Below are 57160 nucleotides of genomic sequence, written 5' to 3' on the forward strand. Positions count from 1 at the left end.
GTCGCGCCCCGCGGGGGCGCGTGGATCGAAACACCGCCGCCGCGATGGGGTCCGCAAGAGCCTGTGTCGCGCCCCGCGGGGGCGCGTGGATCGAAACTCGGCTATGGTGTAGAGGAAAGGAGACCGTCATGGTCGCGCCCCGCGGGGGCGCGTGGATCGAAACCACGGGTGATCGGCACTGGTGGGTCGACCATCAGTCGCGCCCCGCGGGGGCGCGTGGATCGAAACCAGGACGCGGTCGATCTGGGCGTGATGGCCATCGGTCGCGCCCCGCGGGGGCGCGTGGATCGAAACTCAATGCGTTAGACCCTTGACGTTGGGCATTTGGTCGCGCCCCGCGGGGGCGCGTGGATCGAAACAAGTGCTGGTGGACGGGCTTGAGAAGGGATACGGTCGCGCCCCGCGGGGGCGCGTGGATCGAAACGTCGAGCGCCACGCCTTCGCCGCCTGGTCGCGGGTCGCGCCCCGCGGGGGCGCGTGGATCGAAACCCGATCCCCTGCGATTGCTGCCTGCCCAGGCGCGAGTCGCGCCCCGCGGGGGCGCGTGGATCGAAACGCTGGAGCAAGGCGCATCGCCACCACCACCGGCGTCGCGCCCCGCGGGGGCGCGTGGATCGAAACGCGACCAGTCCAATATCCTTCAGGAGCGCCTGAGTCGCGCCCCGCGGGGGCGCGTGGATCGAAACAGCGATGCGGAGGCCGCCAGCCTGGCACGCCGACGGTCGCGCCCCGCGGGGGCGCGTGGATCGAAACTGAGGAGGGGGTGGGAGGCCCATTGAACGCCGCTCGGGTCGCGCCCCGCGGGGGCGCGTGGATCGAAACTCCGAGATCGAGGTGCAAGACCTGGTTGCGCTGGTCGCGCCCCGCGGGGGCGCGTGGATCGAAACCGACGCAGTGCGAACCAGCGGCTACTCGACGCGCGTCGCGCCCCGCGGGGGCGCGTGGATCGAAACATGGGTATGCGGCGCTCTATCCAGTCCGCGCTCGCGTCGCGCCCCGCGGGGGCGCGTGGATCGAAACGTGGAAGCAAAAAAAGAGCGCCGGGACGTGGGGCGTCGCGCCCCGCGGGGGCGCGTGGATCGAAACCTTCTACGTCCACTTGGCTTGCTTGCCGGGTGAGCTGGCGTCGCGCCCCGCGGGGGCGCGTGGATCGAAACTCCGCACGATGATGTATGTCCCCGGCGACCAACGTCGCGCCCCGCGGGGGCGCGTGGATCGAAACTGGCGGGTGCCGGCCGCGAGGATGAAGCTCAAGTCGCGCCCCGCGGGGGCGCGTGGATCGAAACTCGCACTCCGGCTATCCTCGGACGAAGGCCGAGGGTCGCGCCCCGCGGGGGCGCGTGGATCGAAACGAGTCGGACAACAACTATCCCGACGCGCGGCACGGTCGCGCCCCGCGGGGGCGCGTGGATCGAAACCTGGAGAAGACTGGCAAGACCGATCTCGCGCTGCTGTCGCGCCCCGCGGGGGCGCGTGGATCGAAACCTTATGGTCGGTTTCCTCGTCCTTATCCGGCATCGTCGCGCCCCGCGGGGGCGCGTGGATCGAAACTGTTTTGTAGGTGGAAAGCGATGCTCCCTTTAGGTCGCGCCCCGCGGGGGCGCGTGGATCGAAACGGGTTCCGGCCTTACCGGCGCTTGGGCCTTGCAAGTCGCGCCCCGCGGGGGCGCGTGGATCGAAACGGATCAAACTAGGCACGCCCTTTAGTGCGGGCGGTCGCGCCCCGCGGGGGCGCGTGGATCGAAACGGCATGGCGGGCATCTTCGGCACCTCTACCACGAGTCGCGCCCCGCGGGGGCGCGTGGATCGAAACTCGACGATCCTCAACGAGCTACATCCGGATCAGCGTCGCGCCCCGCGGGGGCGCGTGGATCGAAACTTGCGCGCTATCGGCCGATAGACCGGCCGCTTGGTCGCGCCCCGCGGGGGCGCGTGGATCGAAACTGCACCCCCCTGCCTTCTGGCGAAGTCGAAGCAGGTCGCGCCCCGCGGGGGCGCGTGGATCGAAACCAGTTCATCGTCGGCAAGCCGCCGATGAGCGCGAGTCGCGCCCCGCGGGGGCGCGTGGATCGAAACGCCCATGGCGGGGCACCCGCTGCGGGCGCCGCAGGTCGCGCCCCGCGGGGGCGCGTGGATCGAAACACCTTAAGCTTGAGAACCTCGGGTGTTGGCTGACGTCGCGCCCCGCGGGGGCGCGTGGATCGAAACTCACGCTGTCCTACGGCCTGCCCGGCTGGAACGCGTCGCGCCCCGCGGGGGCGCGTGGATCGAAACTAATTTCGAGTGCAATATCTGCGACGCAAAGCAGGTCGCGCCCCGCGGGGGCGCGTGGATCGAAACTGCGACCCTATGGGCTTCGTCGCTATGGTGGCGCGTCGCGCCCCGCGGGGGCGCGTGGATCGAAACATCGGAGGCGAATATAACTTCGACGCTCTCGATCTGTCGCGCCCCGCGGGGGCGCGTGGATCGAAACACATAGGGCGGACGGCGCGTCACCATAGCCCGAGTCGCGCCCCGCGGGGGCGCGTGGATCGAAACCGACATGACGCCGTGGGCGATCAGCGGATGCGGCGTCGCGCCCCGCGGGGGCGCGTGGATCGAAACACGGATGCGATGCGCGGAACCGATACGGGATGGTGTCGCGCCCCGCGGGGGCGCGTGGATCGAAAGAGGTCGTGCGCGGGTGATGGTGGAACCAATTCGCAAGTCGCGCCCCGCGGGGGCGCGTGGATCGAAAGCTCTCCGAACGCCTCACGATACGATTGGGCATAGCTCATGTCGCGCCCCGCGGGGGCGCGTGGATCGAAAGCTCTAGCCCCGTCGCGCGTGCGCCCAGGCGCTTGTCGCGCCCCGCGGGGGCGCGTGGATCGAAAGAAGTGCAAGAGAGCAAGGCGCATCTCACCGACAAGTCGCGCCCCGCGGGGGCGCGTGGATCGAAAGGCCTTAGCGGCCAGCCGATGACGGTGACGGCGTGTCGCGCCCCGCGGGGGCGCGTGGATCGAAAGTCGTCCACCCACATTTTCATGTAGCTGAAGCCCGTCGCGCCCCGCGGGGGCGCGTGGATCGAAAGACATCAGCCCACGACGTTGCCCCACGAACCGGCGTCGCGCCCCGCGGGGGCGCGTGGATCGAAAGGCAGGGTCCATGCGGATTTCATACCGATGCCCCGTCGCGCCCCGCGGGGGCGCGTGGATCGAAACGCGATGCGAACGGGCAGCTCCGCTTACATCAGGAGTCGCGCCCCGCGGGGGCGCGTGGATCGAAACGCGGTGCGTCCGAACATCGTGCATTCGAGCCGGTGTCGCGCCCCGCGGGGGCGCGTGGATCGAAACGAATGGTGCGAGCGCTGGGCGCGGCAGACCGAACGTCGCGCCCCGCGGGGGCGCGTGGATCGAAACCGTCGTGGAGGGCTTGGGCAGTTTCGGACCGATGGTCGCGCCCCGCGGGGGCGCGTGGATCGAAACGGCTGCCCCGCGTTCGGACCCGTCTTGACGACCGTCGCGCCCCGCGGGGGCGCGTGGATCGAAACCTCCGCAAACTGCTTGGTGTCGAACCCGGCCTGGTCGCGCCCCGCGGGGGCGCGTGGATCGAAACATGCGCAGGAAAAGCCCGACCAGGGCGGCGCGCGTCGCGCCCCGCGGGGGCGCGTGGATCGAAACTAGCCTAGTGCTTTCGGGTGACGCGCCGCGTACCGGTCGCGCCCCGCGGGGGCGCGTGGATCGAAACTAATAAGCCACAACGCCAGCGCAATAAGCGGTGGTCGCGCCCCGCGGGGGCGCGTGGATCGAAACTCTTGCAACCCAAAGGATGGCTTAAGGATCAACCGTCGCGCCCCGCGGGGGCGCGTGGATCGAAACATCGCGCATTACAGACGGATACATAGAGTTGCGGGTCGCGCCCCGCGGGGGCGCGTGGATCGAAACCGGTCCGATATAGCTTTCCCAAGCCTCGCGCTTGTCGCGCCCCGCGGGGGCGCGTGGATCGAAACATGTCCCGGCCCCTTGCCGGTTAAACCATCACTAGTCGCGCCCCGCGGGGGCGCGTGGATCGAAACTGCGATAATGCCAACGGATATATTGAAATCCACGTGTCGCGCCCCGCGGGGGCGCGTGGATCGAAACCGGCTCTACCAGAATGAACGGGCCGCGCGTCTCGTCGCGCCCCGCGGGGGCGCGTGGATCGAAACCGTATCGTGCGAAACGGGACCCGGAACAACCGGGGTCGCGCCCCGCGGGGGCGCGTGGATCGAAACTCGACACACGCCATTTTGGCGGCGGGAATTAAGGTCGCGCCCCGCGGGGGCGCGTGGATCGAAACTACCGCCATCATTCGGCCCTCCAAAGCGGCGATGGTCGCGCCCCGCGGGGGCGCGTGGATCGAAACCCATATAAATATGTCCCCGGATTGAGCCGATAGGTCGCGCCCCGCGGGGGCGCGTGGATCGAAACGCCAGCAAGGGCGACGACACCACCCTGTCGCGGGTCGCGCCCCGCGGGGGCGCGTGGATCGAAACTTCTACTGCGCCAAGGCGAGCAAGCGCGACCGCGAGTCGCGCCCCGCGGGGGCGCGTGGATCGAAACGCACAATTGGCTCGGGCAGAACGACGCGGCGCAAGTCGCGCCCCGCGGGGGCGCGTGGATCGAAACGCGTGCCGGCATTGTCCCTGTTCCCTTAGATATGTCGCGCCCCGCGGGGGCGCGTGGATCGAAACAAATCGTACGTGACGAACGACCGGCTGCCCGTCGAGTCGCGCCCCGCGGGGGCGCGTGGATCGAAACCTCCGCACCCGCCGTCGCAATTTGCTCCGTGAGGGTCGCGCCCCGCGGGGGCGCGTGGATCGAAACGTCGATAAGCCCGGCCAGCGACGTTTCCATAATGTCGCGCCCCGCGGGGGCGCGTGGATCGAAACGCAGGAACAGGCCAAGATCCATCTTGCGTTGCAAGGTCGCGCCCCGCGGGGGCGCGTGGATCGAAATATCCGCGGATCAATGGCGTGACGAATGAGCTTGCCAGAAATCGACATCGTTTACGCAAGCTTGCTTGGACGTTTCTCAACGATCCGAGTGCTTGTTACTTCCATTGCGGGACGCCACTGCCTGAAACCGTCAATCCGTGAAAAAGCGGACAAAAAAGTTACACAAACGCGCTGCCGGGTTCGACAGAGGCTGGACAAAATTGCAGGTATTCGGTCGGTTACGTGTTGAACGACACGGGGTGACTCCGGGAGGTAATCTGTGTTCACGTACGTACGCATTGTCTGCGACGACATGGATCACGCGCCTTCTACGATGCGATGCTCGCGCGCTGGGGATCGCGCCGGGGACCGCCACCTCCGGTAACGGCAACGGCGGAACGATCGGCTTCGAGGCCGAATTACCCGATGCGATCGACGGGTTCCATGCCGCCGGCCTTGCCAATGACCGCACGTCGGCGGAAAAGCGCGGTTCGTGCGGCGGCGGCATCCGTGCCGCCTGTCTGCGCGATCCTGACGGCAACAAGATCATGGCGATGAACCGGTGCTGATGACGATGGAGACACTTTCGACCAGCGTGGCGTTCGGCGGCGTGCAGGGCGTCTACCGGCACGCGTCCGCCGCCACGGGCACGGCGATGACCTTCTCGGTGTTCGTGCCGGAGCACGAGCCGGACGAGCATCTGCCGATCGTCTGGTATCTGTCAGGGCTGACGTGCACCCATGCCAATGTCACCGAAAAAGGCGAGTTCCGCGCCGCATGCGCCCGGCACCGGCTGATCTTCGTCGCACCCGACACGTCGCCGCGCGGGGACGACGTGTCGGACGATCCGGCCGGCGCCTATGATTTCGGGCTGGGCGCGGGCTTCTATGTCGATGCCACTCGCCCACCGTTCGATCGGCATTACCGGATGTGGCGCTATGTCACCGAAGAATTGCCGACCCTGGTTGCCGACCATTTCCCCGTCGACCGGACGCGCCAGTCGATCATGGGTCATTCGATGGGCGGGCATGGCGCGCTGACCATCGGCCTGACCTTTCCCGATCGCTTTCGTGCGGTGTCAGCCTTTGCCCCGATCGTCGCGCCCGGCATAGTGCCTTGGGGCAGGAAGGCGCTGGCCGGCTATCTGGGCGACGACACCGCCGCGTGGCGGCGCCACGACACGGTTGCGCTCATCGAGGACGGCGCGCGCCTGCCAGAATTGCTGGTCGACCAGGGGGAGGCCGACGCCAATCTCGCCGAACAGCTGCGGCCTGATCTGCTGGCCGATGCGTGTCGCGCCGTCGGCATCGACCTGATGCTGCGCCGGCATCCGGGCTATGACCACAGCTATTATTTCATCTCGACCTTCATGGCCGAGCAGCTGCGCTGGCACGCCGACCGGCTGGGATAGGCGTCCGCCGCCGGTCAGGTGACGAGGTGGGCGTGGGTGTAGCGGCCGTCCAGATAAATTAAGGGCTCGGGCACGCCGTTCAGGAACACTTCCTCGACATTTCCGATGAAGATGCCATGCGTGCCGTGATCGACGCGCCGGACGTTGCGGCAGATGATGCCGGCCTGGGCATCGGCCAGCCGCGATACGCCCAGCGCGGTATCGACCCATTCACCCTCGTCAAACCGCGCCGCGCCCTTGACCAGGCCGCCGCAGCGCCGGGCGATGGATTCGTGGCGATGATGCAGGATGTTGACCGCGAACGGCGCGCCAAGGGCGAGCACCCGATAGAGCGATGCGGATTGATTGACGCAGACCAGCATCGACGGCGGATCGAAGCTCAATTCGCTGACCGCGGTGGAGACCATCGCGAAGCGATCCACGCCATCGGCGCTGGTGATGACCACGACCGCCTTGGCGAGCCGCCGGAGAGCCTGTTTCAATGCGTCCATGGCCCGGCCAGATATCGGATTGCCCCGCCCCGCGCCACCTGACGATCATCGTTACCGGCAGATACGAAGCCGGGCGCGCAATGTGCGTCGCCACCACAGCATCGGATAAGAGCGGCCGGCGGACGGGCGGCAAAACAATGAATAGCCGCAGGTAATCCGTGCGGCATTCAAGGTCGGAGGCGCCGATATGATCCGGTTTGTGGCTTGAAGACAGGTCCGACAATGTACGTGCAACCACGATTGCTGTATATTACCCTTCGCGCCGCCGGATTGGTCCGGTGTGTTCAACAATCGGGGGGTACAGGGATGTTCAAGACAATCAAGGCGGGGCTGGCGGCCGTCATCCTCATGGCCGCGACCATGCCGGGCGCCGCGCTGGCCTCGGGTCGGGGCTTCGTGGTGGTCAACCAGAACGGCAAGGTTTCGGTACAGCGCGTCTGGTATGCGGCGGCGGGCACGAAACAGCCGTGGAAGGAGGTCTTCCTCGACTATCCGATCAAGCCCAAGACGTCGTCCAACTTCACGATGCCGGAGGGCAGCATCTGCCTGTACGACGTCAAGATCCAGTTCAGCGACACTTACACCCAGTCGTTCGCCAACATCAACGTCTGCCGGTTCGACAAGGCAATGGCTACCTGATCGTGCTGATCGTGATCGTAGCTGGCGGGTGAAATGATCGGGGCGGCAAGGATGTCTCGCCGCCCCGTCAGGTTTGTATCGGATAGGGGCGATCTAGGTCGCGTCGACATAGTCATGACGGCAGACGTTCACGTTGGCGAACGTCTGGACATAGTCGTCGCTGAACTGGATCTTGACGTCGTACAGGCAGACATTGCCCTCGGGCAGGGTAAAGCCCGAGCTGGTACTCGGCTTGATCGGATAATCGAGGAAGACTTCCTGCCACACCTCGCTGGTTCCCGCCTGCGCGTACCAGACGCGTTGCACGGAAACCTTCGCATTGCCGTTCTTGACGGTAAATTCGCGATCCGCCGCGAATGCGGTTGCCGGTGCGACCGTTGCGGCCAGCGCAGCGGCGACAAGGCCAATGGTCTTAAACGAGTGCATCATTTCGTGGTCCCCAAAGAGTACAACGCACCGGCGTGGTTCCGGCACGGTTGGTCCCATTCCAACCGCGAAACCGCCTTTTGCAGAAAATTGCTTTCGCGTCGATGAATTGATTCATGGGCAATTGTTCATCAGTATTTCAGTGAAAATCCCGTGACTTGGGAAGTATGCGGACGTTGCGGGGATGACGCGCACGATCAACGACATGTCGCGAATCGGGTTGCAGCCCGATATCCGCGCGCGCCATGGCGGGTTCGACGACCTGATCGTCGGACAGATGCGACAGCAATTCGGTGCGATTGACGACCCGCGCCGCCATCAGGTGGACGACCGATCCTTCCGCGGCATCGCTGCGCTGGACGATTCCTTCGACCAGCATCAGCCGGCTGCCCATCACCTGTACCCGTTGCGCTTCGAACAGGCGCGCCCATAACAGGACGTTGGTGATCCCGGTCTCGTCCTCCAGCGTGATGAAGACCGCATTGCCCTTGCCCGGCCGCTGGCGCACCAGCACGACCCCGGCGACCTTCACCCGCGCGCCGTCGCGCGCCGCGCCGACCTCGGCGCTGGTCAGCACGCCTTCGTCGCGGAGTCGGGCGCGCAGGAACGCCATCGGATGGCCCTTCAGCGACAGTCGCGTGACCTGGTAATCGGCCGCGACCTCGTCCGACATCGGCATCGTCGGCAGCCGGGGGTCGGCCTCGTCACCAAGTTCGCGCGCGCGCGCCGCGGCGAACAGCGGCAGTTCGGTCGACGGCGTCCGGCGCGCCTCCCACAAGGCTTTGCGGCGCCCCTGCCCGATCGATCCGAAGGCATCGGCATCGGCCAGCAGGCGCAACGCGCGCGGCGGCAGGTGTGCGCGCCGCGCCAGTTCCTCGATGCCGGCGAACACGCCCTCCCCGCGCGCATCGACGATCTTGGCGGCCCAGGGTTCGCGAAAACCCTCGATCTGCCGGAAGCCGAGGCGCAGCGCGAACGGCGTATCGCGGCGCGGGCGATCGGCCCAACGTGGCAGGCCGGCAGGCGGCTCGGCCGATCGCTCCAGGCGATTGTCCCACCCGCTCGCATTAACGTCGACCGGCAGCATCGTCACCCAATGGTCGGCGGCATCGCGGACGATCTGCGCGGGGGCATAGAACCCCATCGGCTGGGCATTGAGCAGCGCACACGCGAACGCCGCGGGATAATGGCATTTGAGCCACGCCGAGACATAGACCAGCCGCGCAAAGGCCAGCGCATGGCTTTCCGGGAAGCCATAGCTGCCGAATCCCTTGATCTGCTCGTAACAGCGCTGGGCGAAATCGCGTTCATAGCCACGCCTGACCATCCCCTCGACCATCTTGATCTCCAGATTATGCATCGTGCCGACATTGCGGAACGTCGCCATCGCGCGGCGCAGGCGATTGGCATCCTCGGCGGAGAATTTCGCCGCGACGATGGCCAGCCGCATCGCCTGTTCCTGGAACAAGGGCACACCCAGCGTCTTGCCGAGCACGCCCTGAAGCTCGTCGCGCGGGCCAAAGCGCGGATCGGGCGCGGGATAGGTCGGCTTTTCCCTGCCCGACCGCCGCCGCAGATACGGATGGACCATGTTGCCCTGGATCGGTCCCGGCCGGACGATCGCCACCTGCACCACCAGATCGTAGAATTCGCGCGGCCGCAGCCGCGGCAGCATGCTCATCTGGGCACGGCTCTCGACCTGGAACAGTCCCAGGCTGTCGGCCTCGCACAGCATGGCATAGACCCGCGGATCCTCCCCCGGGATCGTGTCCAGCGTGAAGCGGTCGCCGGTCGCCTCGTCGATCAGGTCGAACGCCTTGCGGATGCAGCTCAGCATGCCGAGCGCGAGCACGTCGACCTTCATCAGCCCGAGCGCGTCGATATCGTCCTTGTCCCATTCGATGAAGGTGCGGTCGGCCATCGCCGCATTGTGGATCGGCACCGTCTCGTCGAGGCGGTCCTGGGTCAGGACGAAGCCGCCGACATGCTGCGACAGGTGACGCGGAAATTCGAGCAGCTGGTCGACCATCTCCTTGAGCCGCGCGATTTCCGGATTGTCGAGCGTGAAGCCGGCCTGCGTCACGCGCTCCTCCTCCATCCGGCCGGCATAGCTGCCCCATACGGTGGCGCTCATCCGCTGCGTGACGTCCTCGGTCAGCCCCAGCGCCTTGCCCACTTCGCGCAAGGTGCTGCGCGCGCGATAATGGATGACCGTGGCGGCAATCGCCGCGCGGTGGCGGCCATAGCGTTCATAGACGTATTGCATTACCTCCTCGCGCCGCTCATGCTCGAAATCGACGTCGATGTCGGGCGGCTCGTCGCGCTCGCTGGACACGAAGCGCGAGAACAGCAGGTCGTTCTGCATCGGATCGACCGACGTCACGCCGAGCAGGAAGCAGACCACCGAATTGGCCGCCGAACCGCGCCCCTGGCACAGGATCGGCTGCGGCCGGCTGCGCGCGAAGCGGACCAGATCGTGGACGGTCAGGAAATAACAGGCATAGCCACGCGCGCGGATCAGCGTGAATTCCTCGGACAGCGACGCCTTGATCTTGGCCGGGACGCAATAGTCGTAGCGTTCCAGCGCGTTCTGCCACACCAGATGCTCGAGCCAGTCCTGCGCCGCCCAGCCCGCCGGCACCGGCTCGCTGGGATATTCGTAGCGCAACTGGTCGAGAGTGAAGTCGATCCGCGCGACCAGCCGCCCGCTCTCGGCCAGTGCTTCGGGATAGTCGCTGAACAGCCGCGCCATTTCCGCTGCCGGCTTGAGGTGGCGCTCGGCATTGGCGGTGAGCAGCCGCCCCGCCTGCTTCACGTTGGTGCCCTTGCGGATGCACGTGACAATGTCGTGCAACGGCCGGCTGTCGGGCGCGGCATAGAGGGCATCGTTGGTCGCGAGCAGCGGCACCCGGGCGGCAGCGGCGATTTCCGCCAGCCGCGCCAGCCGCCGCCGGTCGCGCCCCGCCCGCGGCATCGACGCGCCCAGCCAGACCCGGTCGCCGACGACGCGCCTGATCCGTCGCAGCGCCTTCTCTAGCGACTCGTCACTCCGGCCCGATGCCGGTGTCCATCCGACGACCTGCCCGGCGGCCGGCGGCTCCGTGGATGCCGGCGCGCGCCCGGCATGAGGCATCGACCTGGCGGGAAAGACGACGACGTTGGAATCCTCGACGACCTCTTCGGCCCCCAGCCGCAATTTCCCGCGATCCTGCGCTTGGTCGATCCGCCGCCGTCCGGGCAGTTCCTCGACCTCTTCGGCATCGAAGCTGCTTTCGGCCAGCACGATCAGCATCATCTCCTGGCTGTGCGCGATCAGGTCGCCGATCCTGATCAGGCACCCGCCCTTCACCGCGCGCCGATTGCCCAGCGTCAGCAGCCGGGTCAGCCGCCCCCAGCCGGTGCGCGTCGCGGGATAGGCGACGATGTCGGGCGTGCCGTCGGCGAACACCAGCCGCGCGCCGACCAGCAGGCGGAAGTCGAAGGCCGGTTCGGGCAGCGGATCGGGCGGATCGAACGGCTCCCACGGCGCCGCCGCTTGCTGCCGCCTGTGCGCCTTGGCCAGGACGTCGCGCAGCCGCGACCGCGCCTCGCGCAGCGCGACATGCGCGCGCACCACGCCGGCGACGCTGTTGCGGTCGGCGATGCCGATCCCCGCCAGCCCCAGCGCGATCGCCTCCCCGACCATGTCCGACGGCGACGACGCCCCGCGCAGGAACGAGAAATTGCTCGCAGCGACGAGTTCGGCGAATGCGGTCACCACCTTGGTTCTTCCAATACCGCCATCCTCACGCAAACAGACCATGGATGTACCAATCGGGTTGCGCGACCTCGTCGTACAGGCCGTGGCGGAAGATCCAGAAGCGGCGGCCGCGGCGGTCCTCGACGCGGTAATAATCGCGCGTCGGCGCCTGGCGGCTGGTCCACCACGGCGCGGCGATCCGCTCCGGCCCCTCGACCCGCGCGACGTCGTGCAGCGTGCGGCGCCAGCGAAAGCGCAGCGGCGGGCCGTCCGGGAAGGCGGCGGCGATGTTCTCGATCGGCTGCGGCGGGTCGAACAGGTGGATCGGGCGGTGCGGCGGCTCGCCGGGTTCGGGCCGGGGCCAGCTGCCGGTCGCGCCGGCGTCGATCGCCGGCAGCATCAGCTCGGCCTGTTCGGGCAGGTGACGATCGCGGGGCACGAACCGCCGCACGCGACCGCGCCCCAGCCGTGTCGACAGCCGGTCGATCAGGTCGGCGACCTGGGCATCGGCGACCGCCCCGCCCTCCAGCCTGAGCTGCGCGGCATCGAGCCGCTCGGCCAGGGGCACGTCGAGCCGGATCAGGTCATAGCCGAATCCCGGATCGAGCGGATCGGCCAGCGCCTCCACCCGCTCGCGGAACAGGTGGAGGAGCGCCGGCACGTCGCGGCTCGGCTGGCCGGTCTCGACCGACAGTTTCTGGACCAGCCCGTCGCTGCGGAAGAAGCGCGCCTGCCATCGCCGTCCGCCCTCATGCGTCTCCTCCAGCCGGGCGACCGCCTGCGCCATCAGTTCGCCGAGCGCCGCCAGCGCATATTCGGATCGCGCCACCGGCTCGGCAAAGCGCCGCTCGACGCTGAGCGGCGGCGTGGCCATCCGGGGATCGAGCGGGCTGTCGACCGCGCCGGTGATCCGCCGGATCGCCGCCACCGCGTCGGCGCCGAACCGCGCGGCGAGCGACGACAGCGGGCGCGCCGCCACCTCGCCCACCGTCTTCAGCCCGGCGCGCGTCAGCGCCACGGTCGCCTCGTCGTCCAGGCCGAGCGCGACGACCGGCAACCGCCGCACCGCCTCGTCCTCGCTGGCGCCCGCCACCGGATAGCGGGCGAGCGCGCGGGCGGCATCGGGCGCGGCGGCAAAGGCATGGCGCACCATCACCCCCGATCGCGCCAGCCGCGCGACGACATCGTCGGCCAGGACGCTCTCCTGCCCGAACAGATGGGTGCAGCCGGTGACGTCGAGCACCAAGCCATCGGGCGCGTCGAGCGCCACGGCGGGAGTATAGAACAGGCAGCCGTCGGCGAGCCGTTCCAGCCACGCCTGGTCGTCATGCGGCGCATGGTCGAACGCGGCGAGGCCGGGCAGCAGCGCGCGGGCGTCGGCCAGCGTCATGCCCGGCATAATGCCCTGCGCCGCCGCCAGCGGATCGACCGCCGCCAGCCGCAGCGCGCCCTTCGCCTTCTCGACAAAACAATGCGCCGCCGCGTCGCGCCCGGCGGCCAGGTGCGGACGGGTCAGGCGCAGGCGTTCAGCCGGCAGCCACGGGAAGAACAGCGCCAGACAGCGCCGGTTCGCCCGGGGGTGCGCGGAAGCTCTTTCGGTCACGATCCCACTCCAGCCGCCAGGCGCGTCCGGCGGGGCCGGCGCGTCGGCGCAGCAATTCGACATCGAACATGGGATGCCCCGGCGCCCCGCAAGACGACCCGTCGGGGAGCGGCGTCGACGGCGACGGCGCCACCCGCCACCGCGTTTCGGCGGCGCTCGGCATCTCCTCGCCGGCGATCCGCAGCAACAGCATCGTGACGCCCGACGCCTCGGCCGCCAGCATCAGCCGCCGCGTCGCGGTCAGATCGAGCAACCGCGACCTGCCCCAGCATTCGACCAGCACCGCGCCCAGCCCGGCACAGCGCGCGGCATCGGCCGAGGCGTTGAGCAACGCCGCCTCATCGGCGACCAGCCCGAGCAGCAGCATGCCGCCCGCTACGCCCAATTCCCCCAGCCCGGTCGCCTGGAGCCGGCCGCAGCGACGCTGGGCATTGTCGGTCCGCAGCCACAGGAGCGGCCGTCCCCCGCCCGCCAGCATTGCAAGCATCGCCGCGAACCCGGCGCCGCATCCGGCATCCTCGCCCGCGGCGATCAGTTCGTGCAGCCGTCCCTGGGCCAGCCCCCCACCCAGCCAGCTGTCGATCCCCTCATGCCCGGTCGCGAACCGCGCCGTCATACCGGGCGCGCGCCGCCCCTCCAGCCGCTCCACGCAGCGGCGCAACGACGACATCGAGGCAACCGATTCGGACATACTTGTTCATCATATGTTCTATTTACGGGGATGCAACCATTCACGTGGCATCCCTAGGGTCGTTTTGGAAACTCGCGAAAAGTGAGTCTCTGTTCGGTGCCGGCCCGCAAAACGTGTCCTCCAGCACGTTTTCAAATAGACTCTTAGATGCCCTGTAGATGCCCTGCCCTGGCCCACTGGTAATGTAGGATTTGACATGTCAGGCTGATCACGTCCGACGGAAGCTTGCCTGGCGGAAGGGGACAAGCTCCCCGCCTTATCCGCCTCTCTGCGTGGACGGGGATCGGCCAGACAAGCGTCGTGAAGGTGTGACTTTTCGTGAACTTTGACACGCGGCGCAGCGGTCCGGCCGGAGCGGATGGCGCCGCACCGAGAACGGCGCTAAGTGGCGCCGCATGGCGAAGGCGCACCGTTTCTACTCGCATCATGCGCATGAATTCCTGCGGGTGGCGGCATGCACTCCGGTGGCGACGGTCGGCGACATTGCGGCCAATGCGCGCGAGGCGATCGCGCTGGCGAGACGCGGCGATAACGAAGCGTGCGACCTGCTGGTCTTTCCCGAGCTCAACATCAGCTCCTATGCGATCGACGACCTGCATCTCCAGGACGCGATCCTCGGCGCCACCGACCACGCGCTGGCCGAGGTTGCCGCGGCGACCGCAAAGCTGCGCCCCGTCCTGCTCGTCGGTGCCGCGATCCCGCGCAACGGCCGGCTGTACAATTGCGCGGTGGCGATCCATCGCGGTCGCATCCTGGGCGTGGTGCCCAAGACGTTCCTGCCTAATTACCGCGAATATTACGAGAAGCGCTGGTTCGCGAGCGGGATGGGCATGGCCGGCCTGGACGTCATCGTCGCCGGCCGGACGGTGCCGTTCGGCCCCGACCTGATCTTCGCTGCCGGCGACCTGCCCCATTTCGTCTTTCATGCCGAGATCTGCGAGGATTTCTGGGCACCCGCCCCGCCCTCGACCCACGGCGCGCTGGCCGGTGCATTTGTGTGCTGCAACCTGTCGGCCTCCAACGTGCTGATCGGCAAGGCGCGGCGGCGGATGCTCCTGTCGGAGGCGCAGTCGGACCGCGCGATCTGCGCCTATGTCTTTTCCGCCTCCGGGCCGGGCGAGAGCACCACCGATCTCGCCTGGGACGGCCAGGGGATGATCCACGAGCTCGGCGAGCTGATCGCCGAATCGGCACGGTTCGAGGGCGATCCCGAATTGCTGGTGGCGGATGTCGATTGCGGCCGCCTTCGCCAGGAACGGATGCGCAACGGCACCTTCAACGACGCGGCGCGCGCCGCCGGTCATCCGGAAACCGCGTTCCGCCGGATAACGTTCGAGGCTCGACCGGACTTTGCCGATGTCGGCCTGAAACGCGCCATCCGCCGCTTCCCGTTCGTGCCGAACACGCCCGAAAAGCTCGACGCCGATTGCTATGAGGCGTTCAATATCCAGGTCACCGCGCTTGCCCAAAGGATCGTCGCCGCCAAGGCCGACCGGCTGGTGATCGGCGTGTCGGGCGGGCTCGATTCGACCCATGCGCTGATCGTCGCGGCCAAGGCGATGGACCGGCTCGGCCGCTCGCGCGACCGGATCCTGGCCTATACCCTGCCGGGCTTTGCGACCAGCGACGGGACCAAAGCCAATGCCTGGGCGCTGATGCGCGCGCTGGGCGTCGCCGCCGCCGAAATCGACATCCGCCCCGCCGCGCGTCAGATGCTGGGCGACATGCACCATCCGTTCGCCGCGGGCGAACCGGTCTATGACGTCACCTTCGAGAACGTCCAGGCAGGGTTGCGCACCGACTATCTGTTCCGGCTGGCCAACCGGCACAACGGCCTGGTCGTCGGCACCGGCGACCTGTCGGAACTGGCGCTCGGCTGGTGCACCTATGGCGTCGGCGACCAGATGAGCCATTATGCGGTCAATGCCGGCGTCCCCAAGACGCTGATCCAGTTCCTGATCCGCTGGTGCATCCGGGACGGCCAGTTCGATGCCGCCATCGATCTGGTGCTCGACGCGATCCTGGGGACCGAGATCTCGCCCGAACTGGTGCCGGCCGGCGCGGACGGCGTGCTCCAGAGCACCGAGCACCGCATCGGCCCCTATGAGCTGAACGACTTCTTCGCCCATTATGTCATCCGCCACGGCATGGCACCGTCGAAGATCGCCTTCCTCGCGCTGGCGGCCTGGCGCGATGCCGATAACGGGCCGTGGCCGCGCGATTTCCCGGCGGCGGCGCGCCATGCCTATGACCTGGCGACGATCCGGCATTGGCTGGAGAAGTTCCTGGTCCGCTTTTTCACGACCAGCCAGTTCAAGCGCTCGGCCCTGCCCAACGGGCCCAAGGTTTCCGCCGGTGGCGCGCTGAGCCCGCGGGGCGACTGGCGGGCGCCGTCGGACGGCACCGCCGCGCCCTTCCTGGCCGAGCTCGACCGCGGCCTGCCATGATTGGTTGATAGGTGGGAACTCTGATCACCTTCGTTCGCCCATGACGGAACACCGTTCAACAGTCGCTGGTTTGGATGCCGACCGGCACGCCGTCCCGACACATCACAGGAAATCAGCCATGGAAATGCGCAAGCTCGGCTCGCAGGGGCTGGAAGTCTCGGCCCTCGGTCTCGGATGCATGGGGATGTCCGAATTCTACGCCGGGCGCGACGATGCCGAATCCGAGGCGACGATCGAGCGGGCGCTCGATCTCGGCGTCACCTTCCTCGATACCGCCGACACGTACGGCGTCGGCCGCAACGAGGAGCTGGTCGGCCGCGTCGTGCGCCGGCGCCGCGAATGGGTGGTGGTCGCGACCAAGTTCGGCAACGTGCGCGGCGAGGACGGCAGCTTCAGGGGCGTGAACGGCCGCCCCGATTATGTCCGCCAGGCCTGCGACGCGAGCCTCAGGCGCACCGGGCTCGAAATGTTCGATCTCTATTACCAGCATCGCGTCGATCCCGAGGTGCCGATCGAGGACACGGTCGGCGCGATGGCCGAACTGGTGCAGGCCGGCAAGGTCAAGTATCTCGGCCTGTCCGAAGCCGCGCCCGCGACGATCCGCCGCGCCCATGCGGTGCACCCGATCACCGCGCTGCAGACCGAATATTCGCTGTGGAGCCGCGATCCCGAGGACGAGATCCTGGCGACGGTGCGCGATCTCGGCATCGGCTTCGTGCCGTACAGCCCGCTCGGCCGCGGCTTCCTGACCGGCCAGTTCAAGACGCCCGAGGACATTCCGGCGGACGATTACCGCCGCAACAGCCCGCGCTTCCAGGGCGCGGCGTTCGCCAGGAACATCGCGCTGGTCGAGGAGATCGCGGCGATCGCCGCCGACAAGCGCTGCACCCCCGCGCAGCTCGCGCTCGCCTGGGTGCTGTCGCGCGGCGACGATATCGTGCCGATCCCGGGCACCAAGCGGCGCAGATATCTGGAGGAGAATCTCGGCGCGCTCGACGTCGCGCTGAGCGCCGACGATCTCGCGCGGATCGACCGCGTCCTGCCGCCCGGCGCGGCGACCGGGACACGCTACGCCACGCCGCAGATGGCGGCGCTCGGGCGGTAAGCGCGCTTGCGCCCGGCGCTGCCGATGTACACGCCGCGTCCGCCCTCTTGACCGATGGCGGAGAGGGTGGGATTCGAACCCACGGTGAGCGTGAACCCACAACGGTTTTCGAGACCGTCCCAATCGACCACTCTGGCACCTCTCCGCAACGGGAGTCCACGCCGCGATCCACCAGGTCGCGCGGCGCGGGTCGAATGAACGGGCGCCACTAGCGTACGTTTCAGGCCGGCACAAGCAGCTGCGCTTGTGTGCGGCGCACAAGCGACTAGATTGGTGCAATGACTAGTCCCAACAGCCATGAAGTGCGATCCGAGGCAGGCGTGCCGATGCCGCCGGTGTCCCACGCGCGTTTCTCGATCGGCGATATCGTGCGGCACCGGACGTTCGACTTTCGCGGCGTGGTGTTCGACGTCGATCCGGTCTTCGCCAACAGCGACGAATGGTATGACTCAATCCCTGAGGCGGCGCGCCCCCGCAAGGACCAGCCTTTTTACCATCTGCTCGCCGAAAATGCCGAATCGAGCTATGTCGCCTATGTCAGCCAGCAGAATCTGGTCGCCGACGACAGCGAGGAACCGATCGACCATCCGGCGATCGCGGGCTTGTTCACCGGCTATGTCGGCGGCCGCTATCATTTACGCCGGGAGCATCGGCACTGACCGCCGCGAGTGTCGCATACTGAAATGAAAAGGGGGCTCGCGACCCCCTTTCGTATCTGGTCCAGCTTCAGAACTTGAATGTCGCGCGGGCGTAATAATAGCCGCCGTTGATCCCGTAGGGCGAGAAGGTGAGTGGCGAGTCCCACACGTTGGTGCCGGTCGACGGGACAAGGCTGCTCGCTAAACCCGCCGTCGCGCCGCGGGCCGCCAGCTGACGGACCGACAGCGGCGGCTTCTTGTCAAACAAATTATTGGCGCCGATCGACAGCTTCAGGGCATCGCTGAACTTGTAGCTCGCTTCGAGATCGGTGATGCCTGCCGTCCCGATGTCATTCCTGACATAGTCGTAATTGCCCGAATAACGGTAAAGGATCGACGTCGATCCGAACACCGTTTCGCGCAGCGTCAGGTCGAACGGCCCGGTGACCAAAGTCGCGCCGAAGATGACCTTGGCCTTGGGCGAGCCGGTCTCCAGCGTGCTCATTGCCGTCGTGTCGACCAGTGTCGTCGTGACCTTGGTGATCTTCGTCTCGTTGTAATTGCCGCTCACCGACAGCAGGACACGACCGAAACCGACATCCAGCGGATAGGTCGCGGTGACGTCAATGCCCCGCGTGCGGGTGTCGATACCGTTGGTGAATGCCGCAACGGAGACGTTGCCGACCGTCGGATCGATGATGTTGCCGCGCGCCGCGATCGCCGCGAGCACCGCCGCGCCGGTGACGGGATCGATGACGCCGCCGGACCTGCCGATGATCGAGCCCGACCCGATGATGCGATCCTTGATCTTGATCTGATAGGCGTCGATCGTGATGTCGAGCTTGTCGATCGGGCGGATCACGACGCCGGCACTATAGGTGGTCGAGGTTTCGGGCCTGAGCGCCTTGAACCCGACCAGCGCCGCAGCAGCCGAGTTGGGCGGCAGCTGCACGACCGCCGAAGTGGGCGAGACGTTGGTCGCCGAATAGAATTCCTCGGGCAAGGTCGGCGCACGGAAGCCGGTGCTGACCGTGCCGCGCAAGGCGAAGGCCGGGGTGATGTCATAGCGGGCGGTGGTCTTCCAGATCACCTTGTCACCAAAATCGCTGTAGTTTTCATAGCGCACCGCGCCGTCCAGTTTCAGGCCCTCGATCGGATTGAGGGCGACGTCGACGTAGAGCGACGTATTGTGGCGGCCGTTGGTGCCGGCGTCCGACGGGCGGAACCCGGGATAGGATTGGCCGCCTTCCTTGTAGATCGATCCCGGATCGCCCGAGCCGATCGTATATTTCTGATCGCGATATTCGATACCGCCCGCGACGTTCAGCGGCCCCGCCATGCCGACGTCGAATTCGCGGCTGAGGTCGAGGTTGGCGGTGAATTCCTTGTTCAGGAAATAGCCGTTGTAGAAGTTGGTCGGGGTGAAATGGGTGTCGACGAACAACGACGCGTTGGCGCTGTCATAGGTGAAGATCTTGTCCCTGTCCTCCCCGTACGTGGTGCTGAAGTCCCATTTGAAACCCGAAATTTCGCCCTTGATCCCGCCGGTGAAGGCAAAATCCTGCTCGTCCAGCCCTTCGCGCGGGTTGAAGCCCCGTGGGGCAAATATCAACTCGCCGGGGGTCGTAATCGACCCGGCGACGCCGAGTACCGGCGAGGCGATGACGCGATCGGGCACCCGCGTATTTTCATAGGCGCTGGCGGTCCGCCGGGCGAATGTGCCGAACGTATAGACCTGCACCGAGCCGTAATCATAGCCGGCATTGTAGTTCAGCGCGAACAGCTTCGACTGGGCATCGCCGACGATCTTGTTAATATAGGGATAGCCGACGGTCTGTTGGCGGATCGCCTGCAGCGCGGGAGACAGCGACGACAGGATCACGCCGTTGGGATCGGTGACGCGCAGATCGAGCCCGCCCTGCTGGCTGAAATCGTGGAAGCGATAGAAGCCGCTGACGTTCAGGAAACCGTTGTCGCCGACCTTGGTCGCGAGGAATCCCTGGACGCCGACGGTGGTGCCGTCGCCGCGATAATATTGGCCGCCCGTCGCCTGGAGCTCGCCGCCCTCATTATCGTCCTTGAGGATGATGTTGATGACCCCGGCGATCGCATCCGAGCCATATTGCGCAGCGGCCCCCTGTTCGAGCACCTCGACCCGCGCGATCGACAACGGGATGATCAGGTCAAGGTCGGGCGCCGCCCCGCCCTGGCTTGTGCCGCCCAGGACCTGAAGGTTGGCGGTGCCGTGACGACGCTTGCCGTTGACCATGATCAGCGTATGGTTCGGGCTGACCCCGCGCAGACGTGCCGACAGCGTCAAATTGCCGGTATCGCCGCCAAAGGCCTGAGCGTTGAACGACGGGATGAGCTGGGTGAGCGCCTGACTCAGGTTCGGCGGGCCGACCCGGCTCAAGGCGTCCGCGCTCAGCACCTTGATCGGCGTCGCGCTCTCGGCGGCCGTCACGCCCGTCGCGCGGGTGCCGGTGATGATGATTTCCTTGCCCTGATCGTCAGGGTCCGTCTGCGGCGCCGCGGCTCCCGGTTGGGGGGTCGTCCCGGCCTTGTCGAGCGCGCTGGCGGGCTCGACGGTCTGAGCGAACGCCGGCGACGTCATGGTCGCGCCGGCAGTGGCGATAGCGATGATCGATACGCTGCAAAGTTTCATTTTCGAGAGTCCCCACCAAAGTAAAGGCTCCCAGGCTCATCTCCACAGGCGTACCGTCCCTCCGACGGCGCCATCGCGCTCAATCGTGGTCAGGTACTTGCCGCACATGCATCCGCGTTACGTCCTGCCTCGTCGCGCGTCAGCCTTGACGGAATCTTGCAGATTTGGCTGTGCCGCGATCCGGAACTTTGCCCATCATCGCTCACAACCCTTGTCTTTTCCGCGACGCGGATCGGGGACATGGTCGCCCTCCGTTTCTTCGGAAACCGGATGACGCCATATCGGACATTGCATTGCAACACTAAGTTCACATTCTTCTTACGGAGAATGACGATTGTGCCGTTGAGGCAACACCTCGACCGGTGCCGCCGTCATGGTTGACACCATGGGCGGCTTGACCTAGGTCGCCGCTCTTCCCCAGCCGGACCTATCCAGCGGGCGAGCTTATTTGGAAGTGATGAAGGCCATGTTCGCAGTCGTGCGCACGGGCGGCAAGCAGTATCGCGTCGCCGCCGGAGACAAGATCGTCGTCGAGAAGATCGACGGGGATGCCGGAACGTCCGTGACGCTGGGTGATGTCCTCCTCGCTGGCGTGGGTGGCGAATTGAAGAGCGTCGAGGGCCTGACCGTCGCCGCCGAGATCGTCGCGCAGGCAAAGGGCGAAAAGGTCATCGTCTTCAAGAAGCGCCGCCGCCACAATTATCGCCGCCGCAACGGCCATCGCCAGAACCATACGATCCTGAAGATCGTGTCGGTCGGCGAGTCGGCCCAAGGCTGAGCGAAGCACGAGGAGCATCGACAATGGCACATAAGAAAGCTGGCGGCTCGTCGCGCAACGGCCGCGATTCGGCCGGTCGCCGTCTTGGCGTCAAGAAGTTCGGCGGGCAGGAAGTCGCCGCCGGCAACATCCTGGTGCGCCAGCGCGGGACTCGATTCTATCCGGGCCGCAACGTCGGCATCGGCAAGGATCACACGCTGTTCGCGCTGATCGACGGCCGCGTGATGTTCCATGACGGCAAGCTCGGCCGCAAATTCTGTTCGGTCGACATGCAGGCGATCGCCGCCGAATAGCGGGCAGCCGGCCGGGTTGCCCACCAGGGTGACCCGGGTTTTACCATAAACCGCAACAGGGAGACGGGTCGCCCCGGCTCCCTTTTTTGTTGCTCCCTCCACTCTGTCGCCGCCGCGTCATCCTGGCGTGGCAGCGGCGCGACACGTTGGAGAGCGGCATGTTCGCACGAACCAAGAGACTGACGCTGCGCCCCGGCTGGCCGGAGGACGCGCCCGCGCTGGCGCGCGCCATCGGGCATGAGGCGGTCGTGACCAACCTCGCTCGGGCGCCCTGGCCCTATGCCGAACACGACGCCCGCGACTGGTTGGGCATGCCGCGCGTGGATGGCGAAATCGCGCTGCTGATCTTCGACCATGAGGAAGCCGCGCCGCGCCTAGTCGGCGGCATCGGGCTGCACCCCGTCGAAGGCGGCGGACGCGAGATCGGCTATTGGCTGACCCCGCTGGTGTGGGGCCGCGGCTATGCGACAGAGGCGGGACGGCAGGTGATCGAGATAGGGCGGCATGCGCTGCGGCTGAAGCGCGTGGTCGGGCGGCACTTCATCGACAATCCCGGGTCGGGCCGCGTGCTGGCGAAGCTGGGCTTCCGGCCGATCGGCACCGCCATGTTGCACAGCCGTGCCCGAGGTCGGGAGGATGAAGGCGCGACGATGGAACTCGATTTCGGCGCCGCTTGGCCAGGAACGGCGCCAATAGCCGCCTGAGTCGGGGCGTGGCGCTTCACCGCGACCAGGTGCGGCAGTCGGTCAGGTCGAGGTCGGTGGTAGAAGGGTTCGCAGACCAGGCGCCTCCGGGTCGCTTTAGCTGCGCTAAAGCATTAGAGGCGCATCATGCATTTTATCGACCAGGCCAAGATCTTCTGCCGCTCGGGCGCCGGCGGACCCGGCGCGGTCAGTTTTCGGCGTGAAAAGTTCATCGAATATGGCGGACCCGACGGCGGCAATGGCGGCAAGGGCGGCGACATCGTCTTCGAGGCGGTCGCCGGGCTGAACACGCTGATCGATTTCCGCTATACCCAGCATTTCCGGGCGCCGCGCGGCCATGGCGGATCGGGCAGCAACCGCACAGGCGGCGGTGGCGACGACCTGCTGATCAAGGTGCCGGTCGGCACCCAGATCCTGTCGGAAGACAAACAGGAGGTGCTGCTCGACTTCACGGAGGTCGGCCAGCGCGAGATATTCCTGTCCGGCGGCGACGGCGGGCGCGGCAATGCCAGCTACAAGACCTCGACCAATCGCGCGCCGCGCCAGCACGGCACCGGCTGGCCGTACCAGGAGGCGTGGGTGTGGCTGCGGCTCAAGCTGCTCGCCGATGCGGGGCTGGTCGGGCTGCCCAATGCCGGCAAGTCGACCTTCATCAACGCCGTCACCAATGCCCAGGCCAAGGTCGGCGCCTATGCCTTCACCACTACCAGGCCCCAGCTGGGGGTGGTCCGCCACCATAATCGCGAGTTCGTCGTCGCCGACATACCCGGCCTGATCGAGGGCGCCGCCGAAGGCGCGGGGATCGGCGACCGCTTCCTGGGGCATATCGAGCGCTGCCGCGTGCTGCTCCATCTGGTCGATGCCACCGACAATGATGTCGCCGAAAGCTATCGCATCGTCCGCGACGAACTGGTCGCCTATGGCGCGGGGCTGACCGACAAGCAAATCGTCGTCGCGCTCAACAAGATCGACACGCTGGACGACGAGCTGATCGCGGCGCTGGTCGGGGAACTGGAGGAAGCAAGCGGCGCTGCAGTAATCCCGATGTCGGCGGCGGCGGGAACCGGCGTGGACTGGGTACTCGACAAGCTGCTCGAGGCGGTCGGGCCCGAGGCAAGCCCGGTCGGCGCCGAGGACGAGGGTCAGGACGAGCTGATATGGTCGCCGGTCTGACGACCGCGCCAAAGTTCACGGAAAGTCACACCCTAACGGCTAACCTGCGTCATGCCGGCGGCGGTGACAGGTCACGACTGCCCAAGTCGACGACCGAATTGCCGACGCCCATCAAAGAGCCGGCGAGACTATGGCATAGTGCCGGGGCTGTAGGACAGCCGGTCGGCGTCAAGCGGCAGGTCATTCCAGCTGTCGGCAAAGGTGGGCCACGCCGCCACACCTGTCTCGCGCAGGATGGCGTCCATGGCGACGCTGTCGAACAGGGCATAGCCATGCTCGCTCAGCGCCCGTTGAAGGAACTCGACCGCGGATCGGCCGACGATCGCCTCCTGGGTCATCGCCACGCTCGTTTGCTGCCCGCTCATGCCGACGCCGCCTGTGGCTCGACCCGATAGCGATCGGCGCTCACCGGTATCGTCTTCCCGCCGGGCGACACGCGATAAATCCGGACCTCTCGCTCCCCGGCCCCGTCGGTGCGGCGGATGTCGAGCCGCGACGGCGCTACCGGCTGCGGCATGCGGACGGCGGCGGCGAGACTGAACCCCTCTATCACAAAGGTGAAGGCAACCGGCTGGGCCAGCGGGTTGCGCAGCCGCAGATCCTTGTACGGCCACACCACCGTGGCATCGAGGCCCAGCGGCGCGAACCGTTCGTCCTCGGCATAGAGGTCGCGCGAATGGGGCAGCCGCTCGAGCACCTCCAGCCCGGCGCGCAATCCCGCCTCGTAGATGATGCCGCTCAACTGGCAGAGCCCGCCGCCGACGTCGCCGCCAACGGTGTCGCCGCGGATCGATCGGCCGAGGTGGAACCCCGCCGCGGACGATGGCCGGCCGATCAGCTTCCAAAACGAGAATATCCTGCCCGGCGCGATCACGACGCCGTCCAGCCGCGCTGCTCCCAATCGGATATTCTCGACCTTGCCTTCCCAGAAGGGCGACTTCTTCATTTCCTGGGTGATCTCGACCGCGACCGGCCAGGATCTACCGTCGGGTGCGGCGGTCGCCCGCATGGCCATGTGGCGCCAATGCCCGCTGGCCCGGTCGCCTATTGTCCGCCTGGCCAGCGCCACCCCCAGGCGCACGGGTTCGGGCACGTGGGTGCGAAGCGCACGCCGCACGGCCGCGATCATCGATCCCCCGTCTTGACGAACGCCGCCACCAGATAGGAAGCGAAATCGGGCAGCGCCGCGCATACCATGCGGTCGACCGGGACCAAGGCGGCGCGCCAGGCCGATGGCACGCGGTGGATCGGCGTCATCGCTACGCCGCTTATCCGGTCGAGCCGAAGGCCGGCTTGGGCGCCCAGCGCGGCGAGTTCAGCGCGCGTCAGGCTGGTCGCGCCATGCCAGCCGTTGGCCGGTCGCCGCACCAGGCGGCGGCGCCGGCCCGAGGCGACGTCGACCACGAACGTCCCGCCTGGCGCCAGCACGCGCGCCGCCTCGACCAGCAACGTCGCGACCGTGGCGCGATCCAGGTGCATCAGCAGGTGAAAGCATTGCGCCGCATCGAACGACGCATCGGGATAGGGCAAGGCGGTCGCGTCGGCGACGGCGAACGACTTGCCCGGATGACGCAGCGACGCCAGCCTGACGCTCTGCGCGCTTATGTCGCAGCCATGGCTGGCGAAATCGGTCAGCCGCCCGGTGCCGCAACCGATGTCGAGGATGCGCGTGGCGCCGCGGGGCAGCATCGCCGCGATCAGCCGCCGTTCCTGTGCGTCAATAAACTTGCCGTAGCTTCCGCCAAAGCGATCGGCATCATATTCCGGCGCCAATCGATCGTAATAGGCCGCAACGTCGGTGTTCATCAGAGCCCCCTCCGGCCGGCGGATAGTGCATAACCGTTCCGGCCTGTCCAGGTGCGCTCCCGACAATGCGGCAACGGACATTTCCATGCAAAACGACCCGGCTGCCGTGGGGGCTGCCGGGTCGTCATAGCGTATAAAGTCTGGGTAGTTTTCAGGCGATGGCGAGCTTGGTCAGACCATTACGGGCCCGTGAGCGGCGGAATGCCCCACCGACCAGACCGAAGCCGGTGATGATGAACGCCCAGGTCGAAGGCTCGGGAGCTGCCGCGACCACGCCCGGGACGGTCACCTGACCGGCGACGCCAAACCGCAGATTGTCGATCGCGAAGCCAGCCGGTTCGGCGCCGACGAGGCGCAGGCCGACACCGGCGATACGCGCCGTGCCGTCCGCAACGGCGAGACCGAGGAACTCGATTCCCGTGCCGGTATTCGAGATCGTGCCCAGAATGGTGCCGTCGCGGGCAAACGCCACGATCCCGGTCGAGCCGGCCGCATCGAAGAAGCCGCCGTCAAAGCCTACCGCGACCTGATCGGTGTTGAACAGGACCGACACCGGGCCGTTGAACGTCGGACTGCCCGACAGAACCGGGCTGGTCGGGTTGGCGCCATCGCCGGTGATGAAGGTGTTGGGCGAGCCGGAAGCGAGCGTCAGCGGACCGGTGGCGGCACCGACGACGCAGGCCGTCGCGGCGGCGCCGGGGCAGTCAGTCCCGGGGGTAAGGCTGAGCGACTGTCCCGTGAAATAACCGCCGAACGTCACCGTCGGGGCCGACGGCCCGCCGCCATATTGCGACGGCAGATAGGTCGGATTCACCGTACCCTGGGCATATTCGCTGAAGGTGATCTGTCCGGCGGCCGGCGTGAAGTTGGCGGCGCTCACGCGAACCACCTGAGCATGCGCGCTCGCCGCCCAGAGCAACATCGGTACGACCAAAGCGATTCTTTTCATCATTTCATCCCCTTCTCAACAGCATAGACCACGTAACTTTGGACCACGTAACTTTGACATACGGGTTCATGGACAACAAAATCGAGTGCCATTTACCAGATGGTAATACGTCCTGCCAGTCCTTGTCGGGCCCAGGCGACGCAAATCGACAAGTTGCGGCGGCATGATCCTAAGTGTCTCTATGACCTGGCTTCTTCGTTATTTGCCTTCATTCGTGTCGTTGCTTGGCTGCGCGACGAGATGAAGATAGTCCCGTCATGGGACGGCTTGCTCGACGACCGCCGGTGTTCGGATCAGCGGCCCTGCCCGGCAACGAACGGCAAAGGGATTGCGGCTTGCCAAGGCCGGGCGATCGGCACAAACGCGCCGCGATGCTGTTCGCGCCCGCCTCCTGCCCGCGGCTGATCGTCAAGATCGGGTCGGCGCTGCTGGTCGATGGCGGGGGGGGCGTGCGGCGGGGCTGGCTGGCCGGTATCACCGCCGACATCGCCGCCCGCGCGCGCGCCGGACAGCAGGTCGCGGTGGTCTCGTCAGGGGCGATCGCCCTCGGCGCCGGGCGGCTGGGGCTCGCCAAGGGCGGCCGCGCCAGCCTCGAAGATGCGCAGGCCGCCGCCGCCGTCGGGCAAATCGCGCTCAGTCAGGTCTGGGCGGAAGTCCTTGCTGCCGAGGGCCTGACGGCAGCGCAGATGCTGGTGACGCTCGGCGACCTCGAGGACCGCCGCCGCTACCTCAACGCGGCGGCGACGCTGGACCGGCTGCTGTCGCTCGGCGTCGTGCCGGTCATCAACGAGAATGACAGCGTCGCCACCGCCGAGATCCGTTTCGGCGACAACGACCGGCTCGCCGCGCGCGTGGCGCAGGCGGCGGCGGCGCAGGGCGTGGTGCTGCTGAGCGACGTCGATGGCCTATTTGATCGCAACCCTGCCGACCCCGCCGCCCGCCGGATCGATCGCGTCGAGCGGATCGATGCCGCGATCGAGGCGATGGCCGATACGCGATCGGCGTCGGGCATGGGCAGCGGCGGGATGGTCTCCAAGATCGCCGCCGCGCGCATCGCCAACGCCGCCGGCGCGCACTTGGCGATCGCATCGGGGCAGATCGACCGGCCGCTGTCGACGCCGGCGCCGCATACGCTGTTCGTCGCCGAGAAATCCGCGCCGGCGCGCAAGGCATGGCTGGCGGGTGGCCTCACCGCGCGCGGCACGATCCACATCGATGCCGGCGCCGCCCGCGCGCTGAAGGATGGCGCCAGCCTGCTCGCGGCCGGCGCCATCCGGCTGGAGGGCGACTTTTCGCGTGGCGACCCGGTCGCCATTGCCGGGCCGGACGGCACGATGGCGCGCGGTCTCGCCGAATATGACGCCGACGACGCCAGGCGCCTGCTGGGGTGCAGGAGCGAGGAACATGCCGCCTTGCTGGGCTATGCCCCCCGTACGGCCCTGGTCCACCGCAACCACATGGCGCTGATATGATAATCGCCGTCACCGGCGGCACGGGTTTCGTCGGCGGCCATGTGCTCGACCAGGCGCTGGCCACCGGACACCAGGTGCGTGCACTGACCCGCCGACCGCAGCCGGAGCGCGGCGGCGTGACGTGGATAGCGGGTGCGCTCGACGATGCCGCCAGCCTGGCCATGCTGGTGGCGGGCGCCGATGCCGTGCTGCACATAGCCGGTGTCATCAACGCGCCCGATCGCGCGGGCTTCGCCGCCGGAAATATCGAGGGAACGCGCGCGGTCATCGCTGCCGCGCACGGCGCCGGGGTGCGCCGCTTCGTCCAGGTTTCGTCGATTGCCGCCCGCGAGCCGGGCTTGAGCGACTATGGCTGGTCCAAGGCAGAGGCGGACCAGTTGCTGATGGCCAGCTGCCTCGACTGGACGATCGTCCGCCCGCCGGCCATCTTCGGCCCGCGCGACCATGAGATGCTCGAACTGTTCCGGCTGGCGAAGCGGCGTGCGATCCCCCTGCCCCCGGCCGGCGGCCGCGCCTCGCTGATCGCGGTGGGGGATCTGGCACGGTTGCTGGTCGCCTTGCCCGCGAGCAACGCGCTGACCCCGCAGATCGTCGAGCCCGACGACGGCACCCCCGACGGTTGGGACCATCGCGACCTTGCGCGCGCGATCGGCGCGGCAATGGGCAAACGCGTGCTGCCATTGCCCTTGTCCCGCGCGTTGCTCGCAGCGGCGTCGCGGGTTGAGCGAGGCCTGCGGCGCGGCAAGGCCAAGCTGACCGCCGACCGCGTCCGTTATTTCTGCCATCCCGACTGGGTCAGCCACGCCCCCGTTCCGCCCGACATCTGGCAGCCGTCGAGCGATACGCCGGCCGCGCTCGCGGCGACGGCGCAATGGTATCGGGCCAACGGCTTGCTATAAAGCCGCCGTATTTGCCTGCCAATGCCGGGGCGCGAACAAGGAATGATCATGACCGACCGCGCAGAGATTTACAGCAAGGTGACCGACCTGATCGCGCCGTTCAACAAGAAGAACGTGGCGCTGGGCGATGCGACGACGTTCCAGCACGACCTCGAATGGGACAGCCTGACCGTCATGGACTTCGTCGCGGCCATCGAGGACGAGTTCGACATCATCATCACCATGAACATGCAGGCCGAGATCGAGACGGTCGGCCAGCTGGTCGATGCGGTAGTCAAGCTCAAGGCGTAACAGATTTTTCGCTCGCCCGAGCTTGTCGAAGGGTTGCCTTGCTCTCGGGCAGGAGAGTGCTTCGACAAGCTCAGCACGAACGGGATTGGGAAAGTTCGACATGACCGACGCCGGCCAGATATCCGAGAAGCCCCCAGCCGACCCGCCGGCAGTCGCCCCTAACACCGACCTGATGTCGAAGTTCGACAACCTCATCGCCGAGCGTCGGGCGCTGATCGACACCGGGGTGACCGATCCGTTCGCGATTGTGATGGAAGAGGTGAAGTCGCCGACCGAGGCAGTGATCGCCGGACGCGACACGATCCTGCTCGGCACCTACAATTACATGGGGATGACCTTCGATCCCGACGTGATCCAGGCCGGCAAGGACGCGTTCGACCGGTTCGGTTCGGGCACCAACGGCAGCCGGATGCTCAACGGCACCTTTCGCGATCATATCGAGGTCGAGGCGGCGCTGCGCGATTTCTACGGCATGTCGGGCGCGATCGTGTTCTCGACCGGCTACATGGCCAATCTCGGCATGATCTCGACGCTGGCGGGCAAGGGCGAATACGTCATCCTTGACGCCGACAGCCACGCCTCGATCTATGACGGGTGCCAGCAGGGCAATGCCGAGATCGTCCGCTTCCGCCACAATTCGGTCGAGGACCTCGACAAGAGGCTCGGCCGGCTGCCGAGGGAACCGGGCAAGCTGGTTGTGCTCGAAGGCGTCTATTCGATGCTCGGCGACATCGCCCCTCTCAAGGAAATGGTCGCGGTCGCCAAGAAGCACGGCGCGATGGTCCTCAGCGATGAGGCGCATTCGATGGGCTTCTATGGCCCCAACGGGCGCGGCGTATACGAGGATCAGGGCTGCGACGGCGAGGTCGACTTCGTGGTCGGCACCTTTTCCAAGTCAGTCGGCACGGTCGGCGGTTTCTGCGTGTCGAACCATCCCAAGTTCGAGGCGATTCGCCTCGCCTGCCGCGCGTACATCTTCACCGCCAGCCTGCCGCCGGCGGTGGTCGCCACCGCCTCCGCCTCGATCCGCAAGCTCAAATACGCCCACAACAAGCGTCAGCACCTTTGGGAAAACGCCCGCGCGCTCCATGGCGGACTGGCGGCGCTGGGGTTCCGGCTGGGCACCGCGACCCCGCAATCGGCGATCGTGGCCGTGATGCTGGACGATCAGGAGCAGGCGGTCGCGATGTGGCAGGCGCTGCTCGACGGCGGCGTCTATGTCAACATGGCGCGTCCGCCGGCGACCCCTGCGGGTACATACCTGCTGCGCTGCTCGCTATGCGCCGAACACAGCCCGGCACAGATCGCCACCGTCCTGAACCTGTTCGAGACGGCCGGCCGGTCGCTTGGCGTGATCGGATAAGGACCGGGGCTTCACAGGATTCCGCCGAATCGCTACACAGCGATCGATGGGCGGGACAGAGGACGAGAGGCGGCTCGTCGCACGAGTGGGCGCTGCGTGGCGTGGCATCACCCTGACGGTGATGGCGCTGCTCGGCCTGGCGGTCGGGGTTGCCCTGTTCGTCACGCTGGGAGAGGCCAATCGCCAGCGCGACCGCGCGCTTGAGCTGCAAAGCCACAGCTATGACGTGATGATCCTGTCGCGGACCTTGTCCGGCACGATGGCGCGCGCCGAGGCGGCGCTGGGACGCTATGTGATCAGCGGCGACAAGCTGCCCGGCCGCGAATTTTCCGAGGATTGGCAAGCCGCGCGGCAACAGCTAGAACGGCTGGCGGGGATCACCGCCGACAATCGCGAGCAGCAGGCGGCAATCGCCCGGCTACGATCGGTCTATCAACGTCGCGGCGACGAGCTTCAGGTAACCGCGCTCACCACCTTCTACGGCAAGAATGCGCAGGCATTCGCCCGCTTCTACCGGGCCGGCACGTCAACCTCGCTGATGGAGATCGACCGGCTGCTCGACCGCATCATCGCCAACGAACACGCCCTGCTGGACGTGCGCACCGGCGCGGCGATGGCATCGGTGACGCGATCGAACAAGGTGGCCGGGGTGCTGGGCGGGTTCGGGCTGCTGATCGTGATCGGCGCCGCCGCGCTGGGATGGCTGACGATCAGCGCCATTCACGAACGCGCGACCGCCGAAGCCGATGCCGAACAGGAACGCGAACGGACCATTGTGCTGGAACTGGCCGTCAGCGAGGCGACACTGGCGTTGCAGCGCCAGGAAGCGCAATTGCGCCAAAGCCAGAAGATGGAGGCGGTCGGCCAGCTTACTGGCGGCATAGCGCATGATTTCAACAACATGCTGGCGGTCGTTATAGGCGGTCTTGAACTGGCGAGACGATCGCTGGATCGTGGCATCGAGGATGTCCGACGTCATCTCGACAGCGCCACGGAGGGCGCCAATCGGGCCGCTGCGCTTACCCGCCGCCTGCTTGCCTTTGCCCGCGACGAGGCGCTCAATCCGGAGGCGCTGCTGCCCCTCGACGCGATCGCCGGGATGTCCGACCTGCTCGACCGCACGCTGGGCGACGGCGTGATCGTGGCCGCGACCGACGACGGTTCGGCCTGGCGGGTCTGGGCCGACCGTCACGAGCTGGAGAACACGCTACTCAACCTCGCGGTCAACGCCCGCGACGCGATGGCGGAGCGCGGCACGTTGTCAGTCCATGCCAGCGCGACGACCTTGGCCGCCGGCGAGATCGGCAAGTGCCGCGCGGGCGACTATGTCGCGATTGCGGTGACCGATACCGGGTGCGGCATGACCCAGGACATCGTCGATCGCGTGTTCGAGCCGTTCTTCACGACCAAGCCGGTCGGCAAGGGCACCGGGCTGGGCCTCAGCCAGATCTTCGCCTTCGCCCGCCAATCGGAGGGCGAGGTCGCGATCCGCTCGACACCCGGTGAGGGGACGACGGTGACGCTTTACCTGCCGAGGCATGTCGCGCCCGTGCTGGCCGCGATGCCCGTTGCTGCCGGTCGACAGCCCGGGCCCGCGCAGGTCGCCGCCAGGCCGATGTCGGCCGGACTGCAGGTCCTGGTCGTCGAGGACGATCCCCGCGTGCTGGCCGCCACGATTGGTGCGCTCCAGGAACTTGGCCACCACGCGGTCCCCTGCCCCGATCCGCTGGATGCGCCACGCGTGCTTGAGGGACAGGATCCGTTCGACCTGGTCGTCTCCGACGTGCTGATGCCCGGGCAGACCGGACCGGAGATGGTCGCCGGCCTGCTCGCCACCCGGCCGGACCTCGCTGTCCTGTTTGTCACAGGGTTTGCCGGCGACGGCGCGACGGCCGATTTCGGCGGGCTGACCGTCCTGCGCAAGCCGTTCACGCTGGCTGGCCTTGAGCGGGCAATTGCCGAGGCGCTGGCGGTCGATCGACCCACGATGCCCGATCGCGTCGCCGCCGAATAGCCCCGCGCTTTTCGGCTGACGCGGCAGGATTGGGCCCCTATAGCCGACCGACCTCCGCAAGCGCGCGCCGGCCGAAGGACCGCCTTCCCCCCCGATATGAAGTCCATCGACCGCTACATGGCCCGGCTGATCGCGCTGCCGTTGATCGCCAATCTGATCATCGCCGCGATGCTGCTGGTGCTCGATCGTATCCGCCTGCTCCTCGAATTCGTTGCGGCCGAGGGTGGACCCGTCAGCGTGGTATGGCGGATGCTGGCCAATTTGCTGCCCGAATATCTCGGGCTGGGCATCCCGATCGGACTGCTGCTCGGCATCCTGCTGGCATTCCGGCGGCTGTCGACGTCGTCGGAGCTCGACGTCATGCGGGCCGTGGGGATGAGCTATCCGCGGATGCTGCTCGTGCCGTACATGTTCACGATCGGGCTGGGGCTCGTCAACTTCGCGATCGTCGGCTACATCCAGCCGCGCGCGCGCTATGCCTATGAACAATTGCGGTATGAGCTGCGCTCCGGCGCGCTCGGCGCCTCGATCAAGGTCGGCGAGTTTACCCACTTTCCCAACGGCGCGGTCGTCCGCATCGAGCGCAGCCGCGATGGCGGGCGCAATCTATCGGGAATCTTCGTCAATTACGAGGACAAGAACCACACGCAATATTCGGCCAGCGCCGAGCGGGGGCAGTTCCTGGCGACCGACGATCCAGATACGATCATCTTCCGGCTGACCAACGGCACGCTCATCAACAACGCGCCCGGCTTTGTCACGCCGCGCGTGCTGACCTTTACCTCGCACGACCTGCCGATCCCGCTGCCGAAATACGAGAACTTCCGCACGCGCGGCGGCCGCAACCTGGAACTGACCCTGCCCGAACTGGCCAAGATCGGCCGCGACCGCACCGCCGCCGAGCCGCTGCGCGACACCAGCCGCGCGGCCTTCCACTTTCGCGTGGTCGAAGTGACGTCGATGCTGCTGCTGCCGATGCTGGCGCTGGCGCTGGGCGTGCCGCCGAAGCGATCGACCTCGGCGCTGGGCGTCTTCCTGTCGATCGTGATGATCGTCACCTATCACAAGGTTAACGAATATGCCCAGGCGGTGGGCGGGGCGGGGCGGATCGATCCGATACCCGCCTTGTGGATACCGTTCGCGATCTTCACGGGCTTGGTGCTGTGGATGTTCTACACCATCGCCTTTGTCCCCGGCGGTCAGCCGATTGGCGCGCTGGAACGCGTGGCCGACAAGGTCTCGTCCTGGATACGCCGCCGCCTGCCCGGTCGCAGGAAGAGCGCGGCGTGAACGCGATCCAGTTCTTCCCGTCGCGCACCGTGTCGCTGTACATGGGCAAGATGTTCCTGACGCGCACCGCGGCGGTGCTGGCCGGGCTGGTGCTGATCCTCCAGGTGCTCGACCTGTTGAGCGAGTCGGGAAAGATCACCTCGGTTGCCGGCAATGGCGACGCCGAAGTGTGGCGCTATATCGGGCTGCGCGCGCCGCAGATCATCTCGACCTTCCTGCCCTTTTCGGCGCTGCTCGGAACGATCATCACGCTGTCAACGCTCAACGCCAATAGCGAGGTCATCGCGCTGAAGGCGTCGGGCCTGTCGGCACACCAGGTGCTCGCGCCGCTGATCGTCACCGCGCTGGGCATCGCGGCGGTCTCGTTCGCGTTCAACGACCGCATCGTCAGCCGGGCGACCGCGACGCTGTCGCAATGGAAGAACGTCGACTATGGTCCGCTGCCGATCGACCGGGGCGACCGCAGCAACGTCTGGGTTCTGTCGGGCGACGACCTGATCCAGGCCGATAAGGTAAAAGGACGCGGTGACGCCGCGATTCTGGGCGGCGTAATGATCTATGACCGCGAGGGCGGCGTGCTGCGCTCGATCGTCAGCGCGGCGCGCGGCAAGCGCGACGGCAAGGGCTGGCTGATCGGCCCCGCGCAGCGCTTTGACGTGGCGGGGGGCAAGGTGACCATGCTCGGCAATATCCACGTCGCCGACGGCGTCCGCCCCGACCAGTTCACCTTGTCCAACGTCGACCCCGACGGCCTGTCTTTCGGTGCACTGAGGGCGGCGATCAACGACCTGCGCGATGCCGGGCGCCCGACCAAGTCGCTGGAGGGATCGCTGTGGCACAAGATCTCCGGCCCGTTATCGGCGGTATTGATGCCGCTGCTCGGCGCGGTCGCCGCGTTCGGGCTGGCGCGCTCGGGCAAGCTGTTCATCCGCGCCGTGATCGGCATGGGGCTGGGCTTCACCTATTTCATCGCCGACAATTTCGCCTTGGCCATGGGCAATCTCGGCGCGTACCCGCCGCTTCTCGCGGCCTGGTCGCCGTTCCTGCTGTTCCTGCTGATCGGCGAGGCCGTGTTGATCCGCACCGAGGAGTGATCCGGGCCTCAGCGTCCTCGGCCTCAGCGTCTCATGGTACTCGCGGTCAACCTGGCGACCAATCCCGGCAGGCCGGCATGATTGCCCTTGTGGTAAGGCGATTCAGTATCCAGCGCGGCAGTGATCCGGCGATGCGCCTCGGCCAGCGCATGATAGGGCAGCCCGGGCAGCAGGTGATGCAGCGCGTGGTAACGCAACCCGACGGGCGCCCACAATGCCGGCAGCGCCGACGGTGGCGGTACATTGACCGAATCGAGATATTGGGCGGTGACGGTCATCGCCTCGCCCTCATTCTCCCACAGATGCGCGACCAGGGTGCGAACCTGATTGATGACCGCGACCCCGGACGCGACCGCCAGGAAGACCAGGAAGGCCGTGAGCGGGACGATCCCGATCGCGGTCGCCGTCAGCAATGTGATCGCCCACAGGCTCGCCGCCGTCTCCAGCGCGCGCCACCAGCGCTTCGCTTCCCCCTCCGCCGGGCGGCGGCGGAACGACGGGTTGATCGCCAGCCCCGAATAACGCCCCACGACGATCGCGCGCAGTCGCGGTATCACGGCCGACAACGGCGCCAGCACCGCGAACCGGACCAGCAGCGCGATCGGCGCGAGCAACGACACGATCAGGAACACCGGCAAGGTCCACGGTTTCATCAGCGCCAGCGGAAGATATTCAGGGTCTTCGGCGGTCCCGTAGCGCGTCCGCGCATGGTGCAGATTGTGGACGCCCTCATACATGAACGACGGTGTCAGCAGCGGGATGCCGACGAGCAGGTTCCAGCCCAGCCGAAAACCGGGCAGCGAGGCATGCTTCACATGCGTCAGTTCGTGGATGAAGCTTTCGGCCCGATACAATGCCAGTACCGCGACGATCCCCGCCGCGATCTCCAGCGCGGTCGAGCCGGCCAGCATCGCCGCCGCGAGCGCGGCATAGCCGATCGTCGCCGACGCGATCAGGTCGGTCCAGTAAATTGCCGGGATCGGCTGGTTGAGGTCGCGGGTCAGGTCGGCGGCGGCCTTCAGCATCGCGCGATCATCCGCGATATGCGTCCGCGCGGCATGCGGCGCGGCCGACCGCGGCGTCTGGGCCGTAGCATCAAGGTCGAGCACGATATCCATCGCTTGCGCCATTGACCCAACATAGTGGCGACACGGTGGCATTCCAACGTCGTCCCGTCCCACCCCCACCCCCCGAAGTCTGTTCGAAAGCGGGGGTTGCAGGACGGCCGCACGATCTTCTAACGCGGATTGCCCACTCGCGTTAAAGGGTCGACATCATGGCCGGTCAGATCTCCATCCGCCCGATCAGCCGCAAGGCCGATCGCAAGAAGTTCGTGGACCTGCCCTTTCGCCTCTACCAGGACGATCCCCACTGGGTGCCACCGCTGAAGGGCGAGGCGCTGGGGCTGATCACGCCCGAGAAGAACGGCTGGTTCAGCCATGCCCGGGCGCAGCTGTTCCTGGCCGAGCGCGACGGCGTCGTGGTCGGGCGCATTTCCGCGCATATCGACACGCTGGCGCTGACCATGCCGGCGGCGCAGGGTTTCGGCCCCGGCTGCGGGCAGTTCGGCCTGCTCGATGCCGAAGACGAAGCGATCGCCGGGGCGCTGATCGCCGCCGCCGAGGCCTGGCTGACCAAGGAAGGCATGACGCGGGTGCTGGGACCGATCAGCATGTCGATCTGGGAAGAGCCGGGCCTGCTGATCGAAGGGTATGACCATCCCCCAACGATCATGATGGGCCATGCCAAGCCCGAATATCGCGGCTGGATCGAGCGCGCAGGCTATCGTCCGGCCAAGCAGCTCAAGACCTATGATCTCGATATCACCCGGAAGTTTCCCCCGCTGATCGAACGGATCATCGCGTCGGGCGAGAAGAATCGGCGGATTGCCATTCGGATGGTCGACAAGTCGAAGTTCGACGAAGAGGCCGCGATCATCCTGGCGATCCTCAACGATGCCTGGTCGGACAATTGGGGCTTCGTGCCGCTGACCCCGCCCGAGATCAAGGACGTCGGCGTCAAGCTGAAGCCGATCGTGTTCAACGACCTGATCCGCATCGCCGAACTGGACGGCAAGCCGGTCGCGTTCATGATCACGCTGCCCGACCTCAACGAGGCGATCAAGCCGCTTAACGGCACCATGCTGCCGTTCGGCTGGGCCAGGCTGCTGCTATGGCTGCGCAAGCCTAGGGTCCGCACGATGCGCGTGCCCCTGATGGGCGTGATCAGGGAATTGCAGTCATCGCGGATGGCGAGCCAGCTTGCCTTCATGATGATCGAGTTCATCCGCCGCGCGGCGGTGGCCGATTATGCCGCAACGCGCGGCGAGATCGGCTGGGTGCTAGACGACAATCAAGGGATGAACGCCATCGCCGATGCGCTCGATTGCCGCGTCAACAAGATATATCAGATCTACGAGAAATCGATCTGAGCCTGGTGCTCGCGACCCGCACGGTCGCGACATCGCGACCGTGCGGGTCGCGATGTCGTCACTTGGCGGCTACGGCAGGGTCGACGCCGCGCTCGAGCCATGCGTCGCGCGTCTTGCAGATCTTCACGGTCATGATCGACCCGGTGACCTGGCGCAGCAGGCAATAGCGCGCCGGCGGCTTTGCGCCGTTGCTGTCCTCCGCGGCAGGCTGCTCTGCCGCCGGCTTGGGCTCGCGCGGAGCGGCCAAGGCTGTCATGGGCGCGGTGACGGTGAGCGCCATCGCGGCGCCGGCGATGATGGTGTGCTTGAACATGTCCTGCTCCTGAAAGTCGACGGCTGGTGCCGACTACCGTGTTGGTGCATTAGTCATACCAAACACCTGTATTTAAAAAATCAAATACTTAGCTTCAAGATAGTTCCGCCGAGAGTGGCATATGTCGCCGATAACTGGCGCCGGCCGCCATCCTCAAAACCGCCTTGATATTCCCACGTACAGTTCGACATCGGGCGCATCCCTGGTCAACCCGGCCACCGCACCGCTGTCCAGTTGCAGGTCGTCGTTTGCCATCCACGCCAGCGACAGGCTGGCGAGCCCTTGAACGGTCTTGCCCGACGGATCGTCGTCGCGCAGCACCTCGCCCTCCACCGTCAATGTAACGGCTCTGCTCAGCGCCAGTCCCAGGCCGGCGATGCCGCTGACCGCAACGTGGCGGCCATTGCCGTCCTGGTCGACTGCGGCATCGACTTCGGGCGTGAATTGCAGGTTGACGCTGTCGTTCAAATCATAGGTCACCGGCACAACCAGCCCCGCCCCCCAATCGCCGGCGCCGACCGGCATGCGGCCGACCGGCAGCGTGACGAACGGCAGCACCGCAATCGACAGCCCCTTGCCGTCGGGACTGGCCAGGCTGGCCTTGATCCCCAGCGTCACGTCACCCACGCGCCCGGCACGATCGACCGACCCGCCGCTGCGCTCCCGGACACTGCCATAAGGAGTCCAGCCGATCTGCGCCTCGACCGTGTCGGTCAGGCCGACACGTACCAGCGTGTCGCCGATCAGCACGATATCGGTGCGGTCCCCGGCGCTGCGATCGAGCGTCCAGTCGGCAAGCGCGGTCTCCACCGACACCCGCCCCGGCGAGACGATGCAGGCCGGCGTGCCGAGCCCGGGACGTTCGGGGCAATAATCGCGATCGTCGGCCGCCATCGCCGGCGTTGCAGCCAGCAATCCCAGCACCATCGCGCCGCATCCCATCCACCGCATGTCTAATCCCCTCCTGCCCTCATTCGCGCACGTGAGTTCGGACCTAGCGGAGCCGGACCCAGGTCGGTGCGTGATCGCTGGCCTTTTCGCGTCCGCGATACGCCTTGTCGACGCCGGCATCGGCCAGCCGGTCGGCGGCGACCGGGCTGAGCAGCAGATGATCGATGCGGAACCCCGCATCACGCTGCCAGGCGCCCGCCTGGTAATCCCAGAATGTCCACACGCCACCGGCCGGATATCGCGTGCGCAGCGCGTCGGTCCACCCCTGCGCCAGCAGCGCGCGGTAACGCTCGCGGCTTTGCGGCTGCATCAACGCGTCGTCCTGCATCGCGCGGACCGAGAACGTGTCGTCGTCATTGGCGATGACGTTATAATCCCCCGCGAGCACTATCGCACGTTCCTCGGCCAGCAGCGCGCGCGCACGATCGGCGAGCCGCTCCATCCAGCGCAGCTTGTAGTCGAACTTGGGCCCCGGCTGGGGATTGCCGTTGGGCAGGTACAGGGAGGCGACAACCAGCCCGTCAATTTCGCATTCGAGGTAGCGGCTGTGCAGATCATCGGGATCGCCCGACAGCCCGCGCCGGCGCTCGACGGGGTCGGCGCCGCGCGCCAGCACGGCGACGCCGTTCCAGCCCTTCTGGCCATGCCAGACCGCGCCATAGCCGGCAGCACGAACGGCATCGATCGGAAAGCCCTCGTCGGCCGACTTGAGTTCCTGCAGGCAGACGATGTCAGGCCTTTCTTCGGCCAGATACTCGACCAGGCGGTCCAGCCGCGCCTTGATGCCGTTGACGTTATAGGTGACCAGCTTCACGCGTGCCCGACCGAAGGTCAGACGGCGAAGCTGGCGCCGCACCCGCATCCGGCGGCGGCGTTGGGATTGTCCACGCGAAAGGCAGCGCCCCCTAGGCTTTCAACATAATCCACCGCGCATCCGCGCACCAGGTCCAGGCTGATATCGTCGACGATCAACGTGGCGTCATCGGCCTGGGCGATCGCATCGCCCGGTTCGGCTGCTTCGACCAGCCCGAAGCGATATTGGAAGCCCGAACACCCCCCACCTTCGACCGACAGGCGCAGGATCGCAGGTTTACCCTGCCGCGCGGCGATCGCCGCGACACGCGCCGCGGCGGCAGACGTCAGCGAGATGTCGGCAATGCCTTGTACCATGGCAGTCAAATAGGACCTGTCAGGAGCCACGGCAAGCCGATCGCGTCCCCGCACCGGCACCAGCCCCTCAGTCAGCGGCAGGCTCGGTGGTGACGGGGATGGACCGGAGCGACTTGTCCTTGACCGCCAGCAGGTAATCGGCGGTCTGCAGGAACGGCACCGGATTTACGGCGCGACCGTCAATCCGGACTTCGTAATGGAGGTGGGGGCCGGTCGATCGACCGGTCGAGCCCGACAGCGCAATCAGCTGCCCGCGCTTCACCCGCTGCCCGGCGACGACCAAGATCTGCGAGAGGTGACCGTACCGTGTCTCGATGCCGCGGCCATGATCGATCTCGACGAGGTTGCCATAGCCACCCGACCGTTCGGCCTTTTCCACGATGCCATCGGCGGTGGCATAAACCGGCGTGCCGACCTTGACCGGCATGTCGACGCCGGCATGAAAAGCGGCGGTTCCGGTAAAGGGGTCCGTGCGCACGCCGAAATTGCTGGTGAACGTCACGTTGACGACCGGCTGGACCGACGGGATCGAAATCAGCCCGGTCTCCAGATTGTCGAGCTTCTTCCAGGTCTGGAAGAGCGCGCGGAACTGGGCGTCGGCCGCCATGTCGGCGGTCGCCTCGGCGCTGTCGGCGGCGATATAGGGGCCACCGGCAGCAGGCATCCGCGATTTCTTCGGCGCGAACCGTTCGGGCGCGATGCCCAGCGAGCGCATCCGCGCGACCGCTTCGGCATAACGGCGTTCGGTCGCCGCGCGGGCCTTGATCGCCAAGCCCACCTGGCTGCGCTCGAGCTTGGCCAGCGGGGCGACGATGTCGGCGGCCGCCGCATCCGCGCTACGATCGAGCGAGACCTGCTCCAGCGCCACGTCGGCGGGCGCCTTCCCCGCAAGGACAGCGGCCAGCACCGCCTGTCGCTGCTCCACGCGCCTGGCATGGGCCGTGGCGGCGCGCTTGATCTGCGCGACCCGGCTCTGCATCGCGGCGACCGTCGCTTCCATCCGCGCGACCCGCGCCTCGGAAGAGCGCGCCGTGTCGGTCATGCCGGTCAGGGCGACCGCGTTGACCCCTGCCTGCGCCACGCCATAGGCCGAAAAGCTCAGCATGATCGCGCCCGATACCGCCAGGGCGGCCTGCGTCCGTCCGGCAATGCTGAAGCCGCGAAGATCACGGCCGTCGTGGAAAATGAAGTCACGCGTCCGGAAAAAGCCCCGAATCCGCTCAAGCTTGGTCATGATCGTGGCAATGAAATTAGTCATGCGTTCGGCAACCCTTTGACGAACGCCGCCAGACGCCCGTTTTGCAAGATGTTTACGAAGCCCCGCAGCCCCGACCCGGGTCGAACAAAGCCCGGCATGTACTTGCCAGGCAATACCTTTGCGGAATTTGCACGTCAGACCGGCTGCATCGCGCGCCGAATGGTTGAACGGCGGCTTAACGATGACGTAAGATGACGTCCGTCGCCGCGGCACCAAGTGAGGGGGGCGACGCCGTCAGCCGAGCATCCTGGCCGCCGCCAGCACCTCGGCGGCATGGCCGGGCACGCGAACCTTGCGCCATGTCCGCACCAGCCGGCCATCGGCATCGAACAAGAAGGTCGACCGCGTGATCCCCATATAGGTCTTGCCGTACATCGACTTCTCGGCCCACACGCCGAACGCCTCCGTGACAATGCCGTCGGCATCGCTGGCCAAAGGAACGGCAAGATCGTATTTGGCGATGAACTTGCGGTGCGTGGCCGGTTCGTCGCGCGACACTCCCAGGATCGCTGTTCCGGCTACGCCGAAATCGGCGGCCAGCGCGCTGAAATCCTGCGCTTCTCGCGTGCAGCCTGTGGTGTCGTCCTTGGGATAGAAATAGAGGACGAGCGGCTTTCCACGGAACGCATGCAGCTTTAGCACGGCGTCATCAGGCATGGTCAGCGAAAGGTCGGGAAGGTCGTCGCCTTCAATCAGCGTCGCCATGTCATCCTCCCCGTGCGGTTACCGCCTGCCAGGCGGCGGCGACCTCCTGCCGCGTCGCGTCGAGCCGCGCAACCACCCCGTCCCAGTCCGCGGCATCCAGCGCACGGACGATAAGCGCGCGGGTCGGTGCCGACGGCTCGTTGGCGTCGGGCGCGACCAGGCGCAACAGCACCAGCAGGCACGTGAGGAAACGATAGGCTCCGTCCAGCCCCGGCGGCACCCGACCCGCCTCGACCAGCATCCCGATCGCCAGGTCGAGATCGGGATCGAGCCCGCCCCCTCCCGCCAGTTGCGCGACATGGACCGCAAACTCGAGGTCGACGAGCCCGCCCGGAAGCAATTTGGCATCGAGCGGCCCGCATGGCGGCTTGTGCCGCGCCATGTCGGCGCGCATCGTGGTCGCATCCGCGATCAGCCGCATGGGATCGCGCGGCGCGATCAATACGTCACGCACCACCTCCGCCAGGATCGCGCGCGCGCTCGGCGACCCGAACACCGGCCGCGCCCTGGTCAGCGCCAGATGCTCCCACGTCCACGCTTCGTGGCGCTGGTATGAGGCGAAGCCGTCGATCGAGACCGTCAACGGCCCCTTGTTGCCCGACGGCCGCAATCGCGTATCGACGTCGTACAACGGACCGGCGGCACCTGGCACCGAAAGCGCCGCGGTCACCCGCTGGGCCAGCCGGTTATAATAATGAACCGCGCCCAGCGGCCGGTCGCCGTCGGAATCCGCGCGGTAATCGCCGGTGAACAGATAGACGAGATCAAGGTCTGAGGCATGGGTCAGCGCACCGCCGCCCAACCGCCCCAGCGCCAGGATGATCAGTTCGCTGTCGGGCACATGGCCGTGCGCGCGCGCGAAATCTGCCACCGTACCTCCAGCCAGCACCTCGATCGCCGCCTCGGCAACGCGAGCATAGCCACGGGCGACCGCGAGAGGATCGCTGGCCCCGGCGATCAGCTGCACGCCCAACGCGAACCTTTTCTCACCGACGACCAGCCGCGCGCGCTCCAGAACGGCCTGGTAATCGTCTCCCGCCTCGCCTGCGCGCATCTCCGCGGCCAGCGCCGCTGTTGCGCTCATCGGCGCCAGGGCCGAGGCGTCGATCAGCCCGTCAAGCAACGCAGGCCGCCCCGCCAGCGCCTCGGCCAGTGGCGGTGCATGGCTGAGGATGGCGGCCAGCAGCTGGCCGAGCTGGGGCCGGGCCTCAACCAGGCGGAACAGGTTGACCGCACTGGGCAGGCGCGACAGCAGCGTGTCGAGCTGGACCAGCGCCGCGCGGGGATCGGGCGCGTTACCCAATGCCGTCATCAGCCCCGGCAGCACCGCCTCCAGCGCCTGTCGTGCCGCCGGGCTGCGCAACGCCGGATAGGCAGCGCCACGCCAGCGCTCGACCAGCATCGTGGCGGTCGCGGCATCAGCGAAGCCCGCATCCACCAGCTGAACCGCCAGCCGGTCGGCCTCATGCGACAGTGCGGCCTTGCCCGGTTCAAGCGTGTCGTATGTCGCGCCGACCGCCGCGACATGGGGGACGAGCATGGCGATCAACGCGGCACCATCGGCATGGCCATCGAGCCTGGCAACATTGTCGAGCGCGGACCCTGGCGGCAGGACGTGCGTCTGACGGTCATCCACCATCTGCAGGCGATGTTCGGTGGTGCGCAGCACGACATAGGCATCGGCCAATGCCTTCGCCTCGACCGGGTCGATCCATCCTGCCGCCGCCAGCCGATCGAGCGCATCGAGTGTCGCGGGCGCCCGCAACGCGGCATCGCGTCCGCCGTGGATCAGTTGATGAACCTGCGCGAAGAACTCCACTTCGCGTATGCCGCCGCGCCCGCGCTTCACGTCATAGCCCGGACCAAGCAAGCTGCCGCCGGGCGCATAATGGTCGCGAATGCGGCGGGTGATGTCACGGATTTCGGCAATCGCACCGAAATCGAGCGTACGGCGCCAGACAAAGGGCCGGATCGCATCAAGGAACCGCCGACCCAGCGCGATGTCACCGGCCACCACCCGCGCCCTGATGAAAGCGACCCGTTCCCATGGCAATGCCTGCGATTCGTAATAAGAGATGGCGGCGTCGACCGGCAGCGCGATCGGCGTGATCTCCGGCGACGGCCGCAGCCTCAGGTCGACACGCAACACATAGCCGTCGCCATCGCGCGTCTGGAGCAGGTCGATGACGCGGCGCGCGATCCGTACCGCTGCCTCCTCCGGCTCCTCGCGCGCACGTCGGGGGAGAGTGGCGGGATCGAACAGCAGGATGGGATCGATATCGGACGAGTAATTGAGTTCGCCGCTACCCTGCTTGCCAAGCGCGATCGCGGCAAAACCACGCGGCTCCTCATCGGGCGTGCGCTCGCGCAAGGCAGCGTGGATCGCGATGTCCAGCGCGCAGTCGGCAAAACCGCTCAGCCGCGCGGTCACGGCGCGCAGGTCCATCGCGCCCGCCAGATCGGCGATCGCCACCACCGCTGCCTCATGCAGTCGGGCGCGGCGCAACGCCGTGCCGACGGGCAAAGCGGGGTCGAGCATTATAGTCTCAGGCACGATCCCGCCAGCCAGCACCTCTGCCACATCGGGCAACCGATCAAGCGCAGTGCGCAGGAAAGACGAGTGATCGCGCGCGCGGATTATCGCGCTCGCAAAATCGATGGAACGAAGCCGATCAGTCATCGTCGTGACCTAGATCGACCAGACAGCAACAAATATCAAACTGCATCGTTATCGTCTGCATGAATGCACCATCGCCGCGGACTGCTGAAAGCAGATGCAAGGGACAATATGTTCCTCGTCCCCGTGCGACCGATGGCGTGGGCAAGGCATTGCGTCAGGTGTTCAGAGAAACCGCGGGATCTTCGGAGGATTTCGATGCATTGCTGGCGCAGCTGAACCGCGCCTCTTCTACTGCTCGCGACTAAGATCGTCGACTTCGTCCATTATTGTATCCAGCGCGGTACGTCCGCGATTATCCGGCGCCTGACGACGTGACGGCAACGAACCGTCGCTCAGGATGGTTTCCAGCGCTACCCGACCGCGTGCCACGCGGCTCTTGATCGTCCCGACCGCGACGTTGCAGATTTCCGCCGCTTCTTCATAGGCAAATCCCCCTGCGCCGACGAGAATGAGCGCCTCACGTTGAGGCTGCGGCAGGTGAAGCAGGGCGCGCTGCATGTCGCCAAGTTCGACATGCCGATCCTGGCTGGCGGGCGCTGCCAGAATACGGTCGGCGACAAGATCGTCCCACTCCCCCTTGAACCGCGCCCGGCGCATCTGGCTGAGATAGAGGTTGCGCAGGATGATGAAGGTCCAGGCGCGCATGTTGGTGCCCGCCTGGAAACGCTTGCGTGCCGCCCACGCCTTCAGCAAGGTTTCCTGAACCAGATCGTCTGCCAGGTCGCGGCTGCCCGACAAGGATCGGCCGAAGGCACGGAGATGCGATATTACCTGCCCAAGCTGTTGCTTGAATTCGGGATCGGAAAGCGAAACGTGCTCCACCGGCGGGACATTACCGGTCGCGAGGCTGCTGTCATCGGCCTTGGTCATGAAGCTCCGTGCATCGGCTGGCCGGCCCCGCGGACGGCGATGAGGAGGTACATAGGCAAGGCGAAGGCTCTTCGCCAGTCGTCGGGAATCAACGACCCCAGATCAGAAAGGCGAAGATGACGATGACGAGCAGCATCGAGATGCCCAGCACGTAGCGCATGACACCGGGGGCCGCACCTGCTCTCGCATCGTCGGCGTCCGCATGGACCGGCGTTTCCTGCGTGTTCTGATCAACCATGTCGCGCCCAACGCGCCACGACCGTTTTGGCTCCTTAATCAGCGAAACCGATCATGCGGCAGGGTGGACTCATCGAAGAAGAGCGCCTGGCTGATCGCCGCCTTCACTGTCGAACGCTGGAAGGGCTTGGTGATGAGGAAAGTCGGCTCGGGCCGTTCACCGGTCAGCAATCGTTCCGGAAAGGCGGTGATGAAGATCACCGGCACGGCAAACTCGCCCAGGATGTCCTTGACCGCGTCGATCCCCGAACTGTCGTCGGCCAACTGAATGTCGGCAAGAACCAGGCCGGGACGATCTTCCATCGCCAGCGCGACTGCCTCATCTCGCGTGACGGCCACGCCGGTCACCTCATGGCCCAGGTCGCGAACGATGGTCTCTATGTCCATGGCGATGATCGGCTCGTCCTCGACGATCAGCACTCTTGCACGCGTCTGCTGCTCGATTTCGGCCATCGCGTCGGCGACCAGCTTTTCCACCTCTACGCTGTCGGAGTCGATCAGATAAGCGGCATCGTCGACGGTGAAGCCCTCCATCGCAGTCAACAGCAGCGCCTGGCGCGACAGTGGCGTCATCCGGGCGAGGCGCGCACGCGCCACCGCTTCCCGGCCTTCATCGTCATTGGCCGGCACAACATCGTCATCTGCATTCGTCGTCCGCCAGATCACCTGGAAAATGCGGTAGAGGCCAAGGCGGGGATCGACGTCACGAGGAAATTCCCCAGGCGCCGCGACGATGGTTTCCAAGGCGGCGCGGACGTATCTGTCGCCATGTTCCTGGCTGCCCGTCAGCGCCCTGGCATAGCGGCGTAGAAATGGTAGATGGGGGGCAAGCTGCTGACCAAGCGACATAACCGAAGATAACTCCCAGAGTGCGCGGCCCTTGTGAAAGCGGGGCGAGTCGATTGCAACGCAAGTTTGCAGCTAGTTCGGGGAACAATCGATATGGATTTAAGTTTCAATCCCTGGATGGCGCGATGTAGGCGCAATCATCGGTCGTTCGCCTGACCGCCAATAATCCGGCGTCGCCGGCGTGTACCGAAGGGGGTGACCTTGCAGCCTGCCCGGCCATCATCGAAGCGCAGGGAAGATCCCCCGCCCCCGAAAAATGAAAAGACCAAGATCAAGGGTCATGACGAGGCCATGGGCAACGCGCTACGGTCGGTCTATCAGGTAACCGTCAGCGAACCGGTCCCAGACGAGATGCTCGATCTGCTCAATAAGCTCGGTTAGCCGCCGTGGCGCTGCCCGTGGCGGGCGAACATGCCGGCACCCTTGGTGCCATGCTCTCGCGCATGCCGACAGGGGCGAAGATTTTCCTGATCCTGTCGGCCGCCTTGCTGCCGTTGGCGATAATCGCCTTTGTCGCGACGCTGTCGACTACCCGGCGAGCCGACCAGAAGGCCAATGCCCAGCTGCGCGTGGCGATTGCCGAAACCTCGCGCAGCCTGGCGATCGAGTTGATCGGCGACATGACCGCACTGACCTCGGCGATGAACTCGCTGGCCGCCGATCATGGCGACGCGCCGAGCTGTGCCCGGGTGCAGGGCGTGTTCGCCCAGCAGAGCGTCTCGGGAACAGGCTTCATGATCACCGATCGTACCGGTCGCCTGCTGTGCGGCACGTCGTTGAAGATCGTGCCGCGCGGCCACGCCGTGGCCGGTGGGCCGGCGGTCGGCTGGATCGAACCCGGACGGGGACTGGCGCTCTCGGTAGCCAGCGCGGACGGCTCGATTCGCGGCACGGCCTTTTTTTCCGCCTCCTTCCTGTCGGTCACGGCACGGCCGAGCGGCTTTGGCGCAGACTATGAGGCGACCCTCACCGATGGTGCCGATGACAAGCTGGTCCTGCGCCCTCTCCAGGTCAGCGACCCACTCGACCGGCACCAGATGATCCGCGCGCCGCTCGGCGTCGGTGATCTGTCCGTGGAAATGAAGATGCGGACCAACATCTTCACCTCGCCGATCCTGATCGCGATGCTGTTGCCGATCCTGATGTGGGCGGCAGCGGCAAGCATTGCGTGGTTCGTCGTCGACCGACTGTTGATCGATCCACTGCGAACGCTGCGTGCCGGCGTCGCCGCCTATCGGCCGGGCGAGACGATCGATCCCGCGCTGGTTCGCGCGCTGCCGGCGCGCGAAATCCGCGACCTGGGCGAGACATTCCGCTCGCTCAGCCGGACGCTGATCCTGCACGAAGCCGGCCTGGCCGAGGGACTGCTTCGCCAGACCAAGCTGACGCGCGAGGTGCATCACCGCGTGAAGAACAACCTTCAGGTGATTTCCAGCCTGATCAATCTCCATGCTCGCTCGGCCAGCGGCAGCGAGGCGGCCCAGGCCTATGCGTCGATCCAGCGGCGGGTCGATGCACTCGCGGTGGTCCACCGCCATCATTATGCGGAACTGGAGGATCATCGCGGCGTGTCGTTGCGCGCGATCATTGGCGAATTGGCATCGAACATCCGCGCCACGGCACCCGAAGATGCTGGAATTGGCATCGCCATCGATATCAAACCCTTCCTGGTGACTCAGGATGTTGCGATCGCCGTCACCTTCCTGCTGACTGAGATTATCGAACTGGCGACATCGATCACCCCGGGTGCCCAGATCCGCTTGTCGCTACGCGAAGGTGATGGCGACGGCACGGCCCTCCTGTGCGCGAGCTCGCCGGCGTTGATCGACAGCGAGGCGCTGCGAAACGTACTCGCGCGCCGATATGCCCGGGTGATGATCGGGCTGTCGCGACAATTGCGCGCGCCGCTACACCATGAGCCGCTGGCCGGCCAATATGAGATTGCAGTTGCTGTTGTGGGGAAAGATTGAGGGTAGCGGAAATTTTTTCGATTTGGAGCGGATCCGGCGGAACCTCGTGTTCCCACCCCCGTTCTACACTTCGGATAGCGACCTTATGCCCCCCCGCTCTCGCTATCCATGACATAGGCCCGGCAGCGTCAACCCTCCCCCCGGTGACGCTGCCGGGCCTAAATTCATTACAGCCATTTGTTTCGTCAAGCCAATGCTCGGCTGATGTCCAATCGCTTCTTTCAGGTGGCGTCACTGGCGGGCTGTGCCTGGTGGCGGCGACGCTCGGTAAACCATATGCCGATCAGCGCCAGTTCGTAGAGAATGATCAGCGGCACCGCGAGCATCACCATCGACCCCGCATCCGGCGGCGCCAGGACCAGCGCGATCGCGAAACAACCGACGATGGCATAACGACGCGCGCCCGCCAGTTGCTTGCGGGTGACGATCCCCGAGCGTTCGAGAAGCATGAGCAGCACTGGCAGCAGGAACGCGATGCCGAACGCGAACAGGAACTGCATCACGAAGTCGAGATATTTTTCCACGGCGGGCAACGCCGTCTGTTCGATCCCACCGACATTGCCTTGATAGCTCAGCAGGAAGTGCAGCGCAGTGGGCACCGCAATGAAATAGGCTAGGCTCGCGCCGGCCAAGAACAGCACCGGCGTTGCAAACAGGAACGGCAGCATCGCACGCTTCTCGCGCCGATAAAGCCCCGGCGAAACAAATTGCCATAACTGGTTGGCGATGACCGGGAAGGAAAGCATCAGCGACGCGAAGAAACCGACCTTCAACTGGACGAAGAATGCTTCGAAAAGACCGGTATAATAGATTTTCTTTTGCCCTGCCTGGATCAGCGGATGGACCAGGAAACCGAAGATGGGCTCGGCGAAATAGAGGCAGATGCCGAACAGGACAGCCAATGTCGCCATGCTGATCAATAACCGCCTGCGCAGCTCGACCAGATGGTCGAGCAACGGTGCCCGACTGGCGTCGATATTGTCCTCGATCATCAGATCAGGGCTTGGCGGAATCGGCGGAGGCGGTCTGGACCGGCAGTATCTCCCGCTCGCCATCGGCAACGAACACCGGCGGAGCGACCGTCACCGGCGCCCGATCGTCGTCGGCGTCGCCTTCCACACGACCTTCATCAGGCGCGGGCAACCGTATCGCCGCAGTTGCTTCGACATCCAAGGCAATTTCGTCGGCGGGATGCTCACGCATGATGCGCTCGTTTTCCGCCGCCCACTTCTTTTCCATCTCGGCGAGTTCCGCCTCTCGCACCATGTCGTCGAAGCCCGACCGGAATTGCCGTGCCAGACCACGCGCCCGTCCGATCCACTGCCCGGCGAAACGCATCGCCTTGGGCAGGTCCTTGGGCGGGATCACGACAAGGGCAACCGCTCCCATCACCAATAATTCCATCGGTGCGAAATCGAGAATCACTGGCCATCGGCCTCCTCAGGCGGTCGACGATTCAGCGGTCAGTTTCGCGGGTACGCTCGGCGAGGGGATCATAAGCAGGCTCGACCACCGGCTTGGTATCGAGCCGGCCTGGCTCGCGGACGACGACCTTGGGCGCTTCGTCCTCCTCGGCCATCCCCTTCTTGAACTGCTTGATGCCCTTGGCGACGTCGCCCATCATGCTCGAGAAGCGACCGCCCCCCAGCACCAGGATCGCGATCACACCGAAAATCAGCCAATGGATCAGGCTGAAACTACCCATCATCATTCTCCTTACGGAATGTACGCGGTCTAGACGCTGTTGGACGCGTTTGCCACCGCTTCCTCAGCGTCCGGATCAGCAACGAGTTCCATCACCGCCAGATCGACGGGATCGAGCAGCCCGGCCGCGCGCAGGTCGTCAATCCCGGGCAGGTCACGCCGGCTCGCCAGCCCGAAATGGGTCAGGAAATCTGGGGTGGTGGCATAGGTCAGCGGACGGCCGGGCGTCTCGCGCCGCCCAGCGGGCCGGATCCAGCCGGCATCCATCAGCACGTCAAGCGTTCCCCTGGACATCTGCACGCCGCGGATCGCCTCGATCTCGGCGCGGCTGACCGGCTCGTGATAGCCGATGATCGCCAGCGTCTCGATCGCGGCGCGGCTGAGCTTGCGCGGCTCCTCGCGGTCACAGCGGAGCAGGTGCGCCAGGTCGCCCGCGGTCTGGAAATGCCAGCGATCGCCCCGCCGCACCAGTTCGACGCCGCGCCCGGCATAGTGCGCCGCCAGGCGCTCCAGCACCGCGCCGACGTCCACGCCACCGCCCAGAGAGCCGCGGATCGCCGCGATCGTCAACGGCGCCTCTGCTGCGAACAGCAATGCCTCGACCGCGCGGATCGGATCATCGGGCGCCATCATGTCCGGGCCTTCAGGTAGAGCGGTGCGAACGGCGATTGCTGGCGGAGCATCACCCTGCCCAGCCGCGCCAGTTCGAGCGCGGCGACAAAGCTCGACGCCAGCGCCGACTTGCGGAACCGCGCATCGTGCGTCGCCGGCAAGAAGGTCTCGATCGCCGTCCAGTCGATCCGCGCGCCGATCAGCCGCGACACGCGCTCCAGGGCGGCGTCGAGCGTCATCACCGGCCGGTCATGGACGACGTGGAACACCGGCCGGGTCCGTGCCTTCACCCGGCCGTAAGCGGCGATCAGATCGTAGATTTCTGCCTGCCACAATGCCTGGCGATCCGTCCGCACGCCCTCCGGCGCGCCACGGGTAAAGGTGTCGCGGCCTATCCGGTCGCGCGCGATCAGCCGCGCTCCGGCCTCCCGCATCGCGTTCAGCCGTTCCAGCCGGAGGTGCAGCCTGAGCGCCAGCGCGTCGGGGCTCGGCTCGATCTCGGGATCACGCGGCAGCAATAGCGCCGACTTCAGGAAGGCGAGCCAGGCCGCCATCACCAAATAGTCCGCCGCCACTTCCAGCTTCAGCATGCGGGCCTGGTCGACATAGGTGAGATATTGCTCGACCAGGGCAAGGACCGAAATCCGGCGCAGATCGACTTTTTGCGATCGGGCAAGCGCCAGCAACAGGTCGAGCGGCCCTTCCCACCCCTCCAGGTCGAGCGTCAGGACGTCGAGATCGCCTGCCGCCATGACGTCAGGCCAGCGCGAGCAATGCGTCGCGCGTGGCGATCAATTCGGCCATGTCGCCGGTTGGCGTCACGTCGGCGATCGTCGCCATCGCCCGATCCAGACGCGCGCGCGACCGGTCGCCGATATCGTCGAGCCGGTCGACGATCGCCGCCATTTCCTCTATGCGCGCCCAGCAATCGAGCACCACGTCGCATCCCGCGGCAATCGCCCCCGCCGCCTTGTCGCCGGGGCTGCCCGACAGTGCCTTCATGTCGATATCGTCGGTCATCAGCAGGCCGTCAAAGCCGATCCGTCCGCGGATCACCTCCTTGACGACGATCAGCGACAGGGTCGCGGGCCGATCGCGATCCCAGGCGTCGAAGACGATGTGACCGGTCATGCCCATCGGCGCGTCGGCAAGCGCGCGGAACGGCGCCAGGTCTACCTCCAGCTCGGCGGCCGACACGGTCACCCTCGGCAGCAGGTGGTGAGTGTCGACCGCGGTGCGACCATGGCCGGGCATGTGCTTGACCACTCCCACGACGCCGCCCGCACACAGCCCCGCAAGGATTGCCTGCCCCATCGCCGCGACGCGCAGCGGTTCGCGGCCCAGCGCCCGCGTCGTGATCGCCTCGGTAGTGTCGGGCTGGACGACGTCGAGCAGCGGCAGGCAATTGACGGTAATCCCCACCTCGGCCAGCGTCAGGCCGATCGCCTGCGCATTCACCCGCGCCGCCTCGATCGCCGACATCGGCGCCAGATCGTACAGCGCATCGAACCTGGGACCGGCGGGGAAGGCAGGCCATTCGGGCGGCCCCATCCGCTGCACGCGGCCGCCCTCCTGATCGATCAGGATCGGCAGGTCCCCGCGCCCCGACAAGTCGCGCAGAGAATCGGTCAGCGCGCGCAATTGCGGCCGATCGACGACATTGCGCCCAAACAGGATGTAGCCTGCCGGGTCCGCCGACCCGAAGAAAGCGCGCTCGTCGACGGTCAGCGTCGGGCCGGCAAGGCCGAAGATCACGGGCTTCATGAGCGATTACTAGGGTGCGGACCCGGCTCTCGCAACGCAATCCTGTCCCGGCGCGAGCACCCGTCAACACCGCCGTCCAGATCAGCTAACGACGATGCAGTCGTTCCCCGCAACCTTCAGTTTGCCGCACAAATCGCGCGCGGCCCCCGCGCCGCCGGCGTTGACGCGCAGACGATACCAGGTCTTGCCGCCGACCTCGGCCCGCTCGACGGCCTTGCCCAGCGGGGCCAGATAATCGAAACGCTTGGTCGCGCTGGCCCAGGCGGCATTGGCCTCCGACTGGCTGCGATAGGCGCCGAGCTGGACGATCGACCCGCCGCCGCCCGCCGCTATCGACGGCATGGGCTTGCCCGGCGGCGTCGCCTTCAATGCTCCGCCGGCGCCGGGAACGCTGGCCGTCGCCGTCCTGCCGCCGGTGCCCGCGCCGGCATCGCCGGGCGCGCGCTTGCCCGCGACCGGCGTCTCGGGCAGCGCCCCGACGTCGATCTTGGCGCCACCGGCCGCGGCACCACCGCTGGTCGCGACCGCAGTATCGCCTTCGCCTTGGACCTTCAGGCCGCCGGGATCGTCGGGCTTGACCTTGTAATTGCCCTCCTGCGCGGCGATCAGCGCGCCGTTCCCGTTGCCGGTGCCGCGATGCTGCAGCCAGTAGATGCCCAGGATGATCGCGGCGAGCAGCGCGAGGCCGAGCGCGACCAGCGCCACCAGCCGCACGGTCGACGGCCCGCGATCGTCATGGCGCTCGTCCGCCGCGTCCAGCCATGGCAGCCGGTCTTCGGCGCGAAGCTCCATGTCATCTGAGGACGTGGCCATCAGTTCATCTCCTGGACGGCCTCTACCCCCATGATCGACAGGCCGTTGCGGATGATCTGCCCGATTGCATCCGCCAAGAAAAGACGCGCGCGCGTCGTGCCGGGCTGATCCGGCAGCAGGAAGCGCCGATCCGCGCGGTCATTGCCGACGTTCCATAAAGCATGAAACTCTCCTGCCAAGTCGTAGAGATAGAATGCTATTCGATGGGGCTCCCGAACGGCGGCAGCCGTCTCCACCACGCGGGGAAACTGCGCCGCCAGCTTCACCAGTGCCAATTCCGCCGTATCAAGTCGGGACAGATCGGCATCCTCGCAGGCAATCCCGGCCTCTGCCGCGCGCCTGCGCAACGAAGCGATTCGAGCATGGGCGTATTGGACATAGAATACCGGATTGTCCTTTGAAGCCTCGACCACCTTGGCAAAGTCGAAGTCCATCTGGGCATCGGCCTTGCGGGTCAGCATGGTGAACCGGACGACGTCCTTGCCGACTTCGCGCACGACATCGGCAAGGGTCACGAAGTTGCCGGAACGCTTGGACATCTTCACCGGCTCGCCGCCCCGCAACAGCCGCACCATCTGGACCAGCTTGACGTCGAAGCGCGTCCGGCCACCCGTCAGCGCTCGCACCGCCGCGACGATCCGCTTGACCGTGCCGGCATGGTCGGCGCCCCAGATATCGATCAACGCATCGGCGGTCTGCGCCTTCTGCCAGTGATAAGCGAGGTCGGCACCGAAATAGGTCCAGCGGCCGTTGGACTTGCGGATCGGCCGATCCTGGTCATCGCCGAATTGCGTCGCGCGGAACAGAGGCAGCTCGACCGGCTCCCAATCCTCCGGGGTCTCACCCTTGGGTGCCTCCAGCACGCCATCATAGATCAGGCCGCGCGCGCGCAACTCGGCCTCGGCGGCCTCGGGCTTGCCGGCCGCCTGCAGTTCGGCTTCCGATGAGAACAGATCGTGGTGGATACCGAGCAACGCGAGGTCGGCCCTGATCAGCACGATCATCGCGGCAACGGCACTGGTCCGGAACGGCGCGAGCCATTCCTCCTCGGGTTGCCCGACGAAGCGATCGCCATATTCCTGCGCCAGCGCGTGGCCGACGGGCATCAGGTAATCGCCCGGATACAGCCCCTCCGGGATCGCGCCGACATCCTCGCCCAGCGCCTCGCGATACCGCAGATGGGCCGAGCGCGCGAGCACGTCGACCTGGCCGCCGGCGTCGTTGACGTAATATTCGCGGATTACCGTGTAGCCACCCCATTCGAGCAATGCGGCCAGCGCGTCGCCGACCACCGCGCCACGACAATGCCCCATATGCATCGGGCCGGTCGGGTTGGCCGAGACATATTCGATGTTGACGGTCTGGCCGGCGCCGGTGGTCGACCGCCCGTAATCGCCGCGGGCATCGTTGATCGCCGCCAATTCCGCACGCCAGGTGTCGTCGGTCAGCGTCAGGTTGATGAAGCCCTGCCCGGCAACCGCGACCGACGCGACTTCGTCCAGCCCGCGCAATTCGCCGGCGATCGCCTCGGCCAGCGCGCGCGGGCTGGTGCCGGCGGGCTTGGCGAGCACCATCGCTGCGTTGGTCGCGAGGTCGCCGTGGTTCGCGTCACGCGGCGGCTCGACCGTCACGCCGTTACGCGACAGTCCCGGGGCGAGCTTCCCGGTGGCGACCAGCGCATCGAGCGCAGCGTCGATATGTGCGACGAAACGGGCGTAGAGGGTCATGACGGGTCCGAACTCAGCAACGAGGGCAGCCCTTAGCGGACAAGCCCACCATCGCAAAATCAGCACCTGAAAACAGGAAGGCGGCCGATCGTCAGACCAGCCCGGCGATCGGCTTCACGCCTGCCGCGCTCTTCGGGAACAGCGTCGCCATCACCCTGCCCGGCTCAAGTCGGTAATGCCCGGCCACCGCGCCGGCGACGAACGCGTCGAGTTGCATCGTCGGCTTGACGTCGCGGCTCTCGAGCAAGGCGGCCGGGGCCAGCCCCGGCCAGTCGGCGAGCACGCGCCCGCCCTTGACGGCGCCGCCCATCAGCATCGCCGCCGATCCCGTGCCATGATCGGTGCCGCCGGTGCCATTCGCCGCCACCGTCCGTCCGAACTCGGTGGCGATCAGCACCATCGTGTCGCTCCACGCCGGTCCCATTCCGGTCCTCAGCGCGGCGACCAGGGTGTCGAGACCCTTCAACTGCAGGCCGAGCCGCGCGCTCTGCGCGGTGTGGGTGTCCCAGCCGCCGGTCTCGATCATCGCGATCCGCGCGCCGTTGTCAGGCGCCAGCAGCTTGGCGGCCAGCGCGCCCGTTGCCGCGGCGTTGCGGCCGCTGGCGTCATTCAGGTCGCCGGTCAGCGCGCGCGTGTCCATCGCCTCGCTCCACAGGCCGTGGAGCTGGCTGTCGCCCTGGTACATCATCGCGACACGCTGGAGCAGGTCGTCGGATGCCCGGGGCAGCGCCGACGGCGCGTAGCTGGCGACGTCACGAGCACCGCGCAGCGTCAGCGGCACCGTCGCGGATACCGCAATGGCCTTGGCTTCACCCGAGGGGATGAGGCCCAGCATCCGGTTCATCCAGCCGTCCTTGAGCTGGTAGGCGCCCGCGCCGCCGGTCTCGAGCACGTTCTGCCCGTCGAAATGCGAGCGGTCGCGGTAGGGCGACGCGACGGCGTGCGCGAACAGCGCCTCGTGCGCGTCATACATCGTGCCGATCGACCCCAGCGACGGATGCAGCGCGAAGGTCGCATCGAGTTTCTTCGCGGTGGCGAAGTCGGCGGCGAGCTGGCCCCGCGCGCCGGCAAAGGCCGGATCGCCGAGGGCACCCAGCGTGCCCAGTCCATCGGCGGCGCCACGCTGGATGATGAATACGAACCGGCGGTCGGCATCCGCCCTGGCGAAGGCCAGGCGCGGCGCGAGGCCGAGCGCGGTGATGCCGATACCGCCGGCGATAAAGGAACGACGGTCGAACATCATCTATCTCCTGAGCGATTCGGGGGCAACGAGCAGCAGCGCGAGCGCCTGGCCCGGGCTCTCGGCCCGATCGAGCGATTGCTGGGTGGCCGGACTGATCGCGCCGGGAAACAGCTTCAGGGCGAGCGCGCGGGCATCGACCTGCGTCCCCGCGCGCATCGCGAAGCGCTCGGCCGCCTCGACCCGCCGGACCAACGCGTCGGGGCCGGCCCAGCTGGCGGCGATGTCGTCATAGCCGACCGGCTGGCCGGGTCGCCACATCGGCTGGCCGAGCTGGTTGAGCAGGCCGACCATGACCAGCGAATCGGCGATCCTGGCGCCCAGCGCGCGCATCGTCGAGATCGACCATTCCCACGGCGTCTTGAACTTGAGCGGCGGCGGCGCCCACGCCTCGGGCGAGTCGATGATCGCACGATAGACGGTCGGCAAGTCGCCGTTCGACTTGAGGAACGCCGCCTCCAGCCGCCCGACCATCGCCGGCGGCGGGTTGTCCCCGGCGAAATGGCGCGCGAGCTTGGTCGCGATATGCCGGGCAGTCGCGGGGGCGATCGCAACGTCGTTCAGCACCGCCTGCGCCTGTTCGACGCCCCCCGCGGGGTAAGTCTTGCCCATGATGCGGCGGTCGCCGGGCTCGTGGATCGGCGCGGCGAAGATGAAATCGCCCGGCAAGCCGTTGGTGCCGGCGGCGCGGGCGCCCGGCCCCTGACCAATGCCCGCGACCGTCCACCCAGTCATCGCGCGGGCGAATTCGGTGACGTCGGCCTGGGTATAGTCGGTACGCACGCCGAGCGTGTGCAACTCGAGGATTTCGCGCGCGAGATTTTCGTTCAGGCCGATCTTGCGCATGCCTCGCGCGGCGACGCGCTGGCCGAGCAGACTATTGGGCCCGACCGACACCGCCTGGTCGAGATACAGCAACATCGCCGGATGC

At 66.7% G+C, this 57160-nt stretch carries 51 protein-coding genes, 1 tRNA gene and 1 CRISPR repeat array (1 of these 53 cut by a window edge); of the genes, 20 read left to right on the forward strand and 32 right to left on the reverse strand.

Going from position 1 to position 57160, the window contains the following annotated elements:
- Nucleotides 1–4976: a CRISPR direct-repeat array (repeat unit 32 nt; unit sequence GTCGCGCCCCGCGGGGGCGCGTGGATCGAAAC).
- A 277-nt stretch (nt 4977–5253) separates the two neighbouring features.
- Both ACFE7K_RS07890 and fghA read left to right on the forward strand, forming a co-directional pair.
- Nucleotides 5254–5523: a hypothetical protein gene (locus ACFE7K_RS07890; RefSeq protein ID WP_375397635.1), complete on the forward strand. Its 270-nt coding sequence runs from the start codon at nt 5254–5256 to the stop codon at nt 5521–5523.
- A 5-nt stretch (nt 5524–5528) separates the two neighbouring features.
- Nucleotides 5529–6365, forward strand: coding sequence for an S-formylglutathione hydrolase (gene fghA, locus ACFE7K_RS07895; RefSeq protein ID WP_375397689.1), 837 nt, complete (start codon nt 5529–5531; stop codon nt 6363–6365).
- Nucleotides 6366–6379: 14 nt separating this feature from the next.
- Here fghA and ACFE7K_RS07900 read toward each other — a convergent pair whose 3' ends face one another.
- Nucleotides 6380–6856 (reverse strand): flavin reductase family protein, encoded by a 477-nt coding sequence (locus tag ACFE7K_RS07900; protein WP_375397636.1) that lies wholly within the window; start codon nt 6854–6856, stop codon nt 6380–6382.
- A 306-nt stretch (nt 6857–7162) separates the two neighbouring features.
- On the opposite strand from ACFE7K_RS07900, the gene ACFE7K_RS07905 reads away from it, so the two are divergent.
- A complete protein-coding gene (locus ACFE7K_RS07905) occupies nt 7163–7495 on the forward strand; it encodes a hypothetical protein (RefSeq protein ID WP_375397637.1) in 333 nt (110 codons plus the stop codon).
- 93 nt (nt 7496–7588) lie between these two features.
- Here ACFE7K_RS07905 and ACFE7K_RS07910 read toward each other — a convergent pair whose 3' ends face one another.
- From ACFE7K_RS07910 to ACFE7K_RS07925, 4 genes are all read right to left on the reverse strand, one after another.
- Nucleotides 7589–7924: a hypothetical protein gene (locus ACFE7K_RS07910; RefSeq protein ID WP_375397638.1), complete on the reverse strand. Its 336-nt coding sequence runs from the start codon at nt 7922–7924 to the stop codon at nt 7589–7591.
- Between the two features lie 136 nt (nt 7925–8060).
- The gene (locus ACFE7K_RS07915; protein WP_375397639.1) at nt 8061–11723 is read right to left on the reverse strand and encodes an error-prone DNA polymerase; all 3663 of its coding nucleotides are present in this window, start codon (nt 11721–11723) and stop codon (nt 8061–8063) included.
- On the reverse strand, nt 11707–13182 hold the full coding sequence (locus ACFE7K_RS07920; RefSeq protein ID WP_375397690.1) for a DNA polymerase Y family protein: 1476 nt from the start codon (nt 13180–13182) through the stop codon (nt 11707–11709). The genes ACFE7K_RS07915 and ACFE7K_RS07920 overlap by 17 nt, the downstream gene beginning before the upstream one ends.
- Before the next feature lie 4 nt (nt 13183–13186).
- Nucleotides 13187–13954 carry an ImuA family protein gene (locus tag ACFE7K_RS07925; RefSeq protein WP_375397640.1) on the reverse strand — a complete coding sequence of 256 codons (768 nt, stop codon included), beginning with the start codon at nt 13952–13954 and terminating at the stop codon, nt 13187–13189.
- Nucleotides 13955–14349: 395 nt separating this feature from the next.
- On the opposite strand from ACFE7K_RS07925, the gene ACFE7K_RS07930 reads away from it, so the two are divergent.
- Nucleotides 14350–16401, forward strand: coding sequence for an NAD(+) synthase (locus ACFE7K_RS07930; protein WP_375397641.1), 2052 nt, complete (start codon nt 14350–14352; stop codon nt 16399–16401).
- 118 nt (nt 16402–16519) lie between these two features.
- On the forward strand, nt 16520–17506 hold the full coding sequence (locus ACFE7K_RS07935; RefSeq protein WP_375397642.1) for an aldo/keto reductase: 987 nt from the start codon (nt 16520–16522) through the stop codon (nt 17504–17506).
- Nucleotides 17507–17561: 55 nt separating this feature from the next.
- On the opposite strand, the gene ACFE7K_RS07940 is transcribed toward ACFE7K_RS07935, so the two are convergent.
- Nucleotides 17562–17651: transfer RNA gene (locus ACFE7K_RS07940), tRNA-Ser, on the reverse strand.
- 133 nt (nt 17652–17784) lie between these two features.
- Here ACFE7K_RS07940 and hspQ point away from each other — a divergent pair.
- Nucleotides 17785–18165 carry a heat shock protein HspQ gene (gene hspQ / locus ACFE7K_RS07945; RefSeq protein WP_375397643.1) on the forward strand — a complete coding sequence of 127 codons (381 nt, stop codon included), beginning with the start codon at nt 17785–17787 and terminating at the stop codon, nt 18163–18165.
- A 67-nt stretch (nt 18166–18232) separates the two neighbouring features.
- Here the strand turns inward: hspQ and ACFE7K_RS07950 are convergent, their stop codons facing one another.
- Complete coding sequence (locus ACFE7K_RS07950; protein WP_375397644.1) at nt 18233–20809, reverse strand: TonB-dependent receptor plug domain-containing protein; 2577 nt, start codon at nt 20807–20809, stop codon at nt 18233–18235.
- Between the two features lie 466 nt (nt 20810–21275).
- Here ACFE7K_RS07950 and rplU point away from each other — a divergent pair, with 466 nt between their 5' ends.
- The 4 genes from rplU (at nt 21276) to obgE (ending at nt 23757) form a co-directional block, all read left to right on the forward strand.
- Complete coding sequence (gene rplU / locus ACFE7K_RS07955; RefSeq protein ID WP_375397691.1) at nt 21276–21587, forward strand: 50S ribosomal protein L21; 312 nt, start codon at nt 21276–21278, stop codon at nt 21585–21587.
- Nucleotides 21588–21610: 23 nt separating this feature from the next.
- Nucleotides 21611–21880, forward strand: coding sequence for a 50S ribosomal protein L27 (gene rpmA / locus ACFE7K_RS07960; RefSeq protein ID WP_375397645.1), 270 nt, complete (start codon nt 21611–21613; stop codon nt 21878–21880).
- Nucleotides 21881–22038: 158 nt separating this feature from the next.
- On the forward strand, nt 22039–22584 hold the full coding sequence (locus ACFE7K_RS07965; RefSeq protein WP_375397646.1) for a GNAT family N-acetyltransferase: 546 nt from the start codon (nt 22039–22041) through the stop codon (nt 22582–22584).
- 126 nt (nt 22585–22710) lie between these two features.
- A complete protein-coding gene (obgE, locus tag ACFE7K_RS07970; RefSeq protein WP_375397647.1) occupies nt 22711–23757 on the forward strand; it encodes a GTPase ObgE in 1047 nt (348 codons plus the stop codon).
- A 128-nt stretch (nt 23758–23885) separates the two neighbouring features.
- On the opposite strand, the gene ACFE7K_RS07975 is transcribed toward obgE, so the two are convergent.
- The 4 genes from ACFE7K_RS07975 to ACFE7K_RS07990 form a co-directional block, all read right to left on the reverse strand.
- Entirely contained in the window at nt 23886–24122 is a 237-nt protein-coding gene (locus ACFE7K_RS07975; RefSeq protein ID WP_375397648.1) for a hypothetical protein, read from the reverse strand.
- The gene (locus ACFE7K_RS07980) at nt 24119–24886 is read right to left on the reverse strand and encodes a VanW family protein (RefSeq protein WP_375397649.1); all 768 of its coding nucleotides are present in this window, start codon (nt 24884–24886) and stop codon (nt 24119–24121) included. The genes ACFE7K_RS07975 and ACFE7K_RS07980 overlap by 4 nt, the downstream gene beginning before the upstream one ends.
- Nucleotides 24883–25563, reverse strand: a complete 681-nt coding sequence (locus ACFE7K_RS07985) for a class I SAM-dependent methyltransferase (protein ID WP_375397650.1) — start codon at nt 25561–25563, stop codon at nt 24883–24885. The genes ACFE7K_RS07980 and ACFE7K_RS07985 overlap by 4 nt, the downstream gene beginning before the upstream one ends.
- A 151-nt stretch (nt 25564–25714) precedes the next feature.
- On the reverse strand, nt 25715–26515 hold the full coding sequence (locus ACFE7K_RS07990) for a PEPxxWA-CTERM sorting domain-containing protein (RefSeq protein ID WP_375397651.1): 801 nt from the start codon (nt 26513–26515) through the stop codon (nt 25715–25717).
- A gap of 368 nt (nt 26516–26883) precedes the next feature.
- Between ACFE7K_RS07990 and proB the strand changes: the two genes are divergently transcribed.
- The 7 genes from proB to lptG all read left to right on the forward strand — a co-directional run bounded on the left by proB (nt 26884) and on the right by lptG (nt 34935).
- A complete protein-coding gene (gene proB / locus ACFE7K_RS07995; protein ID WP_375397652.1) occupies nt 26884–27984 on the forward strand; it encodes a glutamate 5-kinase in 1101 nt (366 codons plus the stop codon).
- Entirely contained in the window at nt 27981–28883 is a 903-nt protein-coding gene (locus ACFE7K_RS08000; protein WP_375397653.1) for an SDR family oxidoreductase, read from the forward strand. The genes proB and ACFE7K_RS08000 overlap by 4 nt, the downstream gene beginning before the upstream one ends.
- Before the next feature lie 48 nt (nt 28884–28931).
- Nucleotides 28932–29174 carry an acyl carrier protein gene (locus tag ACFE7K_RS08005; protein ID WP_375397654.1) on the forward strand — a complete coding sequence of 81 codons (243 nt, stop codon included), beginning with the start codon at nt 28932–28934 and terminating at the stop codon, nt 29172–29174.
- A gap of 100 nt (nt 29175–29274) precedes the next feature.
- The gene (locus ACFE7K_RS08010) at nt 29275–30537 is read left to right on the forward strand and encodes an aminotransferase class I/II-fold pyridoxal phosphate-dependent enzyme (RefSeq protein WP_375397655.1); all 1263 of its coding nucleotides are present in this window, start codon (nt 29275–29277) and stop codon (nt 30535–30537) included.
- 46 nt (nt 30538–30583) lie between these two features.
- On the forward strand, nt 30584–32551 hold the full coding sequence (locus ACFE7K_RS08015) for an ATP-binding protein (protein WP_375397656.1): 1968 nt from the start codon (nt 30584–30586) through the stop codon (nt 32549–32551).
- Between the two features lie 96 nt (nt 32552–32647).
- On the forward strand, nt 32648–33841 hold the full coding sequence (locus ACFE7K_RS08020) for an LptF/LptG family permease (protein ID WP_375397657.1): 1194 nt from the start codon (nt 32648–32650) through the stop codon (nt 33839–33841).
- A gap of 41 nt (nt 33842–33882) precedes the next feature.
- Nucleotides 33883–34935, forward strand: coding sequence for an LPS export ABC transporter permease LptG (gene lptG, locus ACFE7K_RS08025; RefSeq protein WP_375397692.1), 1053 nt, complete (start codon nt 33883–33885; stop codon nt 34933–34935).
- Between the two features lie 23 nt (nt 34936–34958).
- Here the strand turns inward: lptG and ACFE7K_RS08030 are convergent, their stop codons facing one another.
- Nucleotides 34959–36065, reverse strand: coding sequence for a fatty acid desaturase family protein (locus tag ACFE7K_RS08030; protein ID WP_375397658.1), 1107 nt, complete (start codon nt 36063–36065; stop codon nt 34959–34961).
- Between the two features lie 146 nt (nt 36066–36211).
- Here ACFE7K_RS08030 and ACFE7K_RS08035 point away from each other — a divergent pair, with 146 nt between their 5' ends.
- Nucleotides 36212–37366 (forward strand): N-acetyltransferase, encoded by a 1155-nt coding sequence (locus ACFE7K_RS08035; protein ID WP_375397659.1) that lies wholly within the window; start codon nt 36212–36214, stop codon nt 37364–37366.
- 58 nt (nt 37367–37424) lie between these two features.
- Here the strand turns inward: ACFE7K_RS08035 and ACFE7K_RS08040 are convergent, their stop codons facing one another.
- From ACFE7K_RS08040 to ACFE7K_RS08085, 10 genes are all read right to left on the reverse strand, one after another.
- A complete protein-coding gene (locus tag ACFE7K_RS08040; protein ID WP_375397660.1) occupies nt 37425–37679 on the reverse strand; it encodes a hypothetical protein in 255 nt (84 codons plus the stop codon).
- Between the two features lie 153 nt (nt 37680–37832).
- Nucleotides 37833–38630, reverse strand: a complete 798-nt coding sequence (locus ACFE7K_RS08045; RefSeq protein ID WP_375397661.1) for a transporter — start codon at nt 38628–38630, stop codon at nt 37833–37835.
- Nucleotides 38631–38673: 43 nt separating this feature from the next.
- A complete protein-coding gene (xth, locus tag ACFE7K_RS08050; protein ID WP_375397662.1) occupies nt 38674–39444 on the reverse strand; it encodes an exodeoxyribonuclease III in 771 nt (256 codons plus the stop codon).
- 17 nt (nt 39445–39461) lie between these two features.
- The gene (locus ACFE7K_RS08055) at nt 39462–39788 is read right to left on the reverse strand and encodes a HesB/IscA family protein (protein ID WP_375397693.1); all 327 of its coding nucleotides are present in this window, start codon (nt 39786–39788) and stop codon (nt 39462–39464) included.
- A gap of 79 nt (nt 39789–39867) precedes the next feature.
- Entirely contained in the window at nt 39868–41034 is a 1167-nt protein-coding gene (locus ACFE7K_RS08060; RefSeq protein WP_375397663.1) for a M23 family metallopeptidase, read from the reverse strand.
- 258 nt (nt 41035–41292) lie between these two features.
- Entirely contained in the window at nt 41293–41763 is a 471-nt protein-coding gene (locus ACFE7K_RS08065) for a peroxiredoxin (protein ID WP_375397664.1), read from the reverse strand.
- Nucleotide 41764: 1 nt separating this feature from the next.
- Nucleotides 41765–44443, reverse strand: coding sequence for a bifunctional [glutamine synthetase] adenylyltransferase/[glutamine synthetase]-adenylyl-L-tyrosine phosphorylase (locus ACFE7K_RS08070; protein ID WP_375397665.1), 2679 nt, complete (start codon nt 44441–44443; stop codon nt 41765–41767).
- A 228-nt stretch (nt 44444–44671) separates the two neighbouring features.
- On the reverse strand, nt 44672–45313 hold the full coding sequence (locus tag ACFE7K_RS08075) for a sigma-70 family RNA polymerase sigma factor (protein ID WP_375397666.1): 642 nt from the start codon (nt 45311–45313) through the stop codon (nt 44672–44674).
- An 88-nt stretch (nt 45314–45401) separates the two neighbouring features.
- On the reverse strand, nt 45402–45551 hold the full coding sequence (locus tag ACFE7K_RS08080; protein ID WP_375397667.1) for a hypothetical protein: 150 nt from the start codon (nt 45549–45551) through the stop codon (nt 45402–45404).
- A 38-nt stretch (nt 45552–45589) separates the two neighbouring features.
- On the reverse strand, nt 45590–46399 hold the full coding sequence (locus tag ACFE7K_RS08085) for a response regulator (RefSeq protein WP_375397668.1): 810 nt from the start codon (nt 46397–46399) through the stop codon (nt 45590–45592).
- A gap of 291 nt (nt 46400–46690) precedes the next feature.
- On the opposite strand from ACFE7K_RS08085, the gene ACFE7K_RS08090 reads away from it, so the two are divergent.
- Together ACFE7K_RS08090 and ACFE7K_RS08095 are read left to right on the forward strand one after the other, a co-directional pair.
- Nucleotides 46691–46780, forward strand: coding sequence for a NepR family anti-sigma factor (locus ACFE7K_RS08090; protein WP_375397669.1), 90 nt, complete (start codon nt 46691–46693; stop codon nt 46778–46780).
- A 5-nt stretch (nt 46781–46785) separates the two neighbouring features.
- Nucleotides 46786–48369, forward strand: a complete 1584-nt coding sequence (locus ACFE7K_RS08095; RefSeq protein ID WP_375397670.1) for a sensor histidine kinase — start codon at nt 46786–46788, stop codon at nt 48367–48369.
- A gap of 221 nt (nt 48370–48590) precedes the next feature.
- Here ACFE7K_RS08095 and tatC read toward each other — a convergent pair whose 3' ends face one another.
- The 10 genes from tatC to ACFE7K_RS08145 all read right to left on the reverse strand — a co-directional run.
- Complete coding sequence (gene tatC / locus ACFE7K_RS08100) at nt 48591–49361, reverse strand: twin-arginine translocase subunit TatC (RefSeq protein WP_375397671.1); 771 nt, start codon at nt 49359–49361, stop codon at nt 48591–48593.
- 4 nt (nt 49362–49365) lie between these two features.
- The gene (locus ACFE7K_RS08105; protein ID WP_375397694.1) at nt 49366–49773 is read right to left on the reverse strand and encodes a twin-arginine translocase subunit TatB; all 408 of its coding nucleotides are present in this window, start codon (nt 49771–49773) and stop codon (nt 49366–49368) included.
- Nucleotides 49774–49825: 52 nt separating this feature from the next.
- A complete protein-coding gene (locus ACFE7K_RS08110) occupies nt 49826–50074 on the reverse strand; it encodes a twin-arginine translocase TatA/TatE family subunit (protein WP_375397672.1) in 249 nt (82 codons plus the stop codon).
- 29 nt (nt 50075–50103) lie between these two features.
- A complete protein-coding gene (gene scpB, locus ACFE7K_RS08115; RefSeq protein ID WP_375397673.1) occupies nt 50104–50706 on the reverse strand; it encodes an SMC-Scp complex subunit ScpB in 603 nt (200 codons plus the stop codon).
- The gene (locus ACFE7K_RS08120) at nt 50703–51437 is read right to left on the reverse strand and encodes a segregation and condensation protein A (protein ID WP_375397674.1); all 735 of its coding nucleotides are present in this window, start codon (nt 51435–51437) and stop codon (nt 50703–50705) included. The genes scpB and ACFE7K_RS08120 overlap by 4 nt, the downstream gene beginning before the upstream one ends.
- A 4-nt stretch (nt 51438–51441) precedes the next feature.
- Nucleotides 51442–52449, reverse strand: coding sequence for a glycoside hydrolase family 3 N-terminal domain-containing protein (locus ACFE7K_RS08125; RefSeq protein ID WP_375397675.1), 1008 nt, complete (start codon nt 52447–52449; stop codon nt 51442–51444).
- Between the two features lie 81 nt (nt 52450–52530).
- On the reverse strand, nt 52531–53262 hold the full coding sequence (locus tag ACFE7K_RS08130) for an SPOR domain-containing protein (protein ID WP_375397676.1): 732 nt from the start codon (nt 53260–53262) through the stop codon (nt 52531–52533).
- Nucleotides 53262–54989, reverse strand: coding sequence for an arginine--tRNA ligase (gene argS / locus ACFE7K_RS08135; RefSeq protein ID WP_375397677.1), 1728 nt, complete (start codon nt 54987–54989; stop codon nt 53262–53264). Before argS ends, ACFE7K_RS08130 begins: the two co-directional genes overlap by 1 nt.
- A gap of 91 nt (nt 54990–55080) precedes the next feature.
- A complete protein-coding gene (locus tag ACFE7K_RS08140) occupies nt 55081–56229 on the reverse strand; it encodes a DUF1501 domain-containing protein (protein ID WP_375397678.1) in 1149 nt (382 codons plus the stop codon).
- Nucleotides 56230–56232: 3 nt separating this feature from the next.
- Nucleotides 56233–57160 carry the 3' portion of a DUF1800 family protein gene (locus tag ACFE7K_RS08145; protein WP_375397679.1) on the reverse strand. It continues 518 nt past the right edge of the window, so the window shows 928 of its 1446 coding nt (coding positions 519–1446); the start codon falls outside the window, past its right edge — the gene reads right to left on this strand; the stop codon is at nt 56233–56235.

The organism is uncultured Sphingomonas sp. (genome assembly GCF_964244265.1).
Taxonomy (GTDB): domain Bacteria; phylum Pseudomonadota; class Alphaproteobacteria; order Sphingomonadales; family Sphingomonadaceae; genus Sphingomonas.

Coding starts and splice junctions, on each gene's coding strand:
- ACFE7K_RS07980 (WP_375397649.1), bottom strand. CDS start 24,886: ATGATCGCGGCCGTGCGGCGTGCGCTTCGCACCCACGTGCCCGAACCC.
- tatC (WP_375397671.1), bottom strand. CDS start 49,361: ATGATCGAGGACAATATCGACGCCAGTCGGGCACCGTTGCTCGACCAT.
- scpB (WP_375397673.1), bottom strand. CDS start 50,706: ATGATGGCGCCCGATGATCCGATCCGCGCGGTCGAGGCATTGCTGTTC.
- ACFE7K_RS08120 (WP_375397674.1), bottom strand. CDS start 51,437: ATGGCGGCAGGCGATCTCGACGTCCTGACGCTCGACCTGGAGGGGTGG.
- ACFE7K_RS07990 (WP_375397651.1), bottom strand. CDS start 26,515: ATGATGAAAAGAATCGCTTTGGTCGTACCGATGTTGCTCTGGGCGGCG.
- hspQ (WP_375397643.1), top strand. CDS start 17,785: ATGACTAGTCCCAACAGCCATGAAGTGCGATCCGAGGCAGGCGTGCCG.
- ACFE7K_RS07930 (WP_375397641.1), top strand. CDS start 14,350: ATGGCGAAGGCGCACCGTTTCTACTCGCATCATGCGCATGAATTCCTG.
- ACFE7K_RS07925 (WP_375397640.1), bottom strand. CDS start 13,954: ATGTCCGAATCGGTTGCCTCGATGTCGTCGTTGCGCCGCTGCGTGGAG.
- ACFE7K_RS08020 (WP_375397657.1), top strand. CDS start 32,648: ATGAAGTCCATCGACCGCTACATGGCCCGGCTGATCGCGCTGCCGTTG.
- lptG (WP_375397692.1), top strand. CDS start 33,883: ATGGGCAAGATGTTCCTGACGCGCACCGCGGCGGTGCTGGCCGGGCTG.
- ACFE7K_RS08105 (WP_375397694.1), bottom strand. CDS start 49,773: ATGGAATTATTGGTGATGGGAGCGGTTGCCCTTGTCGTGATCCCGCCC.
- ACFE7K_RS08080 (WP_375397667.1), bottom strand. CDS start 45,551: ATGGTTGATCAGAACACGCAGGAAACGCCGGTCCATGCGGACGCCGAC.
- ACFE7K_RS07935 (WP_375397642.1), top strand. CDS start 16,520: ATGGAAATGCGCAAGCTCGGCTCGCAGGGGCTGGAAGTCTCGGCCCTC.
- ACFE7K_RS07900 (WP_375397636.1), bottom strand. CDS start 6,856: ATGGACGCATTGAAACAGGCTCTCCGGCGGCTCGCCAAGGCGGTCGTG.
- ACFE7K_RS07915 (WP_375397639.1), bottom strand. CDS start 11,723: ATGGTCTGTTTGCGTGAGGATGGCGGTATTGGAAGAACCAAGGTGGTG.
- ACFE7K_RS08060 (WP_375397663.1), bottom strand. CDS start 41,034: ATGACCAAGCTTGAGCGGATTCGGGGCTTTTTCCGGACGCGTGACTTC.
- ACFE7K_RS08000 (WP_375397653.1), top strand. CDS start 27,981: ATGATAATCGCCGTCACCGGCGGCACGGGTTTCGTCGGCGGCCATGTG.
- proB (WP_375397652.1), top strand. CDS start 26,884: ATGCTGTTCGCGCCCGCCTCCTGCCCGCGGCTGATCGTCAAGATCGGG.
- ACFE7K_RS07910 (WP_375397638.1), bottom strand. CDS start 7,924: ATGATGCACTCGTTTAAGACCATTGGCCTTGTCGCCGCTGCGCTGGCC.
- ACFE7K_RS08110 (WP_375397672.1), bottom strand. CDS start 50,074: ATGGGTAGTTTCAGCCTGATCCATTGGCTGATTTTCGGTGTGATCGCG.
- ACFE7K_RS07985 (WP_375397650.1), bottom strand. CDS start 25,563: ATGAACACCGACGTTGCGGCCTATTACGATCGATTGGCGCCGGAATAT.
- ACFE7K_RS08130 (WP_375397676.1), bottom strand. CDS start 53,262: ATGGCCACGTCCTCAGATGACATGGAGCTTCGCGCCGAAGACCGGCTG.
- ACFE7K_RS08090 (WP_375397669.1), top strand. CDS start 46,691: ATGGGCAACGCGCTACGGTCGGTCTATCAGGTAACCGTCAGCGAACCG.
- ACFE7K_RS08010 (WP_375397655.1), top strand. CDS start 29,275: ATGACCGACGCCGGCCAGATATCCGAGAAGCCCCCAGCCGACCCGCCG.
- ACFE7K_RS08005 (WP_375397654.1), top strand. CDS start 28,932: ATGACCGACCGCGCAGAGATTTACAGCAAGGTGACCGACCTGATCGCG.
- obgE (WP_375397647.1), top strand. CDS start 22,711: ATGCATTTTATCGACCAGGCCAAGATCTTCTGCCGCTCGGGCGCCGGC.
- ACFE7K_RS07905 (WP_375397637.1), top strand. CDS start 7,163: ATGTTCAAGACAATCAAGGCGGGGCTGGCGGCCGTCATCCTCATGGCC.
- ACFE7K_RS08125 (WP_375397675.1), bottom strand. CDS start 52,449: ATGAAGCCCGTGATCTTCGGCCTTGCCGGCCCGACGCTGACCGTCGAC.
- ACFE7K_RS08045 (WP_375397661.1), bottom strand. CDS start 38,630: ATGCGGTGGATGGGATGCGGCGCGATGGTGCTGGGATTGCTGGCTGCA.
- ACFE7K_RS08035 (WP_375397659.1), top strand. CDS start 36,212: ATGGCCGGTCAGATCTCCATCCGCCCGATCAGCCGCAAGGCCGATCGC.
- ACFE7K_RS08030 (WP_375397658.1), bottom strand. CDS start 36,065: ATGGCGCAAGCGATGGATATCGTGCTCGACCTTGATGCTACGGCCCAG.
- ACFE7K_RS07965 (WP_375397646.1), top strand. CDS start 22,039: ATGTTCGCACGAACCAAGAGACTGACGCTGCGCCCCGGCTGGCCGGAG.
- fghA (WP_375397689.1), top strand. CDS start 5,529: ATGGAGACACTTTCGACCAGCGTGGCGTTCGGCGGCGTGCAGGGCGTC.
- ACFE7K_RS08085 (WP_375397668.1), bottom strand. CDS start 46,399: ATGTCGCTTGGTCAGCAGCTTGCCCCCCATCTACCATTTCTACGCCGC.
- ACFE7K_RS08140 (WP_375397678.1), bottom strand. CDS start 56,229: ATGTTCGACCGTCGTTCCTTTATCGCCGGCGGTATCGGCATCACCGCG.
- ACFE7K_RS08070 (WP_375397665.1), bottom strand. CDS start 44,443: ATGACTGATCGGCTTCGTTCCATCGATTTTGCGAGCGCGATAATCCGC.
- argS (WP_375397677.1), bottom strand. CDS start 54,989: ATGACCCTCTACGCCCGTTTCGTCGCACATATCGACGCTGCGCTCGAT.
- ACFE7K_RS08065 (WP_375397664.1), bottom strand. CDS start 41,763: ATGGCGACGCTGATTGAAGGCGACGACCTTCCCGACCTTTCGCTGACC.
- ACFE7K_RS08015 (WP_375397656.1), top strand. CDS start 30,584: ATGGGCGGGACAGAGGACGAGAGGCGGCTCGTCGCACGAGTGGGCGCT.
- rplU (WP_375397691.1), top strand. CDS start 21,276: ATGTTCGCAGTCGTGCGCACGGGCGGCAAGCAGTATCGCGTCGCCGCC.
- ACFE7K_RS08075 (WP_375397666.1), bottom strand. CDS start 45,313: ATGACCAAGGCCGATGACAGCAGCCTCGCGACCGGTAATGTCCCGCCG.
- ACFE7K_RS08040 (WP_375397660.1), bottom strand. CDS start 37,679: ATGTTCAAGCACACCATCATCGCCGGCGCCGCGATGGCGCTCACCGTC.
- ACFE7K_RS07975 (WP_375397648.1), bottom strand. CDS start 24,122: ATGAGCGGGCAGCAAACGAGCGTGGCGATGACCCAGGAGGCGATCGTC.
- rpmA (WP_375397645.1), top strand. CDS start 21,611: ATGGCACATAAGAAAGCTGGCGGCTCGTCGCGCAACGGCCGCGATTCG.
- ACFE7K_RS07950 (WP_375397644.1), bottom strand. CDS start 20,809: ATGAAACTTTGCAGCGTATCGATCATCGCTATCGCCACTGCCGGCGCG.